The organism is Desulfatibacillum aliphaticivorans DSM 15576, assembly GCF_000429905.1.
GTDB lineage: Bacteria > Desulfobacterota > Desulfobacteria > Desulfobacterales > Desulfatibacillaceae > Desulfatibacillum > Desulfatibacillum aliphaticivorans.
Map to the genome: position 1 here is coordinate 1 of NZ_AUCT01000028.1, position 57671 is coordinate 57671.

48 protein-coding genes and 3 tRNA genes (1 of these 51 running past the window's edge) are annotated in these 57671 nt (G+C 54.2%); 29 read left to right on the top strand and 22 right to left on the bottom strand.

The window, feature by feature from the left end:
* Window positions 1-242: 242 nt before the first annotated feature.
* The 7 genes from G491_RS0121260 to G491_RS0121290 all read right to left on the bottom strand — a co-directional run bounded on the left by G491_RS0121260 (window position 243) and on the right by G491_RS0121290 (window position 3756).
* On the bottom strand, window positions 243-749 hold the full coding sequence (locus G491_RS0121260) for a rubrerythrin family protein (RefSeq protein ID WP_015949150.1): 507 nt from the start codon (window positions 747-749) through the stop codon (window positions 243-245).
* A 273-nt stretch (window positions 750-1022) separates the two neighbouring features.
* Window positions 1023-1415 carry a pyrimidine dimer DNA glycosylase/endonuclease V gene (locus tag G491_RS0121265; RefSeq protein ID WP_211239167.1) on the bottom strand — a complete coding sequence of 131 codons (393 nt, stop codon included), beginning with the start codon at window positions 1413-1415 and terminating at the stop codon, window positions 1023-1025.
* A gap of 750 nt (window positions 1416-2165) precedes the next feature.
* The gene (locus G491_RS35610; protein WP_157468462.1) at window positions 2166-2366 is read right to left on the bottom strand and encodes a hypothetical protein; all 201 of its coding nucleotides are present in this window, start codon (window positions 2364-2366) and stop codon (window positions 2166-2168) included.
* Window positions 2367-2370: 4 nt separating this feature from the next.
* On the bottom strand, window positions 2371-2988 hold the full coding sequence (locus G491_RS36405) for a DUF6338 family protein (protein ID WP_028316007.1): 618 nt from the start codon (window positions 2986-2988) through the stop codon (window positions 2371-2373).
* 360 nt (window positions 2989-3348) lie between these two features.
* Window positions 3349-3426: transfer RNA gene (locus G491_RS0121280), tRNA-Glu, on the bottom strand.
* 138 nt (window positions 3427-3564) lie between these two features.
* Window positions 3565-3642: transfer RNA gene (locus G491_RS0121285), tRNA-Glu, on the bottom strand.
* Between the two features lie 38 nt (window positions 3643-3680).
* Window positions 3681-3756, bottom strand: a tRNA-Lys gene (locus G491_RS0121290).
* Between the two features lie 458 nt (window positions 3757-4214).
* Here G491_RS0121290 and G491_RS0121295 point away from each other — a divergent pair.
* The 9 genes from G491_RS0121295 (at window position 4215) to G491_RS0121335 (ending at window position 11552) form a co-directional block, all read left to right on the top strand.
* Window positions 4215-5216, top strand: a complete 1002-nt coding sequence (locus G491_RS0121295; protein WP_015949153.1) for a TRAP transporter substrate-binding protein — start codon at window positions 4215-4217, stop codon at window positions 5214-5216.
* 30 nt (window positions 5217-5246) lie between these two features.
* The gene (locus G491_RS0121300; RefSeq protein ID WP_015949154.1) at window positions 5247-5732 is read left to right on the top strand and encodes a TRAP transporter small permease; all 486 of its coding nucleotides are present in this window, start codon (window positions 5247-5249) and stop codon (window positions 5730-5732) included.
* Window positions 5729-7030, top strand: a complete 1302-nt coding sequence (locus tag G491_RS0121305; protein WP_015949155.1) for a TRAP transporter large permease — start codon at window positions 5729-5731, stop codon at window positions 7028-7030. Before G491_RS0121300 ends, G491_RS0121305 begins: the two co-directional genes overlap by 4 nt.
* A gap of 133 nt (window positions 7031-7163) precedes the next feature.
* Window positions 7164-7970 carry an MlaE family ABC transporter permease gene (locus G491_RS0121310; RefSeq protein ID WP_028316008.1) on the top strand — a complete coding sequence of 269 codons (807 nt, stop codon included), beginning with the start codon at window positions 7164-7166 and terminating at the stop codon, window positions 7968-7970.
* Window positions 7971-7976: 6 nt separating this feature from the next.
* Window positions 7977-9191 (top strand): ATP-binding cassette domain-containing protein, encoded by a 1215-nt coding sequence (locus G491_RS31845; RefSeq protein WP_015949157.1) that lies wholly within the window; start codon window positions 7977-7979, stop codon window positions 9189-9191.
* 12 nt (window positions 9192-9203) lie between these two features.
* The gene (gene mlaD, locus G491_RS0121320; protein ID WP_015949158.1) at window positions 9204-9650 is read left to right on the top strand and encodes an outer membrane lipid asymmetry maintenance protein MlaD; all 447 of its coding nucleotides are present in this window, start codon (window positions 9204-9206) and stop codon (window positions 9648-9650) included.
* A 52-nt stretch (window positions 9651-9702) separates the two neighbouring features.
* A complete protein-coding gene (locus tag G491_RS0121325; RefSeq protein ID WP_015949159.1) occupies window positions 9703-10299 on the top strand; it encodes an MlaC/ttg2D family ABC transporter substrate-binding protein in 597 nt (198 codons plus the stop codon).
* 29 nt (window positions 10300-10328) lie between these two features.
* Window positions 10329-11099 (top strand): MlaA family lipoprotein, encoded by a 771-nt coding sequence (locus tag G491_RS0121330; RefSeq protein ID WP_028316010.1) that lies wholly within the window; start codon window positions 10329-10331, stop codon window positions 11097-11099.
* A 72-nt stretch (window positions 11100-11171) separates the two neighbouring features.
* On the top strand, window positions 11172-11552 hold the full coding sequence (locus G491_RS0121335) for an HNH endonuclease (RefSeq protein WP_248635471.1): 381 nt from the start codon (window positions 11172-11174) through the stop codon (window positions 11550-11552).
* A gap of 57 nt (window positions 11553-11609) precedes the next feature.
* Here the strand turns inward: G491_RS0121335 and G491_RS0121340 are convergent, their stop codons facing one another.
* The 3 genes from G491_RS0121340 to G491_RS34355 are packed head-to-tail and all read right to left on the bottom strand — an operon-like array spanning window position 11610 to window position 13289.
* A complete protein-coding gene (locus G491_RS0121340; protein ID WP_028316012.1) occupies window positions 11610-12131 on the bottom strand; it encodes a Spy/CpxP family protein refolding chaperone in 522 nt (173 codons plus the stop codon).
* Entirely contained in the window at window positions 12128-12682 is a 555-nt protein-coding gene (locus G491_RS0121345) for an anti-sigma factor (RefSeq protein WP_028316013.1), read from the bottom strand. Before G491_RS0121345 ends, G491_RS0121340 begins: the two co-directional genes overlap by 4 nt.
* Window positions 12672-13289, bottom strand: a complete 618-nt coding sequence (locus G491_RS34355; RefSeq protein ID WP_169829493.1) for an RNA polymerase sigma factor — start codon at window positions 13287-13289, stop codon at window positions 12672-12674. Before G491_RS34355 ends, G491_RS0121345 begins: the two co-directional genes overlap by 11 nt.
* 300 nt (window positions 13290-13589) lie before the next feature.
* On the opposite strand from G491_RS34355, the gene G491_RS0121355 reads away from it, so the two are divergent.
* On the top strand, window positions 13590-14999 hold the full coding sequence (locus G491_RS0121355) for a trypsin-like peptidase domain-containing protein (RefSeq protein WP_035219744.1): 1410 nt from the start codon (window positions 13590-13592) through the stop codon (window positions 14997-14999).
* Window positions 15000-15308: 309 nt separating this feature from the next.
* Here G491_RS0121355 and G491_RS31855 read toward each other — a convergent pair whose 3' ends face one another.
* Together G491_RS31855 and G491_RS34360 are read right to left on the bottom strand one after the other, a co-directional pair.
* Window positions 15309-15863, bottom strand: a complete 555-nt coding sequence (locus G491_RS31855; protein WP_051327431.1) for a transposase — start codon at window positions 15861-15863, stop codon at window positions 15309-15311.
* Window positions 15864-15913: 50 nt separating this feature from the next.
* Window positions 15914-16552, bottom strand: a complete 639-nt coding sequence (locus G491_RS34360; RefSeq protein ID WP_015949167.1) for a TetR/AcrR family transcriptional regulator — start codon at window positions 16550-16552, stop codon at window positions 15914-15916.
* 254 nt (window positions 16553-16806) lie between these two features.
* On the opposite strand from G491_RS34360, the gene G491_RS0121370 reads away from it, so the two are divergent.
* The 5 genes from G491_RS0121370 to G491_RS0121390 all read left to right on the top strand — a co-directional run bounded on the left by G491_RS0121370 (window position 16807) and on the right by G491_RS0121390 (window position 23404).
* A complete protein-coding gene (locus tag G491_RS0121370; protein WP_028316015.1) occupies window positions 16807-18585 on the top strand; it encodes an FAD-dependent oxidoreductase in 1779 nt (592 codons plus the stop codon).
* A gap of 16 nt (window positions 18586-18601) precedes the next feature.
* Complete coding sequence (locus G491_RS34365; RefSeq protein ID WP_051327432.1) at window positions 18602-19444, top strand: L-2-amino-thiazoline-4-carboxylic acid hydrolase; 843 nt, start codon at window positions 18602-18604, stop codon at window positions 19442-19444.
* A gap of 71 nt (window positions 19445-19515) precedes the next feature.
* On the top strand, window positions 19516-20823 hold the full coding sequence (locus G491_RS0121380; RefSeq protein ID WP_028316017.1) for a M20/M25/M40 family metallo-hydrolase: 1308 nt from the start codon (window positions 19516-19518) through the stop codon (window positions 20821-20823).
* 8 nt (window positions 20824-20831) lie between these two features.
* Window positions 20832-22046 (top strand): NRAMP family divalent metal transporter, encoded by a 1215-nt coding sequence (locus G491_RS0121385; RefSeq protein ID WP_028316018.1) that lies wholly within the window; start codon window positions 20832-20834, stop codon window positions 22044-22046.
* A gap of 38 nt (window positions 22047-22084) precedes the next feature.
* Window positions 22085-23404, top strand: coding sequence for an L-cysteine desulfidase family protein (locus G491_RS0121390; protein WP_028316019.1), 1320 nt, complete (start codon window positions 22085-22087; stop codon window positions 23402-23404).
* Window positions 23405-23613: 209 nt separating this feature from the next.
* Here G491_RS0121390 and G491_RS34370 read toward each other — a convergent pair whose 3' ends face one another.
* Window positions 23614-26832: a cache domain-containing protein gene (locus tag G491_RS34370; RefSeq protein WP_051327433.1), complete on the bottom strand. Its 3219-nt coding sequence runs from the start codon at window positions 26830-26832 to the stop codon at window positions 23614-23616.
* An 853-nt stretch (window positions 26833-27685) separates the two neighbouring features.
* On the opposite strand from G491_RS34370, the gene G491_RS0121405 reads away from it, so the two are divergent.
* Genes G491_RS0121405 through G491_RS0121415 form a run of 3 tightly spaced genes read left to right on the top strand, consistent with a single transcriptional unit; the run spans window position 27686 to window position 32492 of the window.
* Window positions 27686-28102 (top strand): GNAT family N-acetyltransferase, encoded by a 417-nt coding sequence (locus G491_RS0121405; protein ID WP_015949175.1) that lies wholly within the window; start codon window positions 27686-27688, stop codon window positions 28100-28102.
* Between the two features lie 8 nt (window positions 28103-28110).
* Window positions 28111-29022 (top strand): DUF2156 domain-containing protein, encoded by a 912-nt coding sequence (locus tag G491_RS0121410; protein WP_015949176.1) that lies wholly within the window; start codon window positions 28111-28113, stop codon window positions 29020-29022.
* Window positions 29023-29033: 11 nt separating this feature from the next.
* A complete protein-coding gene (locus G491_RS0121415) occupies window positions 29034-32492 on the top strand; it encodes a response regulator (protein ID WP_028316021.1) in 3459 nt (1152 codons plus the stop codon).
* Here the strand turns inward: G491_RS0121415 and G491_RS34375 are convergent.
* Both G491_RS34375 and G491_RS0121425 read right to left on the bottom strand, forming a co-directional pair.
* Window positions 32452-33678: an adenylate/guanylate cyclase domain-containing protein gene (locus tag G491_RS34375; RefSeq protein ID WP_051327434.1), complete on the bottom strand. Its 1227-nt coding sequence runs from the start codon at window positions 33676-33678 to the stop codon at window positions 32452-32454. The genes G491_RS0121415 and G491_RS34375 overlap by 41 nt on opposite strands.
* A 438-nt stretch (window positions 33679-34116) precedes the next feature.
* The gene (locus G491_RS0121425; RefSeq protein ID WP_028316022.1) at window positions 34117-34812 is read right to left on the bottom strand and encodes a hypothetical protein; all 696 of its coding nucleotides are present in this window, start codon (window positions 34810-34812) and stop codon (window positions 34117-34119) included.
* Between the two features lie 422 nt (window positions 34813-35234).
* On the opposite strand from G491_RS0121425, the gene G491_RS0121430 reads away from it, so the two are divergent.
* From G491_RS0121430 to G491_RS0121440, 3 genes are all read left to right on the top strand, one after another.
* Window positions 35235-37037, top strand: coding sequence for a carbamoyltransferase family protein (locus G491_RS0121430; protein WP_028316023.1), 1803 nt, complete (start codon window positions 35235-35237; stop codon window positions 37035-37037).
* A 10-nt stretch (window positions 37038-37047) separates the two neighbouring features.
* Window positions 37048-37569: a hypothetical protein gene (locus G491_RS0121435; protein WP_028316024.1), complete on the top strand. Its 522-nt coding sequence runs from the start codon at window positions 37048-37050 to the stop codon at window positions 37567-37569.
* 221 nt (window positions 37570-37790) lie between these two features.
* Complete coding sequence (locus G491_RS0121440) at window positions 37791-38132, top strand: DMT family protein (protein ID WP_028316025.1); 342 nt, start codon at window positions 37791-37793, stop codon at window positions 38130-38132.
* A gap of 28 nt (window positions 38133-38160) precedes the next feature.
* Here G491_RS0121440 and G491_RS34380 read toward each other — a convergent pair whose 3' ends face one another.
* From G491_RS34380 to G491_RS0121470, 5 genes are all read right to left on the bottom strand, one after another.
* A complete protein-coding gene (locus tag G491_RS34380) occupies window positions 38161-42210 on the bottom strand; it encodes a response regulator (RefSeq protein WP_051327435.1) in 4050 nt (1349 codons plus the stop codon).
* Window positions 42211-42455: 245 nt separating this feature from the next.
* On the bottom strand, window positions 42456-43634 hold the full coding sequence (locus tag G491_RS0121450; RefSeq protein WP_028316026.1) for a thiolase family protein: 1179 nt from the start codon (window positions 43632-43634) through the stop codon (window positions 42456-42458).
* A gap of 108 nt (window positions 43635-43742) precedes the next feature.
* Window positions 43743-45581, bottom strand: coding sequence for an AMP-binding protein (locus tag G491_RS0121455; RefSeq protein ID WP_015949185.1), 1839 nt, complete (start codon window positions 45579-45581; stop codon window positions 43743-43745).
* An 88-nt stretch (window positions 45582-45669) separates the two neighbouring features.
* Window positions 45670-46230 carry an SCP2 sterol-binding domain-containing protein gene (locus G491_RS0121460; RefSeq protein WP_028316027.1) on the bottom strand — a complete coding sequence of 187 codons (561 nt, stop codon included), beginning with the start codon at window positions 46228-46230 and terminating at the stop codon, window positions 45670-45672.
* Window positions 46231-46464: 234 nt separating this feature from the next.
* Window positions 46465-47055, bottom strand: coding sequence for a chalcone isomerase family protein (locus G491_RS0121470; RefSeq protein ID WP_051327436.1), 591 nt, complete (start codon window positions 47053-47055; stop codon window positions 46465-46467).
* A gap of 218 nt (window positions 47056-47273) precedes the next feature.
* On the opposite strand from G491_RS0121470, the gene G491_RS34385 reads away from it, so the two are divergent.
* Genes G491_RS34385 through mutY form a run of 3 tightly spaced genes read left to right on the top strand, consistent with a single transcriptional unit; the run spans window position 47274 to window position 49532 of the window.
* Window positions 47274-47918, top strand: a complete 645-nt coding sequence (locus G491_RS34385) for a TetR/AcrR family transcriptional regulator (protein WP_028316029.1) — start codon at window positions 47274-47276, stop codon at window positions 47916-47918.
* A gap of 36 nt (window positions 47919-47954) precedes the next feature.
* Complete coding sequence (locus G491_RS0121485) at window positions 47955-48377, top strand: hypothetical protein (protein ID WP_028316030.1); 423 nt, start codon at window positions 47955-47957, stop codon at window positions 48375-48377.
* Between the two features lie 45 nt (window positions 48378-48422).
* Window positions 48423-49532, top strand: coding sequence for an A/G-specific adenine glycosylase (gene mutY, locus G491_RS0121490; protein ID WP_051327437.1), 1110 nt, complete (start codon window positions 48423-48425; stop codon window positions 49530-49532).
* Window positions 49533-49540: 8 nt separating this feature from the next.
* Here mutY and G491_RS0121495 read toward each other — a convergent pair whose 3' ends face one another.
* On the bottom strand, window positions 49541-49915 hold the full coding sequence (locus G491_RS0121495) for a hypothetical protein (protein ID WP_015949191.1): 375 nt from the start codon (window positions 49913-49915) through the stop codon (window positions 49541-49543).
* Between the two features lie 247 nt (window positions 49916-50162).
* Between G491_RS0121495 and G491_RS0121500 the strand changes: the two genes are divergently transcribed.
* The 5 genes from G491_RS0121500 (at window position 50163) to G491_RS0121520 (ending at window position 56473) form a co-directional block, all read left to right on the top strand.
* Complete coding sequence (locus tag G491_RS0121500; protein ID WP_015949192.1) at window positions 50163-51332, top strand: MFS transporter; 1170 nt, start codon at window positions 50163-50165, stop codon at window positions 51330-51332.
* A gap of 79 nt (window positions 51333-51411) precedes the next feature.
* Window positions 51412-52584 carry a MalY/PatB family protein gene (locus tag G491_RS0121505; RefSeq protein WP_028316032.1) on the top strand — a complete coding sequence of 391 codons (1173 nt, stop codon included), beginning with the start codon at window positions 51412-51414 and terminating at the stop codon, window positions 52582-52584.
* Between the two features lie 35 nt (window positions 52585-52619).
* The gene (locus G491_RS31885) at window positions 52620-53219 is read left to right on the top strand and encodes a YceI family protein (RefSeq protein WP_051327438.1); all 600 of its coding nucleotides are present in this window, start codon (window positions 52620-52622) and stop codon (window positions 53217-53219) included.
* Window positions 53220-53244: 25 nt separating this feature from the next.
* Window positions 53245-53865, top strand: a complete 621-nt coding sequence (locus tag G491_RS0121515) for a carboxymuconolactone decarboxylase family protein (protein ID WP_028316033.1) — start codon at window positions 53245-53247, stop codon at window positions 53863-53865.
* Between the two features lie 184 nt (window positions 53866-54049).
* Window positions 54050-56473: an efflux RND transporter permease subunit gene (locus tag G491_RS0121520; RefSeq protein WP_051327439.1), complete on the top strand. Its 2424-nt coding sequence runs from the start codon at window positions 54050-54052 to the stop codon at window positions 56471-56473.
* Window positions 56474-57059: 586 nt separating this feature from the next.
* Here G491_RS0121520 and G491_RS0121525 read toward each other — a convergent pair.
* A protein-coding gene (locus G491_RS0121525) for an aminotransferase class III-fold pyridoxal phosphate-dependent enzyme (protein ID WP_028316035.1) crosses the window boundary here: on the bottom strand, window positions 57060-57671 show its 3' portion. The gene runs 555 nt beyond the window's last position; the window shows 612 of its 1167 coding nt (coding positions 556-1167); its start codon lies off the right edge, out of view; it ends in the stop codon at window positions 57060-57062.

Consider the following 57671-nt stretch of genomic DNA (forward strand, 5'->3'; position numbering starts at 1 on the left):
CTCCCCGCCTGTAGTTGCGCGGTTTCCCCGCCCTGTAGTCGCGCGGTTTCCCCGCCCTGTAGTCGCGAGGTTTCCTCGCAGTGTAGTTGCGCGGTTTCCCCGACCTGTAGTTGCGCGGTTTCCCCGCCCTGTAGCCGCGAGGTTTCCTCGCCCTGACCGAGAATTCCGAAGTCTTCCTGGCGTCATTCCCGAGCATCCCTATGGGAAATTAAGGATCTTAAATCCCCCATAAAGAAGTGTTTTTAAGGCGACACGGTCTTGAACTTTTCTTTTGGTGCGCCGCAAACAGGGCAGGCATCCGGCGCTTTCTTGTCCGTCACGTAACCGCAGACCTGGCAAACATGATACTCGCTCACTTTGTCCTTGATGACGTCGTAAATGGCCTTTTCGTAGAGTTTGGCATGGTACCCCTCCGCATCCCGGGCATGGCTGAAGGCCAAGGCGGCTGCTTTTTCGCCCTCTTCCTCGGCGATTCTGAGGAATTCCGGATACTCATTCTGGCTGATGGACTGCTCTTTTTTGAAGGATTTCATGAGGTTGGTGTCTGTATCCTTCACAATGATTTCCTTCAAAAGATTCATGTGGCGTGTGGCATGCACTCTTTCCGCCTCTGCAATGGCCCTGAAAAGCAAAGCGATCTGAGGAACTTCCTCTTCCTCGGCTCTTTCCGCAAAGGCCAGAAGCCGAAAATAGGCTTTGGCTTCCCCAATAAAGGCATCGTAGGCATTCTTTTTGGTTTGTTCCTTCATTCGCTCCCTCCGGCTGGATTATTAAAGATGGTATTCACACAACGGATGAAAAATCATGTTGATAAAATAAGCAAAAGTCGCGTTTTGTCCAGTTATATTTATTGAACGCAACGTAGAAGAAATAGTTATTGTGCACAAAATTTATTATGAACCATAGTCTGGCTTGGCCGGCCATAATTCCTGGAAGGTTGTATAGGAAAACGCCCCTGGATTTGGCGCTGGACGCTGGTTGAGGATACGACGGTGAGACACAGCCGGGGGGATGTGGGATCTTCACACGGGCCAGAAGTAGGGAAGGTCGTCCGGCTCCTTCCATCCGTATTGACTATAAAAATGAGGGTCCTTGCGCAGCAGATTGGAGCGATGGGAGGCGTGCAGACGCTCGTCGCCAAGCCACCAGGGGGTGATGATCTCATCATTGCCTCCGCCATCAACGCCATAAGGCATGGAGTTTTGATATCCCCTGCGCACCCACTCGCGTATGACCGCATCCCGATATTCCACCAATGCCGCTTCAAAGCCCGCCCACATCTTGACCGCAGGATGGTTACGCCACCCGCTCCCATAAAGGATGGTCCGGCGAATGGTCTCTGCCTCCACCCGTTGCTTGCCAAGCCTGCGATAGTCCAGGACCCTGGCGGAGCGATCAAAATCTGCGTATGGCAAAAAGGTTTGCATACTCACAATTATAAGCTCGGACGGCAAGCAGAACAAGGCAAAAAAACGGAAATATAGGCCGGTTGAATCCGGTCCCGGCGGTTGACGCCGTTATGTAATTGCGCGGTTTTCCCGCCCTGTCGCCGCGAGGTCCCCTCGCCATGTAGTTGGGAGGTCTCCTCCCTTATGTAGTTGCGGGGTCCCCCCGCTCGTAGTTGCGCGGTCCCCGCCCGTAGTTGCGCGGTCCCCGCGCCATGTAGTTGGGAGGTTTCCTCCCCCTGTATTTGCGCAGTTTCCGTGCGTTGTAATCGCCGGCTCTCCCGGCAAAGGGTGGGGGCAGGGTTTCCCTGCCTCAAACGATACGTGATGGTTTGTAGGGACAGGCCCCTGTGCCTGTCCAAATACGCCGAAATAGAAATTCAGGAGGTAGGGCGCCGTTCGCCGCGTCCCTGTAGTCGCGAGGTCCCCTCGCCCAGGTGGTCGCAGTCTCCCGGCAAATCGTAGGGCGCAGGGCTTGCCCTGCTTTTGGTTTAGGGCTGCCCTATGCAAGGATTGACATAATAGATCCGTGTTTCCAAAGAAGCGCCCTTGAACGAAATTAACAGTCAGACGAAACTTTGAACAAAAAATTAATGCATTATTTCAATACGATATAAAGTTATTGAGTTTTTGAGAGACGTCCCGCAAAACATTGAGAGACGTCCCGCAAAACACAAAAAATCGTAGTGGTTTAAGTTTCGATAATGCTAACCCAAGGCGTTAATCCTTGCTATCACCACTGCCTTCTTGTGTTGATTGACTTTGAGCAGATCCTCCCGCTGGCAAAGAAGGAGTGCCTTGATGGCTGCCCGTCGTGGTAGAAGGAGAATAACCTCTTTCCTCAGAAGGTTGATAGCCATCGTTAAATGGTTGATATCCCTTAGAAGTCCCCGATTTTTGAGATTGCTCTTTGTTGCTCATTAATTTACTCCTCCTTTCCTTGTTTGTTTTGTTTTTCGTTAAAAAACTCGATTAACTCATAGTCTGCTTTGCGCACTAAAAGGCCACCAGTTTGGTTAACAAAATCAAGAAATTCTCCCTTATCGTTAACTTTGATGGCTGCCTCCAAATAGATATCTCCCTCACGCGGATATGACGTAGCATAGGAATTAGGGCCGTAATATCCTGCAATTTTATTTCCATTTTTTAAGTGAATTAAAACAAACAAGGTAACTCTCTTATCAAAAAAAAAGTCCCATGCTGTTGGATACGGCAAATTCATTTTTTTCATGAGGGGCTTACATCTGATTAGCTTACTCCACAGATATGCCCAGACTATTGGTGCCACAAGTATCATTATCATCATCCAGGCACTGTATCCATATGGATTAGTTGATGGATAATTGTTCGTATGTGTATATATGATCAATGGGAGACACAGGGCAAAATTTAGGGCGCTATAAAAAAGGCCTTCAAAAGTGACTGTCTTCCAATCGACATCCTTGGTTGGCATCAAGAGTCGGTATATGTGCAATGATATCAGACCAGGAAAAACAAGTAAGACAAATAATGGCAATGAATTAAAATCAGGCGCTATTTGCATAGTTTGAGTTTTCTCCCAAGAATCAGTTGCTTATCTGACCCTGTAGTTTGCCCGTTGCTTATCTGACCCTGTAGTTTGCCCAATGACCGCTCCATTATCACCTATTTTTCTATTATAATAGAAAAATAACATTTTTATAACAAGTTATGCAACAAAAATTAAAGATTGTTGCTTTAATGCTTTTTGGGTCAATTGTTCTTTTTTAAAATAATGATATCAGGTATTTAAATGAAATCAAGCCCATCGAACTGGTTTGGCGGGGTGTGCATATAACCTGCCAATTGGGATATAGAGCAGTAGCAGCAGCGAAAAGAAAAAAAAAGGGCTGCTCTGTAAAGAGCAGCCCTTTATAATTATATTTGGCGTCCCCAAGGGGATTCGAACCCCTGTCGCCGGCGTGAAAGGCCGGTGTCCTGGACCAGGCTAGACGATGGGGACGCATATGTATTTCCCGCTTCAACTAATTAGTTTTACGGGATATAGGGGCGAAAACTTCGCTTTAAGCAAATTTTGATATCGCCCAAAAAAAGGGACAGCCTATGAAAAAAAGGGCGATCCCTTGTATGGTAAAAACGTTGGCGTCCCCAAGGGGATTTGAACCCCTGTCGCCGGCGTGAAAGGCCGGTGTCCTGGACCGGGCTAGACGATGGGGACGCATTTTTGTTTTTCTCTTGCTCGGCCTTAGGAAAAAGTGGTGGGCCGTGCTGGGCTCGAACCAGCGACTCTCTGCTTAAAAGGCAGATACTCTTCCGACTGAGTTAACGGCCCCAGCAAGCAAGAGACCCGCTAAGTAGCACCGTTATTGAGATGCTGTCAACCAGAAAAAAACCATTTTTTAAAAAATATTCAAAATAGCCTGAACATGCCCTTAATAGTCTGCGGATTCCCCGTCATTTGGGCCTTAAGGGGCCGCGACCCTTATGGCTGGCCCTTCGCCGCCGTTCCGTAAAAACGGCGCTGCTTGGAAAATTTTTAATTTTCAGCCCTAAACCGCCTTCCCTTGAAGCTCCCTGAGGCGCGTTGTCTATTGATTTTTGTTGTTTTTCCACGATTCCTGGTGTATGAATAACCTTTTTTACGAGGGGTGCGACAAGCAAGTTCCTTTGCCGTTTGGGGGTGGGAATGTCCCTCCAAAGGGAACAGAGACGCGTACCAAAACTATCCCCGCGGATTCCTTGCGGGCTGCACGTTTCTTATTTTTCCTGATGGAATACGGAGGTTAACTGATGAAAAGGATAGTTCTGTGCTTGACGGCTGTGGCGTTGCTTCTGGCGGTATTAGGTCCTGTTCCGGCAATGGCCGGAAAGACCGTAAACCTGACTTACAGCATTTTCCTTCCCGAGAAGCACGCCCAGGCCCAGGCGGCCATTGCATGGGCCAAAGAAGTGGAAAAGCGCACCAACGGCGCCGTCAACATCACCATTTTCGCCGGCGGCACTCTGACCAAGGGCCCCAAGGTTTATGAAGGCGTTGTCTCCGGGATTTCCGACATTGGAAACTCCTGTTTTGCATATACCTCCGGCCGCTTCCCCGTCATGCAGGCTATTGACCTTCCCATGGGATACCCCAACGGCAAGGTGGCCAGCCGCGTGGCCAACGATTTCGGTCTGAAGCACGCCGATCAGGGCCTGAAAGACGTGAAGCTGCTTTACGTGCATGCTCATGGACCCGGCCTGCTCCACACCCAGAAGCCCGTCAGGACTCTGGCTGACCTCAAGGGCATGAAAATCCGTTCCACCGGCTTCTCCGCCGAAGTGGTCTCCGCCCTGGGCGGCGTTCCGGTCGCCATGGGTCAGGGCGATGCTTACGAAGCCCTGAAAACCGGCGTGGTCGAAGGCACCATCACCCCCATCGAAACCCTGAAGGGCTGGAAACAGGCCGAAGTGGTCAACTACACCACCGAATGCTCCGCCGTGGGCTATACCACCGCCATGTATGTGGTGATGAACAAGGCCAAATGGAACTCCCTGTCTCCTGCAGTCCAAAAAATTATGGAAGAAGTGAGCGCCGAGTATGTTGACATCCATGGCGCCGCGTGGGATGCTGCCGACGAAGCCGGTCGCGCTTTTACTTTGGAAAAAGGCAACGAGATCATTCCTCTGAGCGAGGAAGAGAATAAACTGTGGGCGGAGAAGGCTCAGCCCGTCATCACCAAATACGAAGAAAGCGTCCCCAACGGGGCCGTTTATGTTCAGGAGATTCGCGACGCCATCAAAAAGGCTGAATAAGGCGTTTTTTGAAGGTCGAATGTTAGCTGTATGAAAACTTTGGAGAAAATATCGGAAGCCCTCGCCTCGGTCCTGCACTATGTGGCGGGGGCTGCCGTTTTTGGCATGATGATCGTCACATGCCTGGATGTGGTCCTGCGCACTTTTCGCATGACCGTGCCCGGCGCGTACGAATTGGTGGCTTACCTGGGCGGCATTGCAGTGGCTTTCGCCATGGCCCATACCACGATGGCAAAGGGGCATGTGGCCGTCAGCATTATAGTCCGGCGCTTTCCCAAAAGGCTGCAAAACGCCATTGATTCCGTGACAAGCGCCATGGGATGCGTGGTGTTTTTTCTGGCGGCCCGGAAGATTATGGAAATGGGCTTGGACTACCAGCACGCCGGACAGGTTTCCATGACCCTTAAAATGCCTTTATACCCCGTGGCTTACGCCATCGGGGTTTCGCTTTTTGTGGTCAGCTTCGTTCTATTTACGGCCTTTTTGGGGCACGCGGGAAAGGCTATGAAATCATGAGCATGACCACCATCGGCATTCTGGGCATCGTCATCCTGCTGATTTTGCTGTTTTCCCGCATGCCCGTGGCTTTTGTCATGGCCATGCTGGGCTGCGCCGGATTCTCCTACGTGGTGAACCCTTCGGCGGGAATCGCCATGCTGGGGCAGGACATCTACGAAACCTTTTCGTCCTACGGCCTCACGGTCATACCCCTGTTTGTACTCATGGGGCAGATCGCCTTTCAGGCCGGGATCAGCCGCCGCTTGTATGACTCCGCCTATATATTGGTGGGGCACAAGCCGGGCGGACTGGCTATGGCCACCGTGGGCGCGTGCGCGGCTTTTTCCGCGGTTTCCGGGTCCACCAACGCCACCGCCGCCACCATGGCCGTGGTCACCCTGCCGGAGATGAAGCGCTACAATTACGACATGGGCCTGGCGACAGGCACCGTGGCCGCGGCCGGCAGTCTGGGCATCCTCATTCCGCCCAGCGTAATTTTCATCGTCTACGGCATTCTCACCCAGGAAAGCATAGGCAAGTTGTTTATGGCGGGGATCATCCCCGGCTGCATCCTGACCGTGCTTTTTCTTCTGACCATCTACATCCGCGTGAAGATGAACCCCAGCATCGCCCCGGCGGGCGAGGCCTTCACCTGGCGGGAAAAGGCCATCTCCTTCTTGGGCGTGGCCGAGGCCCTGATTCTTTTCTCCCTGGTCATGGGCGGGATGTTCTTCGGTTTTTTCACCCCGACGGAAGCCGCTGCAGTGGGCGCCTTTCTCACTTTGGTCATCGCCGTAGTCAGAAGACAGATAAACTGGAAAGGCCTGGTTAAAGCCCTGGGCGACACCACCCGCATCAGCTGCATGGTCATGATGATCGCCACCGGCGCCATTGTCTTCGGCAAGTTTATGGCCATCACACGCATCCCCTACTCCCTGGCCGAATGGATCGCCGGGCTGCCTTTGCCCGCCACCGCCATCATGGGCATGATCATCCTGGTATACCTTTTGGGCGGCTGCTTTATGGACGCCCTGGCCATGGTCATGCTGACGGTGCCTATTTTCTTTCCCGTGGTGGAAAGGTTGGGTTTCGATCCCATCTGGTTTGGCGTGACCATCGTTCTGGTGACGGAAATGGGCGTGATTACGCCGCCCGTGGGCATCAACGTGTATGTGGTTAAAGGCGTGGCTACGGACGTCCCCTTGGAGACAATCTTCAAAGGCGTGCTGCCCATGCTGATTCCTCTGGTGTTATGCTGTCTTATGCTGTTGTTTTTTCCCAAGATCGCAACGTTTTTGCCGAGTCTGATGGGCTAAATCCCAAGCCGGGAAATGGGGAGTTGACATGGGGCCTTCATAACGTGTATTGAGAGGTGATATTCTTTATTTTCCAGGCTGTTATCAAAAAGCGGGTCATCTAACGGAAATTCTTACACATTAAGGATCTGCCATGAGTGTGTTTGCTGGAGTTGTTGTGGAGCCTGTTTCCGCTACGGGAAGAAAAACCATCGCTTTTGTACAGGAAATGGGCAGGATGTTCATTTTTCTGATGCACAGCGTGCTCCATATGTTCACCCTCCCTTTCCAATTTGTTAAAATTTTAACGCAAATAAATATTATCGGCGCGCAGTCCCTGTATGTGGTCAGCTTGATAGGCCTTTTTACCGGGATGGTGCTCGGGCTTCAGTTGTATAATGCGTTGGCCAATTTCGGCTCCGAGGGCATGTTGGGAACCTCCATCGTCCACACCCTGATCAAGGAAATGGGGCCGGTGCTGGCCGCCATTATGGTCACGGCCCGGGCGGGTTCGGCCATGGCTGCGGAAATCGGAATCATGCGGATTTCCGAGGAAATCGACGCCCTGGACACCATGCAGATCAATCCCATCCGCTTTTTGGTGTCCCCCAGACTGGCGGCGGCCATCATCAGCTTTCCCCTGCTTACGGCCCTGTTCGACGTGATCGCCCTGTTCGGGGGATATTTGACCGGCTGCAAGCTGAAAGGCCTGAACGACGCCACCTATTGGTATACGGTGGAAAACTCCCTGGTCATGGAAGACATCAACGGCGGCTTTCTCAAGGCCATCGTGTTCGCCGTCATCGTCATCACGGTCTGCTGCTACCAGGGGTACACCACGCACATGAGGCCCAACGGATTCGGCGCCAAAGGCGTGAGCGCATCCACCACATCCGCGGTGGTCATGTCTTGCGTGCTCATTTTGATGGCTGACTTTGTTCTCACCGCTTGTATTTGGTAGGAGGCTATGACTACACCACTCATAGAAATGAAGGACGTCGTTAAGAGCTTCGGACGGCACCATATTCTCCGCGGGGCCAGCCTGACCATTGAGAAGGGCGAGGTGACCACGGTCATCGGAAAGAGCGGCGAGGGCAAAAGCGTTCTTTTAAAGCATATCATCGGCCTCATGGAGCCGGACTCGGGCCAGATCCTTTTCGAAGGCAAGGAGTTCAAAACCATGAAAAAGGCGGAGCGCAAGCAGCTCCGCAGCCGGTTCAGCTACGTTTTTCAAAACACCGCTCTGTTCGACTCCATGACGGTATATGAGAACGTGGCCCTGCCGCTCAAGGAAAAGGGCGAACTGTCCAAAAAGGAAATCACGGAGCGGGTGACGACCAGGATGGATCAGCTGGATCTCCACGAGATCGGCAATAAGTTTCCCTCCCAGCTTTCAGGCGGTATGAAAAAACGCGTGGCCCTGGCCAGGGCGCTGGTGACCAACCCGGAAATCGTCCTGTTTGACGAGCCCACCACCGGGCTGGACCCCATCCGCAAGAACGCGGTCCATAGTATGATTTCGGATTATCAAAAGAAGTTCGGGTTTACGGCCATTGTGGTCAGCCACGAAATCCCGGACGTTTTCTTTATATCCCAAAAAGTGGCCATGCTGGACGAAGGGCAAATCCTCATCCAGGGAGCGCCCCAGGAGATCCAGCAATCCAAGGACCCCATCGTTCAAGGCTTCCTGCGAGGCATGGAGGCCAACCACGACGCCCTGACCGGCCTGGGTACGCCCACCCAGTTGGAACGGCGCTTCGAGCAGGAAATGGAGCTGCAAAAGCAGCAGGAGTCCAACTTTTCCCTCATGGTTTTTACGGTGGAAAACCTGGAGGAAATCAACGAAAAAGTTGGGCACGTGGCAGGCCAGACCATGGTCAAGAACTTCGCTGCGTGGCTTCAGCAGCATTTGCGGGCTAACGACACCTGCTCCCGGTACGGCATGGCCAAGATTCTGGCCGTCCTGCCCAACACCACCCGGAAGGATGCTCAAAAGGTCTGCTCCAAGCTGGCCCGGGCCGCCCGAGGGGAAAAGATCACCGATGCGGAGCTGTATCCCGGATTCTGTTTCTCCGTGTCCGCCGGCTTTGCCGAAGCCACGGACGACAGCCCCATCGATACAGTATTGGCCGCCGCTGAATCGCGCGAAAACATGCTTTACGCTTTTAGAATAACTAAATAGTCCGGAGGAAAAATGGGAAAGCAATCCATAGAGCTGGTGGTAGGAGTTTTTGTGCTCGTTTGCCTGTTGTGCGTGGCCTACCTGACGGTCAAGGTCGGCCGAATGGATGTTTTGGGCGGGGATACCTATCAGGTTTCCGCCAGGTTTCAGTCCGTGGAAGGACTCAAGACAGGCGCTGACGTGCAAATCGCCGGCGTGGGAGTCGGCAAGGTGTCCAATGTGATCATCGATCCCATGGATCTGGTCGCTGTCGTGACGTTGCAGGTGGATAAGGGCATCGAACTGACCGAGGACACCATTGCTTCCGTACGCACCGCCGGCCTCATCGGCGACAAGTACATTAAGCTGACTCCGGGCGGCGCCGACGAAGTCTTGCAGGACGGAGACCAGATCGAAGAGACCGAATCCGCCATAGACATCATGGAACTTATCAGCAAGTACGCATTCGGAAGCGTGTAAACCCCGCTTTGATGCCGTTTTAACGAAAAACTGAATAGACGAGGATCGACTCATGAAAAAGTTTATTGCAGCAATATTGTGTTTGTTTTTGTTTTCCGCTCCGGCCCTCGCCGCAGATCCCGCCTTGGAAGCCGTCAAGGCCCCTCTGGATAAAGCCATGGCAGTGTTAAACGACCCCCAGTTCAAGGACGGGCAAAATGCTGAAAAGCAGCGCGAACTCCTGTGGGATTGCATTGAAGAGGTTTTTAACTTTGTGGAAGTGGCGAAACGGTCCGTGGGGAGAAACTGGAAAAAATTTACGCCCGAGGAACGCAAAGATTTTACCGATATTTTTTCCAGGGTCCTGGGAGACGCCTACCTGTCCCGCATCCAGACCGGTTACGAAGGCGACACCATCGATTATCTGGGCGTGGAAGCAGGCTCCAAGGACGACAAGGCCGTGGTCCAAACCGTCATCCAGCGCCCCGGCATGCAAATTCCCGTGGATTACAGCATGTTGAACAAAAAGGGAAAATGGGAAGTATACGACGTCAAGATTGAAGGCATCAGCCTGGTCAAGAATTACCGGTCCCAGTTCGATAAAAAACTCATGAACATGAAGCCGGCCGATCTTATTCAGGAATTGAAGGAAAAGAAACTTAGCGAATAGGCCCTGACAGGGCGAAGGAGCGTCTTCCCGTGAAAAAGATTGTATTGCTGCTGGCAATGGCGTTGGTCCTGGCCTCCTGGCCGGTTCAAAGCCTCATGGCGCAGGAACAGGCAAACGACGAATATAGCGACGAATACCTGGACGACGACATGGACTTCCTGGAAGACGAGGAAGAGGACGGCATCCAGGTGGTTCAGGTGGCCGATCCCATCGAGCCCTTTAACCGGGCCATGTTCGTGGTGAACGATAAATTGTACTTCTGGTGCCTCAAACCTTTGGCCCAGGGGTATAAGGCCATTACGCCCACCTGCTTCCGGGTAGGCGTGGACAATTTTTTCACCAATGCAAAATATCCCGTCCGGATGGTGAACTGCCTGCTTCAGGGAAAACCCAAAAAGGCGGGTACGGAAACGCTCCGGTTTATGGTCAATACCACCGTAGGCTTCGGCGGCCTTGGAGATCCGGCGCTTAAATATCACGAACTGGAAATGGCAGACGAGGATTTTGGCCAGACCCTGGCCGTCTGGGGCGTGGGCCCCGGCGCTTACGTGGTGTTGCCCGGCACAGGGCCGTTCTACGTCAGGGATGGGACGGGCATGTTGGCTGACTATTGGCTAAATCCACGAACCTATATTTTTGATCACTGGGAAACCTCCGCCATGGTTTGGGGTGGTGAGCAGCTTAACGCCGTCTCTTTACGCTTAGGCGATTATGAGGCTTTGAAGCAAGCGGCCCTGGATCCTTACGACGCCGTGAAGAACGGGTATGCACAACTCCGGCAAAAGAAAATCGCGGAGTAGGGCGGCTTATAACTAATTTCGGAGGGGGCGGGCGCCGTAGGGCTTCCGCCCCTTTTGCATTGCAGGATAGTCATGGGAAAATCTCGCAGGAATAAAAGGGCCTCTCACAAGGAATTCATGGCCTTCGGCGGTTTTGACGACGGCCGGGACGCCCTCAAGGCGGAACGGGAAAAAGCCCGGGAGATGCGTGCGTCCCAATGGTGGAAACGTCAGCTCGCCAAGGGCGTCTGCCATTACTGCGGCCGCGAGTTCAAGCCTGCGGACCTGACCATGGACCACCTCGTCCCTGTCGCCAGGGGCGGCAAGACCACCAAGGGCAATGTGGTCTGCGCCTGCAAAGACTGCAATAACCAAAAGAAGTCCCTTCTGCCCATGGAGTTTGAGCAATACCTGGAGTCTCTGGATAAGGATCGCCCTGAGAAGACGGAAGCCAGGGAGGATGACGCTGAATAAAAAAACGGGGAAAGCGCGTGAGAGCATGCCTTCCCCGGTTCGTCTGCGTCGGTAGGATTATTGGGCTGCGGACGGGGCTGCCTGCTGTGCGCCCGGCTTTGCCGAATTTGGCTGGCTCAATCGAGGATCGTTACCCCACTGCTGGTTCCTGTAACTGCGCGTCCTGGCGTCCTTGCGCCATTGCTTGGCCATGTCCTTGATTTGCTTGAACCGCTCTTTCCCAATGATTTGACGGGTTTCAAGGATAAAACGGAACATTTCCTCGCCTAATCTATCCCTGGTTTCATTCATTTTGGCGTATTGCGCCATGACTTCTTTATCGGAAGCGCTTTCCAGAAGGACTTCCAGTTCAAACTGTTCTTTTTCAGCCGCGGCCTTCAGGTCCAGCCGAGTTCTTTGACTTTGAATGTAAGCCGCCTCCAGCTTCGCCTTTTCCTCATCCGTAAGATTGATGGCCTGCGCTACGCTAGGCCTGCGCCACCAGCCGTCACGGGGCATGCTGCGGGCGCCCGTGCAAAAGGCCAGGGAGGGCAGCAACAAACCTGCCGTCAGAATTGCAACAATAATGATCTTCTTCATGCCAGTGCTCCTTTCACGTCAATGCCAAGTGAAATAATTTCATAATCCGCATCAGGGGCCAGAAAATCATAAAAGTCCTGATCCCATTCGGTGTATGTCTCACCCGCCAGGTCCATAAAGACCGGGGGCAGGCTGTTTTCTCCTATATCGTAGACGTCCTCCATAAAAACTTGCGTTTCTATGGCTGCAATGTCAGGCGCTCCGCTGGAGTGATTCCGGACAGAAGGCTGCTGCATGGGCAAAAGAACCAAGGCGAGGACTATGCTGGCCAGAGCCCCGGCTATCGCAAACATGGGTTTGGGCTGGAATAAAAAGGACAGCCAACTCGCCCTGGGCGCAGACTCCCAGGCCCTGGGCATGGACGGCGCAGGAGGGCAAAAGGACCTGGCTGCATCGCCCAAACCATATAGGCTGTTCATCAGCAGTTCCCGTTGCTCCCGGCATGCCGGGCAGGACTCCAGATGCTCCCTGCTTTGCACGGGCAGGTCGTCATAGTCCACGATGCTGGTTAAAACAAGGTCGTCTGTCAGATGCCGATTTTTATTGCTCATGACGGTCCTCCATAAACTTGGCGAAGGCGCCGGATTGCTTGCGATATTTGTCGATGCCCCGATACAGGTGCGTTTTGACGGCGCTGGCGCTTTTACCCGTCGCCTCGACAATTTCACTGATGGTCAGTTGGTCCATAAATCTCAGAAAAAATATTTCCTTTTCCCACTTGGACAGATTTTTTGAAAATTTTTCCACTTGCGCCCAAAACTCCTGCTGGAGTACATGGCTGAGAGGTTGCGCCGCTTCGTGGGAGTCCGGATCCTGTTCCGGCTCCACGTCAGGCTCCGACTGGAACAGGGAAAGGATTTTCCTTTTTCGATAATAATCCCGCACCGTATTGCCTGCAATGGCGTACAGCCAGGGGGTGAACTTGGACTCCTCCTTGAGCTTGGGCAGGCTCTTGAACGCCCTGACGAAAACTTCCTGGCACAAGTCCTCGGCGTCCATTTGCTTTTTTGAGCGAAAAAAGACCATCCGATAGATCCTTTCGTGGTGCAGGCGCACCAGTTGATCAAAGGCGGCCCGGTCGCCCGACCGGGCCTGCCTGACCAGGGAAATCAGCCTGTTCTCTTCGGAGGAAAGAGTTTCGCAGTTCTTTGGTTTCATGGTCTGAATTAAACCACAAATCAGAGGATCTGTACACTGGGCTGTTTCCCTGTTAACGCCTGTTTCTCCCAACTGCATCTCCATGTTCCGTTTCTGGCAAGCGCCCTGCGCATCGTGCAGGTTTTGTCTATTTAGACGCATTAGGATGGAGGATTGTTTACAAGGAAATTGAAAAGATGTTTTAAATTGATGAAAAAGCGCATTTTGCCAAAACTCGGCAAATGTGGTAGGCGCAAAGACGCCCATAGAGGTGCGAAGAACAAAAAGGTTCGACTAATCTTTTTGAAAAAGGAAAACATATTGAAAAAACAAATTGTTCGGACCGCCGCAATAGTTTGGTTCTTCCTGCTCCTTCCAACTGCGCTTTATGCCGGCATGGCCGCTGATCTGAAGCCGGCCGTGGTAAATTTCCAAGTCAGCTATTCAAAATACTTTGGGCTGGGCGAGGCCGGGCGGTTTTCCGGCACAGGGTTTATCGCCAATAAGGACAAAGGGCTGATCATAACCAACAGGCACGTGGCGGGCGAGTTCCCCTCCCAGATTAAAATAACGTTCCTGGACGGTGAATCCACTTTAGGCAGGGTGGAATATTACGACGCCACGCACGATTTTTCCATCGTCTCGTTCGATCCCGCTTCCGTGAGTTCGGAAATCAAGGAGGTTCGGCTGGGAGACTTTTTCTCCCTGAAAACGGGCGATGAAGTCACGCTTATCGGCAATAATGAAGGCGAGGAATACTCGGTAAAAAAAGGCGTTGTCGTGGATTTGGTGAAAAACAAGGGGGACAGGCACTCCCTGACTTTTCAAACCAGCTTTGACCGCACAGGGGGAAGCAGCGGCAGCCCGGTTTTTAATGAACAGGGCGAGGTGGTAGGCCTCCATTTTAAAGGTACGGACACGTCCAGCTTTGAACTGCCCGTCAATTACATTGAAGACAAGCTGACCGATCTGGCTCGGGGAAAAGCGCCGGTCCGGGGGGAAATCGGGGTGCAGCTCACCCTGGTTAAAACCGCGGATGCAGTCGGGCACTTGGGGCTTCCTCAGGACGTTGCGGACGCCATGCGCAGCGATTTTGGCGACCTGAAATACTGCCTCATGGTGGAGTCCGTGATCCGCACCTTCCCTGCTGCAGAGGCGCTCCAGGCCGGAGACGTCATCTACTCTGTGGACGGCGTCCCCATCGGCGACCGGCTATACCGTTTTGATAAAATCGTGGATGAGCGCACAGGCGGAGAAGTGACTCTGGAGTTCTACCGCAGGGATAAAAAAATGACCGCCCAAATTCCAGTGCTGAATGCCGAGGATTATAAAATAACCCGTTTTGCAACCTTTGCAGGCGGGACTTTCCATCCTCTGACGCCGGAAATCAGGCTGGATCTGGACATAGCAAGCGACGGCGTTTACCTGAGCCAGGCAGAACTCGGCTCTACGTTCGGAAGCGTGGGATACTCCTCTTCGCGCAACCCGGACCGTAAAGGCGTCGTGGTGCAGGGAATCAACGGCCAGCCCGTCAGGAATTTGGACGACTTCATCAGGCTCGCATCCGCGCTTAAGCATAATCAGAAAATATCCATGGCGTTTAAAGACCAATTCCTGTACGCCCCGGCGACTGTGGAATTGTTAATCCTGGACTTGCACACATCTCCGCTGACGGTTTTCTCCCTGAATTCCGCAACCAGGGAATGGGAGGCGGAAAAGAGGCGCCAGTAGTTGCGCGGTCTCCGCGCCGTAGCCGCGCGGTCTCTGCGTCGTGGTTGGAAGGTTTCAGCATGTAATCGCGCATTCCCCGCGCCGTGGTTGCGTTGTTCCAGCATCTGTAGCGCGGTCCCCGCGCTGTTGTAGCCACGCGGTTCCCGCGATGTAGTTACGCTGTCTCCGCGCCTGTAGTTACGCGGTTCCCGCGATGTAGTTACACGGTTTCCGCGTTGGTTCATTTTTATTAATGCGAGGGGACCTCGCGACTACCTTGCATGTTACGCTTCTTTTTGCGAGGGATCCTCGCGGCTACTATATTTCTCATTACCGCCGCCAGGGCGCATTATCTATGGTGGGTGAAGGCCGGTTGATTGCCTCCGGATTTTCAGGGTCGGAATTCCATTGCTTGGGATTGGCGCGAATATACATTCTGATCCGATTTAAAGCCCGCTCATTGCGAATCACGTGATCGTAATAGTCGGGCTGCCAGACTTTTTGGCCGGGTGCATCTCTGATTGCATTGATGTCTTTGGTTGTCAGGTATTTCAGATAGGCGATTATGTCGCCCAACTTGGGTTTCAAACGCCTTGATTGGCTGGAGGCGTCCTGGTCAGGGCCTTCAATGGTCCGTCTTTGGTTTCGAGAGGATTCGCCTTCCAGAATAATGATTCCATGAAAATGATTGGGCATGATGACGTATTCATCAATAAGCGCCCCCGGAAAATGGTCGGGAATTTGCAGCAATCGCTTTTCAACAAGAAACCCGTATTCATTGAGAAAAAGCTCTCCTTCATTGATATGTCCGAACAGCAATTCCCTGTTGTGGGTGCAGATGGTGACGAAATAAGCACCGGCGCTTGAGTAATCATAATACTTCAAACGATGGGGCCGGACAAATTTCCTTTTTGGCGCCGTCCGCCCGAGCGAATTTAGTTTTTTTTTACCAGGAACCTTTGCACCATGGTGATGAGGCTGGTTAGGACGGCGTTTTCGTCAACGCTGTCTTTTTCGCGATACAGGTAATGAAACACCTCGTGGGTGGAGCGGGCGACGACCGTCACGGCCGAGTCCACGTCCGCTATTGCCAGGTCCTCTTGGTATCTGGCGATCAGGGATTTTACGGCGTCGGTTTCAGCCTTTTCCCAATAGTTGTGAATCTTGCCCGCGGTCTCGTTCATCATGCAAAAACGCAGCATTTCCTGGTTCAGCTTGCCGTGCCGGGTATGGGCCTTGTACCAGGTTCGGTACAAATGGTCCAAAGCCTGATCCAGCGCAATGTTCTTTTCCTGGATCACTTTCAGGCTGTCCAGAGTTATCTGGTAAACCTCTTTGGATCGGAGTTCCAGGATATATAAGAAGATGTCCTCTTTATTCTGAAAATGGGCGTACAATCCGCCCACGGACATGCCGGCTTTATCCGCGATCAAATGCGTGGTGGTTTCCTCAAAGCCCATTTCCGTAAACAGATCCCTGGCTGCCTCCACGATTTTTCGGCGGGTTTCCCGGGACCGTTTTTGAACGGGCTCCTTGATATTGAGAAAACTGGGCGTATTTTCCGGATTTTTCATAAAAAGCATTTCCTGACGGAATTCATTAACGCACTTATTTATTGGGTATAAAACAGCCTATTCGGATAGTAAACCGCCGGCTGTTTTTGTTGTCTGTCTTTTGCATACAGGAAAAAGCTCGGCCTGTCAAAGCGAACTCGACGTCGGTTTTTTCTCTTGACAAGGCCGCTCTTTTCGGTCTATTGCAGATTAAAAAAGCGAATGCGACGTCGAATTTTTAAAAATCCACCCTTCCACAATCAGGAGGTGTACGTATGACGCAAAACTACTTGGAAACCGATGTGCTGGTCATCGGCGGCGGAGGCGCCGGATTCCGGGCGGCCATCGGCGCGGCGGAAAAAGGCGCCAAGGTGACGCTTTTAAGCAAAGGGCCGCTGGCCCGGTGCGGGGCCTCCCCCATGGCCGGGGCCGACTTCACCCTGGACGGCGCCAGCATGAGCAAGATCGATGGGCTGCAGGGCGATCCCAGCGACAGCATGGAAAAGGTGTTTAACGACATCGTGACCCAGGGCTCGTATTTAAACAACCAGAAGATTGTGCAGCAGTATGTGGAGCGGGCGCCTCAATGTTTGCGGGAGCTTTTGGACTGGGGGGTCAAGGTCAAGCTCTCGGATGAACGCATGATTTTTACTTCCGGCCTGGACATCCTGGACGCGCTTTTGCGCAAGGCGAGATCCCTTGGCGTGACCTTTAGGGAAGACATCGCCATGCTGGACCTGGTTCTGGAGGACGGCGCCGTCGCAGGCGGCCTGGCCCTGGACGTCCGGTCAGGCGAGTTTATCCGTTTCAAGGCCAAAGCTGTTGTCATGGCCAGCGGCGGTTGGCACAAGGCCTTCTGGCCCAACACGGGCATGCGGGATCTTTCCGGGGACGGCATGGCCATGGCCATGCGGGCCGGGGCGAAAATGGGCAATATGGAGTTCATCACATTTTGCTGCAACGTGTTTTACGATCCTCCCATCTGGCGAGGCAGCCTGGCGCCTTACGTCATGAGCCTGATCGTAGGGGGCAAGCTGACCAACAGCGAAGACGAGGAGTTTCTCAACAAGTACGATCCCTTTGTTATTCAGACCGGTACCTTTACGGAATGGAATAAAAGCGTCCTGTCCCATGCCTCCATGCAGGAAATTCGGGCGGGCAAAGCCGGGCCGCACGGCGGGATTTTTTACTCCCGCGGGGATGTTCCCTGGGAAAATATAGAGATGGTCGCCTCCATCATCTTCCCCAAATGGAAATACAAAGCCATCGATCTTTCGACCTGGGCAAAAAAATTGCAGGACGGAGAGCCTGTGGAAGTGGGGCCGGCCGTGGAGTATTTTGAGGGCGGCATTTGCGTCAACGAAAAATTCGAGACGACCATTCCCGGCTTGTTCGCCGCCGGGGAATGCACCTTGGGCGCCTTCGGCTCCAACCGGATTTTTTCCGCCATTACGGAAATGCTGGTTCACGGCGTGGACGCGGGGGAAAACGCGGCGGAGTTCGCCAAATCCAGCGCCGCGGCCGCGGCGAGTGACGCAGCTTATGCAACCTTGGAAGAGGCCGCTTCCGTTCCTTTGACAAAATCCCAGGGCGCCAATCCCGCCAAGGTGCGCAGGCGCTTGCAGGAGGCGGCTCACGCCTGGCTCGGCCCTATTCGCTCCGGGGAGGAAATGGACAAGCTCCTGGGGCTGATTCAGGAAATCAAGGAGAACGATCTTCCCAATCTGGCTCTCACGTCCAACGCCCGGGCTTACAACAAGGAATGGGTGGACGCCCTGGAACTGCCCAATTTGGTTCTGCTGCTGGAAACCTCGGTCAGGTCCGCCCTGGCGCGCACGGAAAGCCGGGGAGTCCACTTTCGGGAGGACCATCCCGAGACGGACAACGACAATTGGCTGCAGGAAAGCGTTGCGACCCTGAACGGCGGATCCGTCGACGTCGGACATCGTCCCATAACCCAAACCGCCATGGCGCCCCCAGGGGGCAAGCATCCGTATTTTGACTTTGTTAAGCAAATGATGGAGTCGCGCTCCGACACCGGCGGAAAACATTAGGACAAGGGGGAAGACCATGACCAACAAAATCATCAACGCCAAAGTGTTCCGATTCAACCCGGACAAGGACGCCGAACCTCGCTATGAGACCTTTCAGGTTCCTTTTGAGGAAGGCCTGAGCGCCATGGACGTGTTGGATTACATCTATCAAAACCTGGACAGTTCTCTGGCTTATTACGATCACGCCGGTTGCTCCCTGGGCATTTGCGGCAAGTGCACGGCCAGGATCAACGGCAAGGTCGGCCTGCTTTGCCAGACGCCGGTTTCGGACGGGGAATTGCTTTTGGAGCCCATGAATAAAAACAAGGTGCTGAAGGATCTGGTTCCGGCCAAGGCGAAGAAGGCTGCCGACGACGAGCCGGAAGCGGAGGAAGGAGGAGAGCAAGTGGCCCAGGATATAAACAGCGTGGATTTGATAGTGCGCAGGGAGATCGAAGCCTTGATCGCATCGCCGCTGATCGAAGCCTATTCCCAGGAGTTCGGCAAGGAGGCCTCGGAGGCCGTGGCCCAAAAGGTCATCCAAAAGCTGGCTTTGGAAGCAGGCAAGATGCTAAAGATGTTTGCAGGAGGCGACACCATGGAGCATCTGCAGCGAGCCCTGCCTTTGTTCAGCCAGGGAGGGGCGTTGGAGTTCGACATTGTGGAGGCCTCGGAAAAAAAGGCGGCGGTTAATGTCACCCGCTGCAAGTACGCCGAAATGTACAAAGAGCACGGCTTGGAAAAATTCGGCTATTTGCTGGGCTGCGGCAGGGACTTCGCCTTGATGGAGGGGTTCAACCCAAAAATTAAATTCACCCGAACACAGACCATAATGGAAGGGGCGGATTACTGCGATTTCCGGTTTGAAACCGAGGATTAACGCAGCTCCGCCCTGAACGTAATCTACCGTCCGAATGGGATCGCCCTTCGGATAATCAAGGGAGGCGTCTTATGACACAGGAAGCAATCCAGTTACTGTCCGAATACCTCAGGATCAACACCACCAATCCGCCCGGCGCCGAAGGCGAGGCGGCGGGGTTTCTGGAAAAAATTCTTATTCATGAAGGAGCCTCCTGCAAAATTTATACATCCCATGCGGGCCGGGCGTCTTTAAAAGCCGTCCTGCCCGGGACGGGCGAAAAACCGCCCTTGATTTTGCTGAATCATATGGACGTTGTGCCTGCAGATCCTTCCGAGTGGAGCTTTGATCCCTTCGGCGGCGAGGTAAAGGACGGTTTCGTACACGGCCGGGGCGCCCTGGACATGAAGGGCCTGGGAATTCTGGAACTGGTCGCTTTTTTGGAATTGAAGCGAAAGGGCGTTGATTTGTGTCGGGATCTGATTTTCCTGGCCGTCGCCGACGAGGAAACCGGCGGGGCCCACGGCGCCCAGTTTCTGACGGACAATTACCTGGAGGATTTCGCCGGCGGAGTTGTGATTAACGAAGGGGGCTTTGGCGTCAAGGGGATTCTTCCCACCAAGACCCTGCACATGATTTCTACGGCGGAAAAAGGCCCTTGCTGGCTGAAGTTAAGCCGGGCGGGCCTGCCGGGCCACGGATCCATGCCTCACGGCCAAAACGCCTTGGAGGAACTGGTCAAAGCCTTGAACAGGCTGCTGACCGTGGATCGTCCCCTGGAAGTCGCCCCCGTGGTTGGGGAGTACTTTAAGAACATGGCCTGCGAATGGGACTTCCTCGCCCCCTACGTGGAGGACGGCAACCCGGACACCCTGGTGCGCATTCTGACGGAAACCGGCCTGGCCGCCATGCCCCAGCTTGGCGCCATGCTGAAAAACACCATCAGCCTGAACCTTCTCAGGGCCGGTGAAAGCGGCAACGTCATCCCCAGCAAAGCGGTCGCCCAGTTGGATACAAGGCTGCTTCCGGGGCAGGACGCCGACGCATTCGTCGCTCAGGTTAAGGAGTGGCTGGCGGACGACGCTGTGGAAGTGGAAAAGGTCATGAACTTTCCTGCCACAGCCTCCCCGTTGGATCATCCGGATTACTTGACCATCAAGGACGCGCTGCAAAAACGGTTTCCCGAAGACGTGGTCACCCCATCCCTCACCGCCGGCACCACGGACTCCCGCTTTTTCCGGGCCAAAGGCATGGAGGCTTACGGAGTCTTTCCTGTAACGGTTCCCATGGAGCATTTGAAAATGATCCATGGGATTGACGAAAAAATTTCAGAGGAGAACCTGGTCCAGGGCGCCGAGGCGTTCACGGACGTGGTTCTTGCTTTGTGTAAGGCAGGTTAGGAGAACGCATGAAAAAGGAAGGTTTGATTAAAAACTTGTCCATGATTGGGCCGGCCGCCATTTTGGTGGCCTCCTCCATGGGGCCCGGCACCGTGGCCTCCTGTATCATGGGCGGCTCCCATCTCGGGTATAAGATATTGTGGATGGCTTTGTTGAGCGGTTTTTTAGGCGCTCTTGTCTCATTTATCGGAGGCAAGGTGTACATGGTGACGGGCAAGACCGGATTTCAGGTTATCAGGGATTATTCTCACCCCTGGTTCGCATACCCGCTTTTCGCCTGGATGTTTTTCGCCGGCTGCTTTGTCATCACCGTTGAGGGCAAGCTGCTGGGCCATACCACAGCCCTGATGGCGCCCAACCTGGGAGGTCTCAACGATATTCTGATCGTGCCGCTTCTTGTGCTGGCTGCCGCAATTATTTTTTCCTTCGGGTTCAGGAAAGTCGTTTTTTTGTGCTCCCTGATGACCGCCGGCATGGCGCTCTTGTTTTTAATCAACTTCTTTTTCATCGATTTCAGCATAACGGAGGCGGTCAAAGGGTTGGCGCCGACGGTTCCGTTTGACAAAACCGGCCTTTTGGCTTTCGGCGGCATCATGGGAGGTTCGGCCAGCGGAGTCGTGGCTGCAGGGTACTCTTATCTGGTCAAAAACAAAGGCTGGGATAATGTGGAGTACATCCCGAGGATGAAACTGGACCAAATCCTGTTTTACGGAATACTGTTCGGCATATTCAGCGTAGGCATTTACATAACCGGAGCCGCGGTTTTGCATCCCCAGGGCATAGAGGTGAATTCGGCCATCGACGCAGCCAAAGGGCTGGAACCGTTGGTGGGCGCCTTTTCAAAATGGGTGTTTCTAGTGGGCCTGTTCGGAGCGGTGTTCACCACCTTAGGCGCCCTGGCCACCATCATGTGCTATATGCTGGCGGACATGGTGGGGATCAAGCCGGACCTGAACAACGTCAAATTCAAAATTCTCCTTTTTTGCACCATCATGCTCGGCGTGCTGGGTCCGTTCTTAAGCGGCTTGCCCGCCATGAAATATATGGTTTTCGCCATGGTGATCTTTTTGCTGGCTGGTCCGGCAGTGCTTTTGATCTACTTGATTGTAGGCAACAAAAAAAGCATTATGGGAGAGCATATCAACTCTCCCTTATTGAATACTGGCTTGATTATTGCCTTCATTCTTAACTGTGTAGGCTCTGTAGCCTCGGTAATGCAATAACATTTCAGCCCGGTTTTCGAGCCGAAAGGAATGGACCCATGGCCTTTACAGTCAAAGATATATTAAGCATCCAGGTGGCTCCTGCGTTGGGTTGCACAGAGCCCGCCGCCGTGGCATTGTGCGCCGCTGCAGCAGCTTCCCTCCTGCCTGAAAAAGCGTCCATCGAGGCTTTGGAAGTGCGGGTGGACCCCAACATTTTTAAAAACGGGTTGGCGGTCCTCATCCCTGGCACGGAGGGCCTGAGCGGTTTGGATATGGCCGCCGCCCTGGGCGCCATAGGGGGAAATCCGGCCAAAAGCCTGGAAGTCCTGGGCGAGGTCGGCCCGGAGCACGTCAAGCAAGCCCAGGTCCTGATCAAGGACGGCAAGGTCCGGCTGAATCTGTTAGCCGACCACAAAGGTTTATTCATCAAGGTTATTGTCATGGCGGGGGAAAGCAGGGCCGAGGCTGTGGTCGAATCCATGCACGACAACATTACCCGAATGGCGCTGGACGGTGTTCCTGTGGAGAATTCCCCTTTAATAGCCCCGAAGGAATCCAGTAAAAACGCCAGGGCCGCCGAATTGGAGTCGTGGCTGAAAGGTCTCGGCCTCAAGCACTTAATGGATTTGCTGGATGACCTGGATGATGAAGATCTGGCCTTTCTGGAAGAAGGCCTGGACGCCAATATGAAGCTGGCCGACTACGGGTTGAAACACGGCCCTGGCCTGGGCGTGGGCAAAACCCTGGATCGCCTGGTGAGGCAGCGCCTCATTGCCCGGGATATGATTCTGGACGCCCGCATACTGACCTCGGCTGCGGCGGACGCCCGCATGGCGGGAGTCAACCTGCCGGCCATGTCGTCCGCCGGCAGCGGCAACCATGGACTGACAGCCATCCTGCCCATCAAGGCGGTCCACAAATACCTGGAGAGCGATCACGAATCCATGCTGCGCGCCATTGGCCTGAGCCACATCGTCACAGCCTTTGTAAAAGCCTTTACCGGCCGCCTGTCCGCCGTGTGCGGCTGCTCCGTGGCTGCGGGGGCGGGCGCAACAGCCGGCGTCACCTACCTTATGGGCGGCAACGCCAATCACATTGCGGACGCCATTAAAAACCTGATGGAGGACCTGGCCGGAATCATTTGCGACGGCGCAAAAAGCGGTTGCGCCTTCAAACTGTCCACAGCAGCCGGGACGGCGGTTCAGGCGGCGCTTTTCGCCCTGCAAGGGGTGAAAGTCATGGAGACGGACGGCATCATAGGCGCCTCGTTGGAAAAAACCACCCAAAACCTGGGCGCTCTAAGCACGGAAGGCATGATTGAAACGGACCGCACCATCCTGAAAATAATGCTGGAAAAGCAGTTTTCACCTGATTAGTCGTAGTCGCGAGGTCCCCTCGCATGGTAGTTTGCGAGGTCTCCTCGCCAAGTAGTCCCGAGGTCTCCTCGCCAAGTAGTCCCGAGGTCCCCTCGCACAGAGGGGCAACAGAAGGCTGTAGTTGCGAGGTCTCCTCGCAGAAGGTAGTCGCGAGGTCTCCTCGCCCATGCAGGGCCTAATGATCAAAAAACAACGCGGAAACCGCGCAACTACCCATTGTGCAAGGCGTCGTGCACCCCTTTCGCCAGATTTCGATAAGCAAAGGGCTTTTGGACAAAATGCGTGGTTTCATCCAGAACTCCGTGCTGTTCAATGACGCTGGCTGTGTACCCGGACATAAAAAGCACCTTGCAATCCGGGCGAATCTTATGAACGGCTTCAGCAAGGTCCTTCCCGTTCATCCCCGGCATGATGACGTCGGTGAGCAGCAAGTCTATTGCGCTTTCATGCTGCTCGGCGAGGCGAAGCCCGTCTTCGGGATTGCTTGCGGCCATGACCTTATATCCCAGCCTGGAAAGCATTCTTTCCCCCATTTTCATGATTGATTCTTCGTCTTCAACCAGCAAAATGGTTTCCCCGTTTCCATGCCGGACTTCCTGGGCTTCCTTGGTCTCCCTCCCTTTTTCCGGGCTTTCGCATTTGGGCAGATAGACCTTAAAAACGGAACCCCAATCTTTTTTGCTGTCTACGATTATGACTCCGTTATTCTGCTTAACAATTCCGTAAATGGTGGCCAACCCCAACCCCGTCCCCTTGCCCAGTTCCTTGGTGGTGTAAAAGGGCTCGAAAAGGCGTTTAAGCGTTTCGTCATCCATGCCCTGGCCATTGTCCTGGACTGAAATCAGGCAATACTCTCCCGGCGTGAAGTCGCGGTGCATCGCGCAAAACCTGGATGTGGCGATGGCTTGCTCCGTTTGGATGATGATCTTGCCGCCTCCTTCTATGGCCTGTCCGGCATTGACGCAAAGGTTCGCCAAAATCTGATCCAGTTGCGAGGGATCGATTTTCACTTTCCCCAGGTCCAGGCCAGGCCGCCATTCCAGTTCTATGTCCTCCCCGATGAGCCTTCGCAGCATTTTCAGCATATTGGTTATGGAGTCGTTCAAATCAAGAATTTTTGGAGCAACGGCCTGTTTTCTGGCAAAGGCCAGCAATTGGCGCGTCAGGTCCGCGGACCGCAGGGCCGCGGTATGAATTTCCTTTAAATCGAAATAGATGTCGTGGTTTTCATCCATGCGGTCCAGCGCCATTTCTGCAAAGCCCAGTATGACGCTCAGCATGTTGTTGAAATCATGGGCCACTCCGCCTGCAAGCCTTCCCACGGACTCCATTTTCTGGGACTGATAAATCTGCTCTTTAAGCTCCGCCTTCTCCTGCTCAGTTTTCCGCTGTTCCGTGACGTCGTGAAAAGTAACGCATACGGCGATATTTTTGCCCTCGTTATCGAATATTGGCGACGCACTGGCCTCCACCATAATTTCCTTTCCGTCCGCGTGCCTGAACAAATACTCCTCGCCGCTCACCACATCCCCCCGAAAAGCCCTTGGGCTTGGCATTTGGTCCAGGGGGATTTCCGTGCGTCCATCTATGGTAAAAAATCGCGCGTCAAGCGATTCCGAAACTTTAGAGTCAATGTCGTCCCGCCCCTGTAACGACTCTCCTACGATCCTGGCCGACTCGTCGTTTTCTATGACGACACTGATAAGATTGTCCTTTTCTTCCAGAATCTGCACTGCGAACGGCGCTTGTTTGATAACCGCTGTAAGCAAGGTATTGGTTTTCCATATTTCCTGCTGAGCCTTTTTTTGTTCAGTTATATCGTCTACAAACGCCAGGAAACGGTCTCCACTTAAGCGAACGGCGCAAATGCTTATATTTCTGATTTCTCCATCTTTACGCTTGATTATTGATTCCCCGTTAAAAACGCCCTGAGAAAGAAGTGCGTTATAGTTTTGGTTGGGGTCCTTGTTTTCTTCCTTAACAACCAGGTCAGGAACCTTTCGCTTAAGGAGCTCTTCTTTGGAATAGCCGGTTATCCGCTCAGCAGCCGGATTGGCGTCCATGTACCTCCACTCCCTATCGGCCGTAAAAATTCCGTAAGGCGCATTTTCCACATAGCTGCGCCATTTGATTTCACTGGCTTTCAATTCTTCTTCGGCGTGTTTTCTTTCAACCAGCATCAGGTTGATTTGCCGGGCGATGTCCTGGAATTCCGAGAAGTGCAGATCGTCAGTGTCTATACTTATGGACTCCCTGGCCGCTTGCTGGAAAAAAAGGGTCAAAGATTGGACGGATGCCTGAATATTGCCGGAAACAATGCGTGACGCTGCAAAGACGATGGCCAAGAGAATAAACAGAACGATGAGGCTTCGCAGTATTTTTTTCTCCAAATCTTTGAACAGCGCCTTTTCGTTGGCTTTTATGGCGGGCTCAATACTATCCAGATAAACGCCCGCACCAATGACCCATTCCCATTGAGGAACGGCCAGGACATAGGATATTTTGGGAGAAGGAGTGTCAGAGCCGGGTTTACGCCAAGAATATCGAACAAAGCCGCCCCCTGGCTTTTTTGCCTCTTTTTGCTGCTCCTGGATGATTTTTACGCCATTGGGGTCCGTCAAGTCCTGGATGCTGCCGGCCCCAATGGTGATCTCTCCGGCAGAGAAAAGAGAGCCGCCGTCAAAAGTGCTCCCGAAAAAATACCCGGCAGGCTCAAATCGAAGATCCTTTATTCGGTTTAAAACCTCGCTTTGAACCATGTGGGTGTAATCGTCCAGGTACTCGCCCGTGCCTATCACCCATCCAAGGGGCTCAAATAGCTTTACATAGGCGATTTTGGGAAAACTGCCCTGCTTTTCGCCCGGCTTGGTCCAGTAGTAGGTGTAAAATCCCTCGCCCTTTTCGCGGCATAGGGCGAGCATGTCTTTAACCACATATTTGCCGTCGTCGGAAACCATGGAAAGCATGTTTGAGCCTTCCAGTTCAGGACGGTCCGCAAACAATTCCTCAACACCGTCCAGGTTGAACGCAAAATAGTATCCACGGCCCTGGTTGAAGCGGATGGGCCTTAAAGCCTCCTTGATCATTTTTTGCACTTTTTCCGTAGGCTCGGAGGCTGCGTACTCGTTGTACAGACCGGAGGCTATATGATGCGCATCATTGACGTGACTTTGCAGGGAGTCTTTCAGCCGTTTTTCCGTCAGGTTTCCGTTGTAATCGATGTAATCCCTGACCTCACTAACCTTGGAGCTCAGCAGATCCTTTTGCTGATCCATGAATTCCTGACGCATGATCACGGATTGGTCTTTAAAGGATGTGTAATCGCTATAAACCAGGACCAGTGTCCAACTGACAAGGGAAGCCAGTGCAATGGCCGCCATGTAACGCAAAAAAAGATTTCTCAGGCTGTTTGGATCTCTTGGCGCCATAGGTTCTCCGTATGAATATAGATTTGTTGCGGGCCGTCCTCTGCCCTCACGCTGCGGCGCCGTTCCCTGCCCGCCGTATATGCCGGAATGATATTGGATTTTTGAGGAAACCAACGCAATCGAGTAGCGGCAAATAGATGCAGAGATTAAACCATAATTCATACCGGCAGGCCAAGTTTTGTTTGGCCCTGTGGGAGTCCCCGGAATCCGCTCGCATGGCGAGGAGACCTCGCACCCACAAGGCGAGGAGACCTCGCACCTACAAGGCGAGGAGACCTCGCAACTACAAGGCGAGGAGACCTCCCAACTACAAGGCGAGGAGACCTCCCAACTACAAGGCGAGGAGACCTCGCAGCTACAAGGCGAGGAGACCTCGCAGCTACAGTATATGGAGGCGTTTCCGTTATGCGAGGAGATCCGGCAAATACGCACGCTATAACCGGATTCGCGCCAGGCATCCCAACGGACATGTAGTCGCGCGGTTTCCGCGCTGGATAGTCAGGCGGTTTTCGTGCTGGGTAGTCGTGCGGTTTCCGCGCAGGGTAGTCGCGCGGTTTCCGCGCTGACTGTTCCCGTCGCCGCCGCATGCAACGAATCTGCATGGTAACATGGCGAGGAGACCTCGCAGCTGCGGGGCGAGGGAATCTAATTGCCGCAATACCGTTTGGCGCAGCCTTAAAGAACCTGGGCCCAATGGTCGATAGACTTAAAATGTCATGATTTTCATGCGGCTTATGGCGTTCCATGGCGACCTGCTTCTTGACCTTTGGGTATTGGGTTGTTATCTTTAGCAATCAAAGGCGGAGAGATTAAGAGGGGCTTGCGCCCCTTTTATATATGGAACGAGTGGAGTATGATGACGATACGTTTTTTGCAATCGCCAACCAAAGAGGAAGTAGCCCGCATTGTCGAGCTTTATAAAGCCCAGGGCTGGTGGGAGGAAGGGAAGGAAGGCCCGGATTTGGTCGTTCGCATTATCCAGGGAAGCCACTATTTTGCGGCGGCTGAAGTGGAAGGGAGGATCGTCGGCATTGGAAGAGCGATCAGCGACCGCGCCAGCGACGCCTATGTGCAGGACGTGCTGGTGGATCCTGATTTCCGGAAGCAGGGCATCGGCCGTTTAATCGTGCAGGAGTTGACTGAAAAGGTGCACGGCGACGGTCTGCGCTGGATCGGCGTGGTAGCGGAAAAGGGCTCTGCTCCTTTTTACACCCCTCTGGGATTTGAAGAAATGCCCGGGGCCACCCCCATGTTAAAAACCAGGAAGTAGATTATTTCATGAATTTTCAGCCGGTAAGACCTAAAGACTACCAACGGGTTCAACCCTTTTTCAAGAACATGCAGCACGAATTGTGCGCCTATTCGCTGGACTCCATGATGGTTTGGCACAACGAAGGCTATTCCCCCTATTGGGACGTCCATGACGACGCCTTGGTTGTGTGCGTCCGGTTTGCAGACAAAAGAAAAAATCCCTACATGATTCTGCCTATTGCTCCGGGCAGGGAGTTCACGCCTGAGGATTTGGCGAAACTCGCCGACAAAACCGGAATCGGGAAATTTCACTTCGCGCCCAAGGACTATATTGCCAAATACGGCCGGGAGCGCTTATCCTCCTTGTTTTCCGTACGCTCCCATGTGGAATACCATGACTACATTTACGCAACCGAAGACCTGGCGACCCTGAAGGGCTCCAAATATTCCAAAAAGCGGAATCTCATCAACCAGTTCAAAAAAAATTACATCAATCAGGGCAAGGTGGAGATTCAGGATTTGCAGGAGGAGCACACCGCCGAATGCCATGATTTTTTGGATGAATGGTGCCGGCAAAGGGATTGCGGCAGAGACATTGAAGATGATCTGGCCTGTGAAAAAAGGGCCGTACAGAACGCCTTGCGCTACTGGACCCAGTTGCGTTTTAAGGGGACGGTGGTTCGTCTGGACGGCGAGGTCCGGGCCTTTGCCATTGGCTCGCATTTGACTTCCAGCATGGGCAACCTGAACTTTGAAAAGGCCGACGCAGAAGTCAAAGGCCTGTATCAGTATCTGGACAGAGAAAGCGCGGCGCGTCTCTTTGACGGCTATGAGTTTATTAACAAGGAAAGCGATATGAATTTGCCGGGGTTGGCCCATGCCAAGCAATCTTACTACCCTGTTAGAATGGCCCATTCCTACAAGCTCATCCTTCGTTAAGGGGACGCTGCATGAGCTCGCATAACAAGCAGGACGGCGATATTCGCAGACGTATGCTTTTTTCCTTGGGAATGGCCCTGCTTGTCATGCTCGCCCTATCCGCTTACACCCTGAAATGGGTGGGCGACCGCTATACCCAACGCCTTTTGGTCACCGAGTTGCAAGCGGCCACGCGTATATACGAAAAGGAAACCGCCCTGGAAAGCGCCACGCTTTCCAGGCTGGCTATCTTTTTGTCCAGGGACGAACGCATTTTTGACGCCTGGATAGACAACTCTCAGGCCTTGCTTCAAAAACAAGCCCAACCTCTTTTTAACAGCCTCAATGAACAAAACAGGGTGGATCGCCTTGCTTTTTGGACCGCTTACGGCCGATGCCTGGTCAGCCTGGATAATCCGGACGGCTGTAAGAGCGCAATGCCGGGCAAGACCATGGAGACGGCTGTTCACTCCGGGGTTCCGCACACAGGCTTTGACCTGGATCCTTCCGGGAAGCTGTATCTTGTCCGGGTATTGCCGGTTTATTTTGAAGGGGAAAAAAACCTGCTGGGCTACCTGGAGATAGGGAAGGACGTCCAATACGTTGTGGAGGAGTGCTCCCGGGTTTTGGGGCATCGCATGTTCGTTCTTCTTAACAAGGAATATTTGGACCAAAAAGCCTGGGAAAACGCCTATACGCCCCATGAAAATCCAGGCGCCTGGCTCAACAATGATTTTTTTGCGCCTGAAAAGCCTTCTTCCGCCGAATTCTTAAAAAGCCTGCACAAATTGTTGAAGGAGGACGGCATTCGGCAAAGCGGCCGGGTCTCGTTCATTGAAATCGATGACAAGGTGTATCTGCCGGCCTCCTTTCCATTGATTGCGGATGATAAAAATCTCATGGGGCTGGCGGTCATGCTTTTGGACGTGTCTTATAAGGCAGCCGCTTTCAAAACCGCCCGGGTCGTTCTCCTTATATTGTGCGGCGCCATTGCACTGGGCCTGTTTTTGTATTTCTTTGTGGATCTGAACAAGGTCCGCGCCAACATCATCAAAAGCCGGAAGGACCTGGAGGCCGAGCTTGCCAAACGCAAAGAGGCGGAGGAGAAATACCGAACGATTTTCGACAATATCCAGGACGTCTATTTTGAGACTTCCCTGGACGGCGCAATCCTGGAAATAAGCCCTTCTATCAGCCGGGTATCGGAATACGGCAGGACCGACGTCCTGGGACGGGCTGTGGGCGACTTTCGAATGAGTGAAGAGGCCAGGGCTGATTTTCTGCGCCGCATTATCACTCAGGGCGAAGTGCGCGATTTTGAAGTCAGGCTCCAAAACAGGAATGGCGCCTTTAAGGACTTCTCCCTCAACTCCCGGCTTGTTCTAAAAGAAAACGGCGCGCCTGATAAAATCGTAGGCGTTATGCGGGACGTCACCGAGCGCCGGCAGGCCCAGCAGGAGCTGCTGGCTGCCAAGGAGCGCTTGGAAGAGGCCAACGCGCAACTGGAGGCCTCCATAAAACAGGCCGAGCAACTGGCCAACGAAGCCTTTGTGGCCAATAACGCCAAAAGCCAGTTTTTAGCCAACATGAGCCATGAAATCCGAACGCCCATGAACGGCATTATCGGAATGGCCGCCCTTCTTTTGGACACGCCCCTGGACGGCCAGCAAACCGTCTTTGTGCAAACCGTGAGAAAAAGCGCCCACGCCCTGGTCACCATTATCAACGACATCCTGGATTTTTCCAAGGTGGAGGCCGGAAAGCTGGAATTGGAGGAAGCGCCTTTCAGCCTTCAAGCCGAGTTGGAGGCCATGGGCGACGTCCTGGCGGTCAAGGCCCATGAAAAGGGTTTGGAATACGCGTGCATCATGCACCCGGACGTCCCGGACGCGCTTATAGGAGATTCCATCCGCCTGAGACAGGTTCTCGTCAACATCGTCGGCAATGCAGTCAAGTTCACGGACGCCGGGGAGGTGTCGCTGGAAATTTCCATGTCGGCAATGGATGACGCCCGGTGCACCCTTTTGTTTTCCATCAAAGATACGGGCGCCGGGCTGCCCGAGGATAAAATTGAAACCGTATTCGAGGCTTTCGCCCAGGCGGATTCGTCGGTCACCAGAAAGTTCGGCGGCACCGGACTGGGCCTGGCCATATCCCAAAGCCTGGTCCGCCTGATGGGCGGGGAGATCATCGCAGAAAACCGCGAGGCCAGGGGGGCGCATTTTCGTTTTACCGCTTCGTTTGCGCTGCAGGAGCAGGGCGCCGAACACGAATCGTCCGCCATCGACCCATGTCTCGCCGATAAAAAGATTTTGATCGTGGATGACTGCCCGGCGACTCGCACTTCCATCAGTCTCATTTTGCAGCAGTGGGGCTGCCTGTGCCGGGAGGCTTCCGGAGGCCGTTCCGCCCTTGAACAGCTCCAAAGAGCCGTGGATAAGCACGCGCCCTTTAACGCAGTGCTGGTGGATCAGGCCATGCCCGACATGGACGGGTCGACCCTGATCCAAAGCATCAAGGAGAATCCCGCGTACGAAGGGGCGAGGCTGGCCCTCATGACGCCCCTGGGCGCTCCCGGCCTCAAGACTGCCAAGTCCAATCAGGACGCTGCAGCAGTATTAACCAAGCCGGTCCGGAAGAAGCAGCTTTACAACCTGTTGTTGGATCTTTTCGGCAATGCGCCGGAAACCTGTGCAGCGGCCCCGGAGCAGGAAACAAAATCGGCGCAGGCCGCTTCCGAATTCACAGTCCTTCTGGTGGAGGACAACCAGGTCAACCAAATGGTCGCCAAAGGCATTTTAAGGAAATTGGGATACAAAACCCTGGTTGTGGAAAACGGACAAGAGGCCTTGGAGTTTTTGGCCGAAAAGCAGGTGGACATTATCCTCATGGACATCCAAATGCCCGTCATGGACGGCCTGGAAGCCACGCGGAGAATCCGGGACGGCCGCCATAAAGTGCTGGATCCCGGCGCGCCTATCATAGCCATGACAGCCAGGGCCATGAAAGGGGATCGGGAAAAATGCCTGGACGCGGGCATGGACGACTACATAACAAAGCCCATCGACCCCGCCGCCCTTGCTGCGGTTATGGCCAGCCGGCTTGGCGGCGCGTCCGCCCCGCTTATCCGGAAGCCTGAAAAACCTCAAAGCGTTTTTGATCGTCCGGGGCTGGAGGACAGGCTTCAGGGGGATTTGTCCCAGATGGGCGTCATCCTGAATATTTTTGTCAAAGATTCCATGAGACAATTGGAGTTGATCAGAGAGGCCCTGGAAAAGAAGAATCAGGAGGCCCTGAGGGCGGACGCTCATCATTTAAAAGGCGCAGCAGGCAACGTGGGCGCCGTCCGGGTCTATGAGGTTCTGAGGCAAATGGAGGATTTGGCGACCCAAGATGACTGGGCCAGGCAGGGCGATCTGTTTAATCAGTTGGAAAAGGAGTTGACGAATTTCATCCGGCGCGTGAATCCTTTAATAGAAACGTTGTCATAAGCCCAATCCCTTTGATGTCCACCGGTCCCCGCTCCTCCATGACGAATTTTTCCTTCAACAGATCATAGGTGCTGCTAGTTACTTGGATTTCTCCGGGCATGCCGTGGGAAGCCATGCGCGAGGCCGCGTTCACCGAATTTCCCCATAAATCGTACGAAAACTTCGTCTTTCCAATGACTCCGGCCACAACGGCCCCGGAATTTATACCAATCCGCAACTGGAGCGGCTGGCCAATCTCCCTGGCTACCCGGTTGAACTCCCTCATCATATCCAGGGCCATGCGGGCGGCGGATTCAGCATGGTCGGCCCGGAATTGGGGAATCCCGGCCGTGCACATATATGCATCGCCTATGGTCTTAATTTTTTCCATCCCATGACGGCCGGCCAGGTCGTCAAACTGGGAGAATATTCTGTTCAGCAAAGACACTACCTCGTCCGGAGGCATGGTGCGGGAGAGCGCCGTAAACCCCACAATATCCGAAAACAATATGCTTACGTTTTCAAACTCCTCGGTGATGATTCCAGGCCGGCTCCCCAGCTTTTCCGCGATCTCCTCGGGAAGCACATTATGCAGCAGGGTGCGGGTTTTCTCCTCATGCTGTTCATGCTTCTTTCTGGATTGCTCCGAAGCGATTCCATAATAAATGGCCGCCATGGACATGCTGAACAGGCTAAGGTACAAATTGGCGCCTCTTAAAAACTGAGCCGTCTGAATGTAGGTTAGATACGCCGGGGAGGTTCTGGGGGCCAAATGGGTGAGAGCCGCAAATTCCAGGCCGACGATCAGGCCCAGGGCCGCCCCTTGAATTTTGCGCCGGCCCGGATATAACAGAGACATCACCATAAGGGGAACCAGGTAATGGTGAAACCCTGTGTAACCCGAAATATAAACGCTGGCCCAGGCCTGTGCGCACTGGCCGAATATGACAAACAGCATGCCAGCCTTTAAACGCCCGTGAATATTCAAAACCACACCCAGCGCAAAAAGAGCCGCCAAACCGCCGCATGTTCCTGCCAGAGGGAGCATTCCTTGTTGAATCAGGTATATACATAAGGCTGCGTAAAGCAAACACCCTGCACAATACCCATAGGTGGAAAAAAAATAAAACTGCTGAAGCCTGGAGGGCGCGCTCTCCGGCGGTTGTGTGATGAAGGAAAAAAACTTGTTGGGTGTATTGTCTTTCATGTTCCCGGGCTCAAGGGTTGCCTGATCTTAGTTTAAGAAACCGCATATTGCAAGGCGCCTTATCCGGCAAAGGGCGGTGGAAACGGTTTTTTTACACATCGCTATTTCGGGAACCGTCACGGATTTATAGCAGCTATCGGCATTTTTCGCCCGATTTTTTAGCCGGCCGCTTTCCTGGCTCGAAATTAAGAAGTCGCTGTCGCCGCCCGGCGGAATTATGCGCCTGTCCGCTTTATACCCCGGAGTCCGCGGCCCGGAGCAATCCCGCGCCTTGCAAGGAGGCCGCAGGCAAAGAAATGTCTTCTTATAGCATCAGGAAAAAGGTCTGGGCGGGCGTCGCGGATCAGGCGCCCCGGTCTGCTTTCGCAAACCAGGGCGTTCCGTTATTGCGCAAATTGCTTCGGGTTTTCCGGCGTCCCAAAATTATTTTGGATTTTCTTAAAAAGCGCATCCAAACTGGCAGGTGTAGCCTTTGGTCTGGTAAGAATCTTCGGTGTCGGTCATCCGATACCATGTGGATTGATACAAGGCCTTCACAAAATAGGAGCTAAAATCCCATCTCAGGCCGACGCCCGCTGTGGTCGTAAGGATGTAATCCCGAATTTTCAGGTTGGTGCGGCCCCACTGGCCATGGATGTAGCGGGTGCCGACCCCGCCCATAATCATGGGGGTAAGGTGCAGGTCGGTGCCCGGAAAATTTTGGGAAAAAAGATATCCTTCCGCATTTAAGGAGACGGTCCAATGGTGGGATGTGCAGTATATCTCTCTAAACGACTCGGCGGAATTAATCGTGAAGGTGTCCGCCTTTCCGCCGCGGTTGATCAGATCCACGTAATTATAAAAAAAGGTCCCGTTGATGTTCAGATAGTCGGTGACTGTCTTGCCCACGCCAAACCCGCCGCCGTAGCTGGCTTCGGCTTCCTGCTCCACCGTGCCGTAAGCTCTGAGTTCGTCATAGGCCGGGACGTACGTGCGAACCGTGTCTTCGCCATTGTATTGGAGCACGGCAAAATACTCCCACTTGTCCAGACGGCTGAATTTTTCCGCGGCCGCGGCGGAGCCGGCCCACAGGCCCAACAACAAGGCGATGATTAATGCACTGAATGTAAAACGGATTCCCCCCCTGATCTTCATGCCGTTCCCTCCCGGCCGAGCGGATTTGGGGCATGCGTTGACAGCCTGCCCCAGCCTCCCCGGCTATGTATTTGGAATAATACTGCGTGTCTTTGAAGTATTCGGATAGACAACCCCAAGGCCTTAATTTTACGAACTATTAAACATATATCAACGGCGCGGGCGTATTTCAAGCGCTTTTACGCCGCTGACCTCACAGAAAGTGGATTTAGCGGGATTTAAAGGGATGTGAACTTGGACCCGAGTTCATTCCGCATCTTTGCAGCCCGCCTCCGAAGTCCTATGAGGATATAACTTGCTAAAAAAGCGTATCATCCTTTCAATTCTCCTAAAAAAATGCTATGGTGCGTCCACGATTGACAAAAGGCCGAACGTCGTCAGGGCTCCCGCTTCAGGGGTATCGCTTCCGTAAATCAAAATTTATGAATATTCTCGGAATTTCCGCATTTTATCACGATAGCGCAGCCTGTCTGCTCATGGACGGCGGGATTATCGCCGCAGCCCAGGAGGAGCGCTTTTCCAGGATAAAGCACGATCCCGGCTTTCCGGAAAAAGCCGTGGAATTCTGCCTGAAAAAAGGCGGAATAAAAGCCCGGGACCTTACCTACGTCGTCTTTTACGACAAGCCTTTCCTGACCTTCGACCGCCTGCTTTTGACCGCCTTGGCGACCGCGCCTTTCGGTCTTATTCCCTGGCTGAAAGCCATGCCCAAATGGCTTGGCCGAAACCTGCACACGCCCCGGGTCATCAAAAAGAAACTAGGCTGCACATGCCCGGTGCTTTTCACAGAGCACCACGAAGCCCATGCCGCAGCCGCCTTTTATCCCTCTCCCTTTGAAAGCGCCGCCATTCTGACCATGGACGGAGTGGGGGAGTGGGCTACGGCAAGCTACGGCTCGGGCCAGGGCCGCGAAATCCGCTTGTTCCAGGAAATGCACTTTCCCCATTCCCTGGGGCTGCTGTATTCCGCGTTCACAGCATTTTGCGGGTTCAAGGTCAATTCCGGCGAGTACAAGCTCATGGGCCTGGCCCCCTACGGAGAGCCCAAGTACAAAGACCTGATTCTCTCCGAACTCGTGGATTTGAAGGAAGACGGCTCCCTGCACCTGAACATGGCCTGTTTCGACTATCTTTCCGCCATGCGCATGACCGGCAAGAAATTCTCCCAATTATTTGACGGCCTGCCCCGCAAGCCCGAAACCGAAATCACCCGCAGGGAAATGGACATAGCCGCCAGCATTCAGGCCGTTCTGGAGGAAGCCGCCCTCAAAATGGCCGCTTACGTCCACAAGGAAACAGGCGAGAAAAACCTGTGCCTGGCCGGAGGAGTTGCGCTTAATTGCGTGGCAAACGCCAAAATATTGCAGCAGGGATTGTTTAAAAACATCTGGGTTCAGCCTGCAGCAGGCGACGCAGGCTCTGCCTTGGGCGCCGCCCTGGCGGTCTGGCATCGGGTTTGTGAAGAGGGCAGGGCCGAAAGCGCCTGGCAAGGGCCGTATCTTGGGCCGTCCTTCTCCAACAAGGAGGTTCGGGCCTTTTTGGATAAAAACCAATATCCCTTTCATCGCTGCGATAACATGGAGCGGGCCTGGGTCACGGCCCAGCATGTCGCCCAGGGCAAGATTGTGGGATACATGGTCGGCCCCATGGAGTTCGGCCCCCGGGCTCTGGGCGCCCGGAGCATCCTGGGAGACCCGCGGGATCCCCAAACCCAGCAGGTCATGAACAAAAAAATCAAGTTCCGGGAGTCGTTCCGGCCTTTCGCCCCGGCCATCCTGGAGGAAAAAGCCGCCGAATATTTCGACCTGGACCGGCCCAGCCCCTACATGCTTTTTACGGCGCCGCTCCGTGAGGACAAGCGCCTTCCCATGGCCCCGGGACTCTCCTCCCAGTCCATGATAGAGCGGCTCAAACAGCCCCGAAGCGGCATACCCGCCGTGACCCACCTGGACTACTCCGCCAGGGTCCAGACCGTCTCTCGAAAAGACAAGCCGGATTTTTACGATGTAATCAAGGAATTTGAAAACCACACAGGCTGCCCGGTCATCGTCAATACCAGCTTCAACGTCCGGGGGGAGCCCATCGTGTGCACGCCCAGGCAGGCCTACAATTGCTTCATGAAAACCGGCATGGACGTGCTGGTCATGGAAAACAATATTCTGTACAAGGAGGAGCAGCCTCCGTACCAGGGAGGCCGCAAGGGAGCCTATGCCAAGCCGGATTAAACCGCGACAAATGAACGGGATCGCCGCGCTGATTATAAGCTGCCTGGGGCTGGGGGCGGTGCTGGCTTTGGATTCCTTTAAGTCGGCCGGCGGCCTGGCGGTTTTGGGCGTTTTTTCCCTGGGGTTGATTTTAGGCGAAAAAGCCTCTCCCCCCAAAGAGGTCCGCAAGTTCGGATTGATCGCCCTGCCTCTGTTCGCCTGCCTGTGCGGCCTGGCGTTCTGGCGGCATCGGGATTTTTTGGCCGGTTTTTTCGGCGTGTTCGCCCTGGCCGGCTTTTCGTGCGCAGCCGCTCCCAAGGCCTCGGCCTTGCTCCACGCCTCCTGGACCGGTGCGGCCAAGGGATTCAGCGCCTTTATCAACGCCTTTTTTCTCGCCCTGGCCTGGTTTTTGGTCATTACGCCCATCGCCTTGTTGAAAAGGCTGGTTTCCGGCAGCCCCTTCCCCCTGCGCCCGGACAAAAACGCCCAAACCTACTGGATTGACCGCAAAGAACCCGCCCAACCCCGGGAACGATACCCCAAGCGTTATTGATCAAATTTTTCCTTGAAAAAAGTTTCCACTTAGCAGAGCGCAACCGGCTTTTCCAATTGACAATATTTCCAGCCGGGAGTATCCGGCTCTTCTCTCCTTTGAGGAGATGGGTTCGGCATGGGAGAAATGCGCCGTTTTTCCTCAACTCAGGCCTTTCCGGTAACGGGGATCCGGAGTCATTGTGGACTGTTGGCGCCGATAGGTTTTTTTGGGGTGTGGGTATGCGCTTTTTGCCCGTATTGATGCTTGTGATGTCCAACGTGTTCATGACCTACGCCTGGTACGGCCATTTAAAGGACTTTCGGGCCAGGCCTCTTTTGCTCGTGATCCTGATCAGTTGGGGCGTAGCCTTCTTTGAATACTGCCTTCAGGTTCCAGCCAACCGTCTGGGCGCGGGATATTTCTCCCTTCCCCAGCTAAAAGTGATCCAGGAAATCCTTGCAATGGGCGTTTTCGCCTTGTTTTGCATTTTTTACATGCGCGAAAAACTCACCTGGGATTTTCTTTGGGCCAGCCTCTGCCTGGCAGGCGCCGCTTTCTTCATGTTTCGCAATATAGGATGATTTCACAGAATTTATGGCGGCGCCCTCCTTATTGCTTAAAAAAATTCCCCTCCGAATACGCGGACATATAGGCAATAATTTTTAAAATTTCCCGCCTTAGGTCCTGAAAGGTTTGTTTGGCGCCTTCCACATCGCCTTTTCTCGCCTGGGTTTCCAGGTTCAGGGCCAGGCTGTGGGCGTTAGGAACGGCAAAGTTGCCCAAAACGCCCTTTAAGGCGTGGACGGTTTTGTCAAGTTCCCCCTCCTCGTCCTGGATAAGTAAATACTTGATTTTATTAATTATTCTTCCTGAATCTTTAATGAAATAATCAAAGCATTCTTTAAGCAGGGCTTCGTCGTTTTCAAAATTCTTCAGGGTTTGAGTTACGTCCAAGGGCTCTGCATGGTCCAGTTCCCCGATGGGGGAAGGTGCGGCGTCCTCCGGCGCCTCACAACTTCGCTTCGTCGCTTTTTCCATGACGCGCGTCAAAGCGTCCTTTTTCACAGGCTTGGTTACGTAGTCGTCCATGCCAGCGGACAAAAAGCGCTCCTTGTCCCCTTCCATGGCGTGGGCGGTGAAGGCGATGATGGGGATTCGAGGCCGGTTTTCTTCGCTTTCCAGCTTTCGGATGGCCGCCGTGGCCTCCAAGCCGTCCATCACAGGCATTTGAACGTCCATGAACACGATGTCGAACTCGCCGTTTTTAAAGGCCTCCAAGCCTTGCTGTCCGTTGTCGGCCACCACCACCCCATGGCCCATGTTTTGTATGATTTTTACAGCCACCTTTTGGTTGACCATTTGGTCCTCCACCAAAAGAACGCGCAGCTTGCTGTTTTCCATCAGGGTGTGGCGGGTTACCATTTTGCGGCTTTCCCCGGCCTGGGCTTTGTCTTCCTTGGCCAGGACCGCCAAAAGCATATCCTTAAGCTGGGAATGCCGGAACGGCTTGGTCAGATATCCGGCAAAGCCTATCCCCCTCAGCTTGCCTCCTTCGCCCAGCATGCCGGGCGGCGCCGCCAGGATTAACTGGTTATGGTTTAAAGACGGATCGTGCAGGATAATGTTTCCTAGTTCAATGCCTTCCATGTCCGCCAGGGAGTAGTCGATGATCAGGCAATCGAATTCCCGTCCCTGCCCCGCTGCCTGGCGCAGCAGTTCCAGACATTGTTTCCCCGAGGCGGCGTGCTCCACCTGGCAGCGCCACATGCGGAACATCTCCGTCAATGCCATCCGGTTGATGTGCCTGGCGTCGGCCAGCAGGATTCTTTTGCCTTGCAAACTTACAGGGGCTGGAGGCGCAACATCCATGTGCCGCGGCCTTTCCATTTTCACCGTAAACCAGAACAAGGAGCCTTCCCCTTCTTTGCTTTCCGCACCGATTTTGCCGCCCATCAACCGGCAAAGCTGCTTGGATATTGTCAGGCCCAGGCCGGTGCCTCCATAACGCCTTGTGGTGGATGGGTCCGCCTGGGTAAAGGACTCGTACAGGCTGGAAAGCCGGCTTTGGGGCACGCCGATGCCCGTGTCGATGATTTCAAAGCGAAGCGTCGCCCCGCCCCGGTCTTCTTCATCGACTAAGGCCCGGACGATGACCTCCCCTTTAGACGTAAATTTTATGGCGTTGCCCGTCAGGTTCATAAGCACCTGGCGCAGGCGCCCCGGATCGCCCACCACTTTGGACGGGACTTTATGGCTGATCAGGCTGGTGATTTGCAGGCCCTTTTGCTCGGCCGTCTTGGCCATCAGCGCGGTAACGTCCTCCACGGTGCTTCGCGGATCGAACTCAATGTGCTCCAGGTCCAGCTTGCCGGCCTCGATTTTGGAATAGTCCAAAATATCATTGATAATGCGTAAAAGGCTTTCGGCGCTGGAACTGATGGTTTGCAGCAGGTCCTTTTGCTCGCTGTTCAGAGGCGTGTCTTCCAGCAGGGAAGCCATGCCGATGATGCCGTTCATGGGCGTCCGGATTTCGTGGCTCATATTGGCCAGGAATTCCCCCTTGGCCTTGTTGGCGGCGCGCTCCACGGCCGCATACCTAAGGGCTTGTTCCGAGCGTTTTTTATACGTGATATCCTGAATGGCCAGCACCGTCACTTCCTTGTCGCGGTACTGCATGGCGTTGCTTTTCACTTCCACGGGAAAGCTGGATCCGTCCTTGCGCAGGGCCAGGGTCTCCTTGGGCGGGCCTGCATACATATCCGCCAGGATGTTTAGGTCGGTCCGGCCTTCGCCTGCAAACAGCTTAAGGCAGGAGTCCCCCACAAGATCCTGGAGGGAATAACCGAACATGTCGGATGCAGCCTGGTTGGCCACAAGGCAGACGCCTTCCTCGGCGATGAGAATGGCTTCGTGGGTCGCGTCCGCCAGGTAACGGAACCGTTCTTCGCTTTCCCTGATGGCCTGCTCCATCATGCGCCGGGAGGTAATGTCGCTGCCTATGCTTAGGATTTCAACAAGCTCGCCTTGTTCATCCCGGATGGCCTTGTTGGTCCACATGACCCAGACCCGGTCTCCGTTTTTCTTTTCATTTTCATGTTCGTTGACTCTGAACAGGTCGGGATTCTCAAAAACTTTCTCCACCATGGAAACCATGTCCCGGCCCAGGGAGTCCTCTTTGGGCAAAATGGTTTCCAGCACAGATTTCCCAAGCACCTCCTCCTCGGAATAGCCGAAAAATTTCTGGGCGTATTCGTTGAACAAGGTGATCCGGCCCAGGGAGTCCGTCTTCATGATAATGCTGTTGGCGCTATGCACCAGTTCGCGATACTGTTCCTCGCTTTTTTGCAAGGCCCTCTCCGCCGTTTTTCTGGCGGTGATGTCCGTGGCCGCCAGCAGGCTGCCGCGATATTCCCCTTCGGGAGTGAACAAGGGTTGGGGGGATATAAGAGCGTCAATCACGCCGCCGTCCTTCCGAACCAATCTTAGTTCGAACTGGTCGCCCAAACCCTGTTTTTGCAGCGCCATCTGGCTTTTCCAGACGCCCTTGTTGTTAGGATCAAAAATATCCGAAATGCGGATTTTTTTGATCTCGTCAAAGGTGTATCCGCTTTTTTCCAGCAGCTTGGGATTGGCGTAGGTAAGGTGGCCGTTCACGTCTATGATGGCCAGCCCGTCGTTCATGGTTTCCACAAGCTGGCGGTATCTTTCCTCACTCCGTTTCAACGCCTGCGAAGCGATGACCACGCCGATGGACTCCAAAGCATGGGATAGGATGAGCGTTCCCATTTCCTGGTCCAGTTCGTTAAAAGCGCCTTTTTTCTTGCCCGCCAGAATGGCGACGCCGTGCGTGTCGGCGTTTGAATCCACCAGCGGGAAGGCCAAACCAGGCCCCTGGATGCATGCCCTGGCGCCGCTGCAGTTTTCCAATTCCAAAGGCTCGTTTAAAATAGAGGGGGCTTTGACTTTCATTAAACGGGAGGGACGGGAGGCGGCGTCAAAATTTTTTGCCATACAATCTCTTATCTTTTCGAATCCCCGGATCGCCATGGGTTCCAGCAGATCCCCTTTAGTAAAAAAAAGGACCGCGTCCCGTGCATTGAGATTTTCCGACAAAGCCCGCAGAATCACCGTCGAAAGCCCCTCAAGATCCTGGCATCCGGCAAAGTGCCTGGTGGCGTGCGCCACATGATCCAATCGCCGTCCGTATTCCTTTAGTTTATGGGAGCGCTCTTCAACCAAGGCCTCCAAAGATTTCTGGTAATCCTCGTTTTCCTTTAAAAGGCGGGACCTCTCCACGGCGTTCTTGACTGCATGGGACAGAAAGTCCAGATCTACGATGGGCTTGGTGATGTAATTGCACGCCCCCAGACGCAAGGCGTTTAAAATATTGTTCGTGGAGCTGGCCCCGGAAATAATGACCACTGAAATCAGCGGATACTCCTCCGAAACCTTCGCCAGCACGACCAATCCGTCCATGACCGGCATGCGCAGATCAAGCAAAATGCAGTCCGGCGGATTTTTACTGACCATGACCAAGGCGTCCTGGCCGTTTTCCGCCTCCTGAACCTCGTATCCTTCGTCCTCCAATGCCAGGAGAAGGCTTTTTCGAATTACCAACTCATCGTCTACAACCAGTATTTTTCCAGGGGGCCGCTCCATAGTATCCCTTGTTTTTTGAAGTGCAAACAAATCTCTTGTTACGGAAACCAAACTCGGTTCTAAATCAGTGCAATGTCAGGATGAGGGGTATGCAAAAATCGTTCTAAAAACGAAAAAGAATCGGCGAATAGAGGTAAAAAAACAAGGCTGCACATCAAATGGAGAAAAAAAAGCGCCGTCCCGGGAGAACCGGGGCGGCGCTTTAAATGGTTTGACGTCTTCCCAAATGGGAAGCGAATCAATCCTTAGGAGACCTTTTCCACCAGCACGGCAGCGGTGTTGCCGAAGCCGCCGCACAGGGACGCCAGGCCGTATTTCGCGTCCGGGCAATCGGTCTTGAGCACGTTCAGCAAGGTCACCAGGATGCGAGCGCCGGATTCTCCCAGGGGATGTCCCAGAGCCAGGGCGCCGCCCCACTGGTTGACCTTGTCAAAAGGCGCGTTGTCTTTGTCCAGCTTGAGTTCGCGGATGCAGGCCAAAGCCTGGCTTCCGAAAGCCTCGTTCAATTCCACGGCGCCCATGTCGTCAGGGCCCAGGCCGGTTTTTTCGAAGAGCTTTTTAACAGCCACGATGGGGCCGATGCCCATGACCGTGGGATCGCAGGCTGCAAACACGCCGGCGCTGTATTTATAGGTGTAGGACAGGCCCAGTTCGTCGGCCTTTTTCCTGCTCATCATCAGCAGGGCGCAGGCGCCCTGGGTCAGGGGAGAGGAGGTGGCTGCGGTCACGACTCCGCCCGGTTTGAAGGGGCTTTGCATGGCGGCCATTTTTTCAGGGTCCATTTTGTCGCGAATCCACTGGTCTTTGTCCACCAGGAACTCATTGCCTTCCATGTCATGACCCATGACGGGCACGATTTCGTTGGCGAACTTGCCGGCGTCGCGGGCTTCGCAGGCTTTCTTGTTGGACCAGATAGCCATGTTGTCCATGTCTTCCCTGGCGACGTTGTACTGCTCAGCAACCTTTTCCGCCGTGGCGCCCATGGGAATGTCCATGATGTTGTAACGTTCCATCAGGCGGGGAGGGAAGTCCATGTTGGCGCCCATGCCGACCTTTTCCATGTCTTCCACGCCGGCGGCGATCATGATGTCCGCTTCCCCGCACATGATGGCGCGAGCCGCATGCATGGTGGCCGCCATGCCCGAAGGGCACTGGTTGGTCAGGGTGTTGGTTCCCACGCTTTCGGGGTATCCGCCGGCCAGCCATGCCAGGCGGCCGATATCATTCTGCATGCCGGAGATGTTGGCCGAGCCCACCAGGACTGCGTCCACGTCTTCAGGCTTGACAGCCTTGTTTCTCTCGAACAAAGCGTCATACACTTTGGTCAGCAACTCGTCGGGACGCAGTTTCCTGAACCAGCCTTTTTCAAAATGCGCCCTGCCGTTGGGGGTCCTTAACCCATCGATAAATACTGCTTCTTCCATGCTGCTCCTCCTTGATGTTGTTTTATTTAATGTGCCATATACCCGTTCCCGAAAACCTGGTTTCCCCCCAAACCGGCATCCGAGTATTATGCCCTAGCGAACATCACCCTATTGGCTTTGGGCAAATTCATTGATAGCCTGCTCACGCAATACCTTTTTATTCATCTTCTGGACTTCCGTGAGAGGCATTTCATCCACGATGCGGACAAACTTGGGAACTGCATACTTGGCCACCCGCTCCCGCAAAAACTCCCTCACGCCGTCTTCCGTGAGATCGTTTTCCCTGCCGGGCTTGGGCTGCACATAGACCGCCACGCGCTCGCTGCCTTCCCGCTCAGGGTCCGGGACTCCTATGGTGGCTGCCATTGCAATATCAGGGTGGGAGTATAACAGATCATCCACTTCCCTGGAATAGACCTTGTAACCACTGACAATTATCATGTCCTTGGTACGGTCTACAATATAGAAATATCCGTTTTCGTCAACCTCTACCACGTCGCTGGTCCGGATAAATCCCTCATCATCCATGCCGGCGCCCGGATCAGGCCAGTAACCAAGCATCCTTTGGGGGCCTTTCAGGCACATTTCGCCCCTTTTTCCCTCCAGCATGTCGTCCATGGATAGCTCTTGGCCGGTGCTTACGTCCAGGAATTTCACGATCGTGTCCGGAGCCGGAATGCCCGCCGTGCCTCTTTTTTCCTTGGTTTTGCCTTCCTTGCTCTTTTTGGACGTCGACCGAACGATCAAAGCCAAGCCCCTGCCGGCTATCCTGCCCAAGGCGGCCGGACCCAGCAGCCTTAAGAACCAGTTCGCCGTGGGGGTCACTCCGGGGATTCCCAAAAAGGCGTTGTTCATGCGCACGGGAACGCGGCCGCCCAACACCCGGAGTAAAAAGGAGGTGTTGAGGTGGGTGACCGGGCTCATTTCGCTCAGCCCGTAGCCTTCCATAATTCCGCCGCTGGATTTTTCCTCAAAGGATTTCTGGGTGCTGGGAGGCAAAGGCGCCGAGCCCGACATTCCCAAAATGCCCCGGCCTTTTAATGCGTCGCCGGACATATTCAGAAATTGCGTGGGAACGCCCACCTGAATGATGGGATTGTATTTTGTCATCATTCGGATCATGGATTCCGTGTCCCTGGCGTCGGGGATTAAAATCTGGTTCGCGCCCTGGAGCGTCATGGTGTGCATGACAATATGCCCGTAGGAATGGAACAAAGGCAGTCCCAGCAATACGGTGATGGCCCCTTCCAGCAGCCAGGCCGCCTTGCCCAGCGCGGCCATGCTCTGCATGGCGTTGGCGTAGATGTTCCGGTGAGTCAGCATGCACCCCTTGGGCAGGCCTGTGGTTCCGCCCGTGAACAAGAGGGTCTCCAGGTCCTTGGTCACGTCAAAGGTCAATTCGGGCGGCGCGGGATCGTTGTCCTTGATCAGGTCCGTCATCCATAAAAAGCCTTCCGCCTTCTCGTGGACCGGCGGATTGTCCGAATAATCCTCCAGCTTGGTCTTGATGATGAACTCCACACCGGTTTTATGCGCAGCCTCAACCGCCGAGTCCACCGTGCTGTCGCAGATGATGGCCCGGGGGGAGCCCATGGAGAACTTGTGCTCCAAAGTGTGGAGCGGCTCCAGGGAGGAACTGGGAATATGAACCAGGCCGGCCCGGGATATGGCGTAGTCCGCCAAGACGAATTGAATGGAGGTGGGAAGAACCGTGGCCACGCGGTCGCCTTTTTTCAGGCCCAAACCAGCCAGGGCCGTAGCAAGACGATCCACATGGTCTTTCACCTGGGGATAGTTCATCTTGTGGTCCAACTGAATCAGACCGGTCTTTTTGAACCGCTTGGCGGCCCTCTCCAAAATGTCGTATACCGGCTCCTCCGGATACGGCCCGCATGTTTCGGGGATTCCAAAAACCTTGTACTCATTTAACCAGGGTGACTGTGACATGTGACCGGACATCCTCCTTTGCGGCTTTGGGAAGGGCCCCCGGAGTGCGGCGGGGCGGATTATGCTCCGCCCCGGCCCGCGCCCTTCCTTATGTAAACAACGGTTGGGTGGACATGGCAAAGGCCATGTCGCCTTCAATTTTCATCTGGCCGCCCATGAACAAGGTCACCGGGGAAGTTTCCTTGCGCACCAAAGCGGCGGAATCGGTGGTTTTCATCTTAAAGGTCGCCGTGGGGGCTTCCGACTCGTTCAATACAGCCCGGATGGTGAATTTGGATCCGTCGTCGTTTTCCAACTCCGCCACCATGCATCCCTTCACACGGCTCAGGGCCTCGTACTTGGCCCGGGAAAGATCGTTCTGGATGCCCAAAAGCATGTCCAGATTGCTGGTGGCGATCATTTTTTCCAAATCCTCCTTGGAAATCATGACCCGCGCCTGGGCGGAATCCAAATCCGCCTCCTGAACGTCAAACTCCTTGCCGTTCGTGACCTGATAGCTGTACTTGTCGCCGTCAACATCGACCACCAGCTTGAACTGGGTGCCGTCAAGCTCCGCAGCCTTGCCGGAATCGGCCAGCAATTCCTGGGCCATTTTGGGAGAATACTCGGTCAAAAGCTCTTTGATGGAAATGTTGTTAGGGATGTTCATGTCGGATCCTCCTTGTTAGGGTTAGTATAGACTGACGTGTCAGTCTATACACGGACCCGGAAATCCGTGTCAATGATTTTTTTGTACGCCCGTACATTTTATCCCCGCCATCGCTTCCAAAAGATCTGGCCGGCCCCGGCTTTGACCGAGACCGGCCAATCCCCCCCTTCCTGCGTTTAAGGGCCGTCGCCCAGGAATCCGCTCCAGCCGCGGATTCCCCGCATGTACACTGTTTTAGGAAGTCTCTATGCCCAGCATCTCGGCCTTGAGTTTTTCCGTCACGGGCTCGTCGCCAAGCCAAATGGCGAAAACCGCCTGTTTGAAATCCAGGCCCGGGCACTCGCCCGCGTACTTGCCGTTGATGTGGGTGACTATGCCTCTGCCCGGAACGTATAAGAGGTCCACGATGTCGTTTTTGCGGAATTCCTGGGGCAGCAGGGCGAAAAGATGGTCAATCTGGCTCTGAATGCCGGAAGTGTCGCCGTTGGTGGCTTTGTCGAAGCCTGTATTCAGGATCTCCACCAAAGAGTCGTGCCCGACCTTCCGAAACGTGAAGTGCATCCTGACGCCCATGTACTCATCGGCGTTGATGATTTTGTTTGCGTCCGTTTCCTTGTGCGTGAGGTACAAGGCGCCCACGTATATTTTCAGCAAAAACTTGGTCCGGAATCCGGCCCCGTTTAAAACCAGGTCCGTACTCTCGTCCGCCGGCATTTTGTCAGGCAGGGGCCAGCCATGAAAGTCCTTCGCTAAGGCAGGCGCGGTCAAAGCGCAAATCAGGCACAGGATGAAAATAAAACTGGACAATTGTCGAACTTTTTTCATGAGACACCCCCCTCAAGGCTTGAAAAATACTCTCGAAAAAATTGACGGGTTTGTTGACACAGGTGTGGGAATATGCCACCATCCGGGAATAGACTGAGGTGTCAGTCAAAAATCTTTATATGGGCCTCGCCCGTAAAAGTCAATGGAAAATATCCTGCAAAACAAGCGCTTTTTCTCGGCTTGGTAAAAAATATGGAAAGGTTGGCCCCCAAAAGACTATGAAACCCGAAGAACGCAAAAAACTCATCCTGGCTTCGGCGAAGAAGCTGTTCTCGCGCAACGGCTATTATCAGACCCAAATTTCGGACATCATCAAGGACGCGGGGATAGCCCGGGGCACGATTTACCAGTATTTCGCCAACAAGGAGGACGTGTTCGTCACCTTGGCGGAGGAGTACTACTCCCTGTGGGAGGAAAGCATCTCCCTGGCTGCGGCCGATCTGGACCTGGATATGGTCAACCCGGTGAATTATTTTCGGCATCGCATTAAACGGACTCTGTTTTTTTTCTCCCAGGACAAGGATCTGTGCAACATCGCCTTGCGGGTGGGCCTGGGGCTGCCCGGCGAAATGGCCTCCGTGATCAAGCGATTTGAAGAAAGAATCATCCGCCTGTTGATTGGAGACCTGAAGTTGGGTATAGACAACGGGCATGTGCGCCAGGACCTTAACGTGGAGCTGACAGCCAATTTGTTGACGGGCGCCCTGTTAAGCACGGCCTATCATTTTTACAGCCGCGACGCGGGCAAGGCCAAGCCCCTGGACATCAACAAAACCACCGAGGAGATCACGGCGGTTTTTGCACCCGGAATTTTTGTGAAGCCTTACCAGCCAAAGGGCGAGTCACGAATTCGCCTGCTTTGATAAAGCCCCCGGCCCGGCTATCCGGGCTGGTGCAAAATGATTTACGGAACCATGATTCGATACAAGACCTTGCTTGCACTGCTCGCCGTGCTGATCGGTTTGGGAGGCGCTTCGGCTTTCTGTCAGGAGAGCCCTTCCGCCATGGCGTTCCATGTTTCGGACGAGCTTGTTGATGACGCCGCCCTGCATCCCGTGGATTATCTTTCCTCTTATGTGGTCCCGGACGCGGCCGCCAGGTTGAGCCCCGAAGACCGGGAGCGCCTGGTATTTTTGTTCCTGAGCGCGGCCCAGGCCTGTGAACATCAGGACAGTCCGGACTCCGCGCTTCGCACCTGTTCTCCTTTGTATATTTTGCTTAAAAGCAACTTTCCCAATATCGCATTTGTGGAAAGGGAAGAGGGAAAGTTGGTCTATCTGGCGGACATCGCTGGCCCATTAAGCGACTACATAGGGCCATAGGCGAATTCGCCCGGTTAAAAAGCAAGCTGCGCAAGGGAGAAGATAGTGCCCGAAACAAACGCCCCCAAAGAACGGCCTTCCAAGGATTTTTCCCGCTCTTTGCTCCGTTGGTACGAGGAAAACGCCCGGGACCTGCCCTGGCGCAGAACCTCCGATCCCTATGCAATCTGGGTCTCTGAAATCATGCTGCAGCAAACCCAGGTCAAGACGGTCATCCCCTATTTTTTGCGCTGGATGGACGCTTTCCCGAATATATCCTCCCTGGCCGAGGCCCCTTTGGACGACGTCCTTAAAATGTGGGAGGGCCTGGGATACTATTCCAGGGCCAGGAACATGCACAAAGCCGCCAAAGAAATCATGGACCGCTTGGACGGCCGCATGCCCAGAACCTACAAAGGCCTGCTGGAGCTCCCAGGCATTGGGGCGTACACGGCCGGGGCCGTATGCAGCATCGCCTATAATCAGGACGTCCCCCTGGTGGACGCCAACGTCAAGCGGGTTTTCTCCCGGATTCTGGACATGGGGAAGCCCGTGGAGCAAACCGCCGCGGCCAGGGAAATCCGCGGCGCCGCCGAGTCGCTTATCCCAAGCGGCAAGGCCGGTTTGTTCAATCAGGCCCTTATGGAGCTTGGCGCCCTGGTTTGCACCCCAAAAAATCCGGATTGCAAAGGCTGCCCGGTTTCCGTCCATTGCCTGGCCTTAAAAGAGCAAACCGTGGACTCCCGGCCTGTGCTTCCTCCCAAAAAAAAGACCCAGGCTCTGGAGGTTTCGGCCGGAGTGTGCGTTAGGGACGGAAAAATTCTGATTCAAAAAAGGCTGCCCAAAGGGCTGATGGCGGGCTTGTGGGAATTCCCCGGCGGCAAGCTGAACCCAGGAGAAAGCCCGGAGCAAGCCCTGGTGCGGGAGTTTGCCGAAGAGTTGGAGATTGATATCGAGTGCGGGGAAAAAATTACGGTCATCCAGCACGCATACACCCGTTTTCGGGTTCGGCTGCACGTGTTTTGGTGCTCCATGAAAAAACCGGCTCAAACTCCGGCCCTCCACGCCGCGGAGGAAATCAGGTGGGTTTCGCCCAAGGAACTGGACGGACTGGCCTTTCCTTCGGCCGACCGCAGGCTCATTCAAATGCTCATGAAAGACGGGATTCCGGCTTGATTTAACCGTCAGCAGTCGCTGCTGTCTTCGGGCATTTCCTTCATCCAGAACGCCTCGGCCCTTTGCTTCATTTTTTCATAATACTTGGGCGTCATGCCGATATCCGATTTCATTTGTTCAATAACTCCGTCAGACTCGATCGTTTCCAGTTTTTCGGGCTTGTCCACCAGATACAAAATAGCGTCCCCGATGAACTCAAAGCATAAATCGTGATCCAGATCCAACTCTTTGTAATTCCGGGCTAAAACGCCCAAAGATTCTTCGGGATGGGTTCTGATGCGATTGCGGCATTCATCCAAAATCAGAGAATAATAGCCGACCTTGTGTTTGGCTTTGAAATACGATGCAAGGGTGTCCACCGTCACTTGCGGTTCTTCCGTCATTGATCCTCCTGCAAACTGCGCACTGCTCAAAATGTCTCGATTCAGTTTTGGGCAAGACCGACCATGCCCAAACATTTTTTACATGATGTAGAATAGTTTGCCAAGCTATTAAAAGCGCCAAAACAGTTTGCAAACATGGCGCCATGGGCGGTGACAGGACATTTGACAAGTAAGGCCTCTAATTCTATCTATGCTGAAGCGTACGGAACGACCCATGCAAAAACCTTTTTCAAACAGGACGCCGGCCATGAGGAGTAAACTGCCAAAAACCGTATTTATTCTGGGCCTGGTCAGCTTTTTCAACGACCTGTCCAGCGAAATGATTTATCCTTTGCTGCCCCTTTTCCTGTCCTCAACTTTGGGGGCGGGCGCCGTGGCTTTGGGCGTGGTGGAGGGAGTCGCCGAGTCGGCCTCGTCCATTTTAAAGGCAGTCTCGGGAATAGCCGCGGATCGCTGGAACAAAAGGAAACCCCTGATTCTCAGCGGATACGGACTGTCCGGCTTGGTAAGGCCCCTTATCGGCCTTGCCTGGGCCTGGCCTTTGGTTTTGGCCGCCCGGTTTTTCGACAGGGTGGGAAAAGGCCTGCGAACCTCTCCACGGGACGCTCTCATCAGCATGAGCGTCAAACCGGAAATGCGGGGACGCGCTTACGGCTTTCATCGGGCCATGGATCACTCCGGGGCTGTTGCGGGGCCGCTGGCGGCGGCCTTTTTACTCTCGGTCTTGGGGCTTGGATTGCGCCATGTTTTTTTGCTGGCGGCTATCCCGGCCATGGTGGTCATTGCGCTCATTGTTTTTGGCGTAAAGGATCCGAAAGATCAACAGCCAGAAGAGGACGCCTGCGCTCCTCCTTTTTCCAAGCATGACTGGAAAAGGCTGGGGCCTGATTACAGGCGGCTGCTTACAGCGGTTGTTATTTTCACCTTAGGAAACTCAACGGACGCCTTCATATTGCTTAAGCTCTCCGCGGCCGGCGTTTCCGGCGCCTGGATAGCCGGCTTGTGGTCCCTGCATCATGTGGTTAAATCCATTGCAACCTATTGGGGCGGCCTTTTTTCCGACCATTTGGGCAGGCGGCGCATGATCCTGGTCGGCTGGCTTTTTTACGCGGCGGTATATTTTTGCTTCGCCTTTGCAAGCAGCCCGGGGTGGATTGTGGCTTTGTTCCTGCTCTATGGAGTATATTACGGGCTTACCGAGCCCTGTGAAAAAGCCTGGGTGGCGGACATGGCGCCCAAGGAGCTTTGCGGCGCCGCCTTCGGCTTTTACCACGCCGCCGTAGGCTTTGCGGCTTTGCCGGCCAGCCTGATTTTCGGCGTGATCTGGCATGCATGGGGAATGGCCGCAGCTTTTTTGACCGGGGCCCTTCTGGCCGCAGCCGCCTCCATTTTGCTGCCGCGGGAACCGCGTTCATGAATCCATTGCCCTGCCAATCGGGCCCGTGGTACTCTAAAAGATATGGTTTGAACAGCGCAGGCGGCAAAGGAATTTGATCATGCCCTATGATTTTGACCGGATAATAGATCGCCGGGGAACCCAGTGCGAAAAATGGGACGGTATGGAAGAGCATTACGGCGTCTCCCCGGGCGACGGCATATCCATGTGGGTGGCGGACATGGAGTTCCGGCCTCCCCCGGCAGTGGCTCAGGCCTTTAAATGGGAGATGGAGCACGGCGTGCATGGCTATTGGGCCGACTCCGGGCAGTACAAGCAGGCCATTGTTAACTGGATGGCCCGCCGCCATAACTGGAGCATCGAGCCGTCCTGGATTTCCACCACCCACGGCATCGTCATGGCCGTCAATATGTTGGTTCAGGCTTTTTGCAAGCCCGGCGACAAGGTGATCATCCAGACTCCCGTGTACTATCCGTTCGCATTCGCCGTCGCCGCCAACGGCTGCCAGGTTATCAACAATCGCCTGGTCAAGGAAAACGGCCGTTACGTCATGGATCTGGACGACCTAAAGAACCAGGCTGACGAGCAAACCCGCATGATCATCCTGTGCAGCCCCCACAATCCCGGCGGCAGGGTGTGGAGCAAAGAGGAACTGGAAGCCCTGGCCGAAATCTGCCTTTCCCGGAACATCCTCATGGTTTCCGACGAAATCCATCATGACCTGGTTTATCCCGGCGCAAAGCACACCGTCCTGGCCTCCCTGTCGCCCGAACTGCAGGATAAGGTGGTCGTCTGCACCTCCGCGTCCAAGACCTTCAACCTGGCCGGAACCATGACAGGCAACGTAATCATCGCCAATGAGGAACTTCGCAAGCAGTTCACAGACCACCTGTACAAATGCGGTATGTTTTTGCCCAACCGGTTCGGGCCCATAGCGGCGAGAGCGGCCTATAACCACGGAGAAGGCTGGCTGGACGCCCTGCTTCTTTACCTGGAGGAAAACAGGAACCTGATCGCCAGCGTCCTGGAAAACAGGCTCCCGGCGGTAAAAAGCATGCCCCTGGAAGGAACCTACCTCGCCTGGCTGGATTTTTCCGGCATGGACGCGCCCATGGATGAAATCGTCCGAAAAGTGGAAAAAGAGGCCAGGCTGGCCCTGAATCACGGAGACACCTTTGGCCCGGGCGGGGAAAATCATTTACGCATGAACTTCGCCTGTCCCAGACTCATGGTGGAGCAGGCCCTGGAACGGTTAATTAAGGCGTTCGTCTGAATTTTATAAGAAAATATTAACATAGGAGGTCGACCATGAAGGCATTCGCAGGCAAATCCGCTTTCTTTGCAGCTATAGTCGCCCTGGGGCTGGTTTTCATCCCCCTGCAAACGGCCCGGGCCGCCGACGTGTACGAGGTGGATCCGGTCCACTCTTCAGCCATATTCGGAATAGAGCATCTGGGCGTGGCCATGTTTTACGGCTCTTTCAATGTCATAGAGGGTAAAATCATCCTGGACGACGACAACCCAGCCGCCTGCTCGGTTGCTGTGACCATACCCGTTAAAAAAGTGGACACCCGCAATAAGATGCGGGACGACCACCTTAAGAGCAAGGACTTCTTTAAAGCCGCTGACTATCCTGACATGAGCTTTAAAAGCTCCCGGGTGGAGAAAATTGCGGAAGGCCTGTACGAAGTCCAGGGCGTGTTTTCCATGGCGGGGACGGCCAGGGACATGACCTTTGAAGTGGCTAAAACGGGCGTGGGGCTCGGCATGCAGAAAGAAGCGCGCATTGGCTTCAGCGCTGAATTCACCCTTAAAAGGAGCGACTTCGGCATGGTTTATGGGCTGAACGGCCTCTTGGGGGACGAGGTCAAGGTTTGCTTGTCCGTCGAGGGAATCAAAAAAGAATAAGCCTTATTTTTAGGAGGGGAACACTATGAAAGACATACAAATGCGCACATTCGAAACCGTGGGAGACGCCGCCATGACGGCCGCCAACATGTTCAAAGGCCCCACGTTTGCAGGGACCTTTCTTAAGATGGACCCCAAGTTTCGGGAGAAAATCATCCTGTGCGTGTCCATCACCAATAATTGCGGCGTCTGCAGCAAGGTTCATACCCTGGTGGGGCTGCAGGCCGGCCTGAGCGAGGATGACATCCAAAAGCTGGTCACCCTGTATAAAAAGGACTACCCCAAAAAGGAATGGCTGGCCTTGCGTTGGGCAAGGGATTGGGCCGTGCTGCGGGGCGAGACGCCTACGGGTAAAAACGCTCAGGCTTTTGAAAAAGCCTACGCCCCAGAGGAGCGGGATTACATCCAAAAAATCTGCCGCATGATGAAAATGGCCAATTACACCAGCAACTATCTGTTTGCGGTTCCGTATCTGGAGAAGGAAACGCCCGAACCCCGCAAAGGCGCCCTCAGTTGCCTGAGCGGCCCGGTGGAAGGTCTTCTGACCAATGCAGTAATGACGGCCCGGTGCAAGGCCGCTCAGGCTGCGGAAGCCGCTTCCGACGCCTGTGCGGGCTTTTTCAGCCTAAACCGCTGCGCCGCCTGAAAATCCTGGGACGGGAGTCGGGGCCAAGAGTCGACTCCCGCCGATAATTTAAGGAAGTTCAAGAATATCCTTGAACCCAAGGCTTGTTCCGTATATAAAATTCGTCCGATTGATAAATTTTCCGCTCCTATTCACCTTTTTCCGCATTTCAGACTGTCGTGTTTGAAAACTCCCGTGAGGCCTTATGTCCGGCATAAGAAGCCGCATTGAACATATGTTTAGTCGCCTGGGGCGCTGGATTTACGAAAACCCCAAAAAAACCTTGGCCGCCTCCCTGGTCTTTTGTCTGTTCTTTTTCATCCAGGTTCCCAACCTGGGCGTGGACACTTCTTCGGAGGCCATGCTGCGGGAAAAGGATCCCATCCGAATAGCCTACAATAAGTTCCGGGATCAGTTCGGCCGGGCGGAAATGATGGTCATCGCCGTGGAGCCGCCGGAAATTTTCGACCCGGATTTTTTGGAAAAGCTCCGGGACTTGCACCATGCCCTGGAAGACGAAATTCCCTACGTGCGGGAAGTCACCAGCCTGGTGAACATCCGGAACACCCGGGGCGAAGACGACTCCCTGATTGTGGAAGACCTCCTGGAGGACTGGCCGGAAAACGGCCTGACCATGGAGGATCTCCGGGAGAGGGTTATGTCCAGCCCTTTGTACCGGAATCACATCATATCCGAAGACGGCCGCGTGACCGCTCTGCTCATCGAAACGGAAGCCTACGCCGACGCCGCAGCGGGAGGGGAAGCCTTTGACCAGGCCTTTGACGCCTTTGAGGACGCCGCCCCCGTAAAAACCGAGGACGCAGGCGAAAAGCCAAAGCGCTATTTTACGGTGGAGCAAAATCGGGAAGTGGTGCGGGCGGTGGACAAGCTGCTGGATAGATTCCGGGCGCCCGACTTCAACGTAGCGGCCACGGGCAGGCCCGTAATTCTGGACGTATTCAACGAGTCCACGCTAAAAGACACCCGGAACTGCATGATCTTCACCACGTTCCTGAACTCCTTTCTGCTGCTTCTTCTATTCCGGCGATTTTCCGGCGTGATTATGCCTTTGATCATTGTTCTGTCCTCGGCGTTCTGCACCATAGGCCTCATGGTCATGACCAACGTGCCTTTTAAAATGACCACCACGGCCATTCCCGCCTTTTTGGTCGCCGTGGGCCTGGCCGACTCCGTGCACATTCTGGCCGTGTTTTACCGCCGCATTGACCTGGGCGACGACCAGGAGGACGCCATTGCGTACAGCCTGGGCCACTCAGGCCTGGCCATCGTCATGACCTCCATGACGACCGCCGCCGGGCTTTTATCCTTTTCCACCGCTGAACTGACCGCCATCGCCGAAATGGGCATTTTCGCCGCTTTCGGCGTTATGCTGGCCCTGCTGCTCACCGTTATCATGCTGCCGGCCATGCTGGCCCTGGTGACAGTCAAACCCCGGCCCATCAAACCGTCGAACAAAGGCATGGAAAAAGTGCTGCTCTGGTTCGCCGATTTTTCTCTCAGGCGGCCAGTCTCCATCATCGTCATTTCAGCCATATTTTTATTAGCTTCCGTCGGACTCTGCTTCACCCTCCATTTTTCCGACGCCATCGTGGATTATTTTCCCAGGGACATGCAGGTGTATATCGACCTGAACAAAATCGAGAAGGACCTCCAAGGCACCGTTAGCATGGAAGTCGTGGTGGATACGATGCGGGAAAACGGAATCCAGGCGCCGGACGTCCTGATGGACATGGACCAGGTGAGCGAAGAGTTCATGGTATATCAGCATCCCGAGTTGAAAGTGGGCAAGACCCTTTCCATAGTCAACGTGGTTAAGGAAACCAATCAGGCCCTGCACGAGAACAACCCGGCCTACTATTCCATCCCCAAAGACAGGGAGCTTGTCGCCCAGGAGCTTCTGCTTTTTGAAAACAGCGGAGCCGACGACCTGGAGCGCATCGTGGATCAGCAGTTTTCCAAAGCCAGGATCACGGTCAAAACCAACTGGGTGGACTCGGTGATTTTCGACGATTTCGTCAGGGAATGGAAAGAAAAGCTGGACAAGGTGTTCGAGGGCAGGGCGTCCGTCAACATCACGGGGCTCATGCCGGTCATGGCCCGGACCATCCCCGCCGCCCTGTACAGCATGGCCAGAAGCTACGTGGTGGCTTTTGTGGTTATCACGGCCATGATGATCCTTTTGGTCGGCGATGTGAAAAGCGGCCTCATCGCCATGTTTCCCAACCTTTTGCCCATTTTGATGATCATGGGAATCATGGCCGCCTTTCATATCAGCCTGAATATGAACACCCTCATGATAGGCAGCATCGCCATTGGCCTTGTGGTGGACGACACTATGCATTTCATCTACAATTTTCGGAAATATCATCAAGTGACCGGCGACGTGGACAGGACGATCCGCGAGACGTTCACGGGCACTGGCAGGGCATTGCTGATTACCTCCCTGGTGCTGGCGGCCGGTTTTTTCGTGCTTTTGTCCGGAACCCTGCTCCACATGGTTCAGTTCGGGTTTTTCACCGGCTTGGTCATCCTGGTGGCCCTGGCGGCAGATTTCACCCTGGCTCCGGCCCTTATGATCCTCCTGACAAGGGGATTCAAAAAATCTTAGGGAGAAGTAATTTTTGGTTTTGTTGCAGTCGGTTGAGACGAGCGGTGGAAAAATCTTTCCTGCAACCGTTGCCCTGTAGTCGCGCGGTCTCCTCGCCGTGGTAATCGCGCGGTCCCCGCGCCAAAAGATGCCTGGAAGGCTGGCAGGAATCGGGGATGCTGTGCAAGCGGGAATTCTTTCCTGAAACCGCTGTTTCGTAGTCGCGAGGTTTCCTCGCCGTAGTCGTGCAGTCCCCGCGCCATTCCCGCCGCAGGGCTTGCCCTGCTTTTAGGGCGCCCCAGACAACGCAGTTTGTTGTCTGGGTTGCGCCAGCAACAAAAGGTGCGACCTGAAGGGATTTTCGAAACTAAGAATGGTCGGCGGACGAAAAACGTAAACCGGAACCCATGCATAGCGTAGTCGCGAGGTCTCCTCGCCGTAGTCGTGCAGTCCCCGCGCCATGTAGTCGCGAGGTCTCCTCGCATGGTAGTTGCGCGGTCCCCGCGCCCTGTAGTTGCGAGGTTTCCTCGCCTTTCCGCGCGGTCCCCGCGCTCTGGAGCATTCAAAACGAGGAAAACGTTTTTTACCCTTAATCGGCCCCTCGATATTATAATTTTTTCCTCGCCGCCAACGCCCCCTTAAACGCCTCAATAAACCCGTTCAAATCCTCCTCGGTCACGATCAACGGCGGATCGATCCGGAAAGACGTCCCCCGGTTGCCAACGATATATCCTAGGTCTAACAAATCGGAATAGACGGCGTTGGTTGTTTCGGCGTCGATCATGTCCACGGCGAACATCAAGCCTCTTCCCCGGACCTCCAAAACAACTTCATTGTCCACAAGGGCTTCCAGTCGGGGCAAAAGCAGCTTCCCCATCCTTTCCGCATTTTCTATCAGGCCCTTGGTCTCAATCTCCTTGATGACTGCGTTGGCCGCGGAGGCGCCCAGGGGATCGTTCTGGTGGGATTGGGCGTAATGGAACGGCTTGTCTTCCAACTCTTTGATAATCGGCTTGGTTAGGGCCGCGACGCTCACGGGATATCCGTTGCCGATTCCCTTGCCCATGGCCACGAAATCCGGCTGGATGCCGTAATGCTGATATCCGAACCACTTGCCTGTGCGGCCCACGCCCGTGGTAACTTCGTTGATCACGATTTTCCCGCCGTTGCCCCGCACGGTTTCCACGATGTTTTGAATCAGGGCCTTGGGCGGAAACCG

Excerpts from the sequence above, each read along its gene's own strand:
- G491_RS0121430 (WP_028316023.1), top strand. The coding sequence starts at position 35,235 with ATGAATATTCTCGGAATTTCCGCATTTTATCACGATAGCGCAGCCTGT.
- G491_RS34360 (WP_015949167.1), bottom strand. The coding sequence starts at position 16,552 with ATGAAAAATCCGGAAAATACGCCCAGTTTTCTCAATATCAAGGAGCCC.
- G491_RS0121305 (WP_015949155.1), top strand. The coding sequence starts at position 5,729 with ATGAGCATGACCACCATCGGCATTCTGGGCATCGTCATCCTGCTGATT.
- G491_RS0121425 (WP_028316022.1), bottom strand. The coding sequence starts at position 34,812 with ATGAAGATCAGGGGGGGAATCCGTTTTACATTCAGTGCATTAATCATC.
- G491_RS0121520 (WP_051327439.1), top strand. The coding sequence starts at position 54,050 with ATGTCCGGCATAAGAAGCCGCATTGAACATATGTTTAGTCGCCTGGGG.
- G491_RS0121485 (WP_028316030.1), top strand. The coding sequence starts at position 47,955 with ATGATTTACGGAACCATGATTCGATACAAGACCTTGCTTGCACTGCTC.
- G491_RS0121440 (WP_028316025.1), top strand. The coding sequence starts at position 37,791 with ATGCGCTTTTTGCCCGTATTGATGCTTGTGATGTCCAACGTGTTCATG.
- G491_RS0121370 (WP_028316015.1), top strand. The coding sequence starts at position 16,807 with ATGACGCAAAACTACTTGGAAACCGATGTGCTGGTCATCGGCGGCGGA.
- G491_RS34370 (WP_051327433.1), bottom strand. The coding sequence starts at position 26,832 with ATGGCGCCAAGAGATCCAAACAGCCTGAGAAATCTTTTTTTGCGTTAC.
- G491_RS0121435 (WP_028316024.1), top strand. The coding sequence starts at position 37,048 with ATGAACGGGATCGCCGCGCTGATTATAAGCTGCCTGGGGCTGGGGGCG.
- G491_RS0121415 (WP_028316021.1), top strand. The coding sequence starts at position 29,034 with ATGAGCTCGCATAACAAGCAGGACGGCGATATTCGCAGACGTATGCTT.
- G491_RS0121455 (WP_015949185.1), bottom strand. The coding sequence starts at position 45,581 with ATGTCACAGTCACCCTGGTTAAATGAGTACAAGGTTTTTGGAATCCCC.
- G491_RS0121260 (WP_015949150.1), bottom strand. The coding sequence starts at position 749 with ATGAAGGAACAAACCAAAAAGAATGCCTACGATGCCTTTATTGGGGAA.
- G491_RS0121295 (WP_015949153.1), top strand. The coding sequence starts at position 4,215 with ATGAAAAGGATAGTTCTGTGCTTGACGGCTGTGGCGTTGCTTCTGGCG.
- G491_RS0121345 (WP_028316013.1), bottom strand. The coding sequence starts at position 12,682 with ATGAGCAATAAAAATCGGCATCTGACAGACGACCTTGTTTTAACCAGC.
- G491_RS0121310 (WP_028316008.1), top strand. The coding sequence starts at position 7,164 with ATGAGTGTGTTTGCTGGAGTTGTTGTGGAGCCTGTTTCCGCTACGGGA.
- G491_RS35610 (WP_157468462.1), bottom strand. The coding sequence starts at position 2,366 with ATGAGCAACAAAGAGCAATCTCAAAAATCGGGGACTTCTAAGGGATAT.
- G491_RS34355 (WP_169829493.1), bottom strand. The coding sequence starts at position 13,289 with ATGAAACCAAAGAACTGCGAAACTCTTTCCTCCGAAGAGAACAGGCTG.
- G491_RS0121390 (WP_028316019.1), top strand. The coding sequence starts at position 22,085 with ATGGCCTTTACAGTCAAAGATATATTAAGCATCCAGGTGGCTCCTGCG.
- G491_RS0121505 (WP_028316032.1), top strand. The coding sequence starts at position 51,412 with ATGCCCTATGATTTTGACCGGATAATAGATCGCCGGGGAACCCAGTGC.
- G491_RS0121410 (WP_015949176.1), top strand. The coding sequence starts at position 28,111 with ATGAATTTTCAGCCGGTAAGACCTAAAGACTACCAACGGGTTCAACCC.
- G491_RS0121335 (WP_248635471.1), top strand. The coding sequence starts at position 11,172 with ATGGGAAAATCTCGCAGGAATAAAAGGGCCTCTCACAAGGAATTCATG.
- G491_RS0121405 (WP_015949175.1), top strand. The coding sequence starts at position 27,686 with ATGATGACGATACGTTTTTTGCAATCGCCAACCAAAGAGGAAGTAGCC.
- G491_RS0121340 (WP_028316012.1), bottom strand. The coding sequence starts at position 12,131 with ATGAAGAAGATCATTATTGTTGCAATTCTGACGGCAGGTTTGTTGCTG.
- G491_RS31885 (WP_051327438.1), top strand. The coding sequence starts at position 52,620 with ATGAAGGCATTCGCAGGCAAATCCGCTTTCTTTGCAGCTATAGTCGCC.
- G491_RS34385 (WP_028316029.1), top strand. The coding sequence starts at position 47,274 with ATGAAACCCGAAGAACGCAAAAAACTCATCCTGGCTTCGGCGAAGAAG.
- G491_RS0121325 (WP_015949159.1), top strand. The coding sequence starts at position 9,703 with ATGAAAAAGTTTATTGCAGCAATATTGTGTTTGTTTTTGTTTTCCGCT.
- G491_RS0121460 (WP_028316027.1), bottom strand. The coding sequence starts at position 46,230 with ATGAACATCCCTAACAACATTTCCATCAAAGAGCTTTTGACCGAGTAT.
- G491_RS0121380 (WP_028316017.1), top strand. The coding sequence starts at position 19,516 with ATGACACAGGAAGCAATCCAGTTACTGTCCGAATACCTCAGGATCAAC.
- G491_RS0121470 (WP_051327436.1), bottom strand. The coding sequence starts at position 47,055 with ATGAAAAAAGTTCGACAATTGTCCAGTTTTATTTTCATCCTGTGCCTG.
- G491_RS34375 (WP_051327434.1), bottom strand. The coding sequence starts at position 33,678 with ATGAAAGACAATACACCCAACAAGTTTTTTTCCTTCATCACACAACCG.
- G491_RS0121385 (WP_028316018.1), top strand. The coding sequence starts at position 20,832 with ATGAAAAAGGAAGGTTTGATTAAAAACTTGTCCATGATTGGGCCGGCC.
- G491_RS34365 (WP_051327432.1), top strand. The coding sequence starts at position 18,602 with ATGACCAACAAAATCATCAACGCCAAAGTGTTCCGATTCAACCCGGAC.
- G491_RS31845 (WP_015949157.1), top strand. The coding sequence starts at position 7,977 with ATGACTACACCACTCATAGAAATGAAGGACGTCGTTAAGAGCTTCGGA.
- G491_RS0121300 (WP_015949154.1), top strand. The coding sequence starts at position 5,247 with ATGAAAACTTTGGAGAAAATATCGGAAGCCCTCGCCTCGGTCCTGCAC.
- G491_RS0121495 (WP_015949191.1), bottom strand. The coding sequence starts at position 49,915 with ATGACGGAAGAACCGCAAGTGACGGTGGACACCCTTGCATCGTATTTC.
- mlaD (WP_015949158.1), top strand. The coding sequence starts at position 9,204 with ATGGGAAAGCAATCCATAGAGCTGGTGGTAGGAGTTTTTGTGCTCGTT.
- G491_RS34380 (WP_051327435.1), bottom strand. The coding sequence starts at position 42,210 with ATGGAGCGGCCCCCTGGAAAAATACTGGTTGTAGACGATGAGTTGGTA.
- G491_RS0121515 (WP_028316033.1), top strand. The coding sequence starts at position 53,245 with ATGAAAGACATACAAATGCGCACATTCGAAACCGTGGGAGACGCCGCC.
- G491_RS36405 (WP_028316007.1), bottom strand. The coding sequence starts at position 2,988 with ATGCAAATAGCGCCTGATTTTAATTCATTGCCATTATTTGTCTTACTT.
- G491_RS0121450 (WP_028316026.1), bottom strand. The coding sequence starts at position 43,634 with ATGGAAGAAGCAGTATTTATCGATGGGTTAAGGACCCCCAACGGCAGG.
- G491_RS0121500 (WP_015949192.1), top strand. The coding sequence starts at position 50,163 with ATGAGGAGTAAACTGCCAAAAACCGTATTTATTCTGGGCCTGGTCAGC.